At 47.9% G+C, this 51010-nt stretch carries 43 protein-coding genes, 2 tRNA genes, 1 other RNA gene and 2 pseudogenes; 39 read left to right on the forward strand and 9 right to left on the reverse strand.

The genetic code is table 11. The annotated features are described in order from the left end of the window. Positions 1–41 precede the first annotated feature (41 nt). The 3 genes and pseudogenes from A8L45_RS17250 to A8L45_RS17260 all read right to left on the reverse strand — a co-directional run bounded on the left by A8L45_RS17250 (position 42) and on the right by A8L45_RS17260 (position 3052). Positions 42–1262, reverse strand: a complete 1221-nt coding sequence (locus A8L45_RS17250) for an FAD-dependent 2-octaprenylphenol hydroxylase (protein ID WP_068904560.1) — start codon at positions 1260–1262, stop codon at positions 42–44. Continuing rightward, positions 1262–2463 (reverse strand): annotated as a pseudogene (gene ubiH, locus A8L45_RS17255) (2-octaprenyl-6-methoxyphenyl hydroxylase). Before ubiH ends, A8L45_RS17250 begins: the two are co-directional and overlap by 1 nt. Positions 2464–2482: 19 nt before the next feature. Beyond that, positions 2483–3052 (reverse strand): YecA/YgfB family protein, encoded by a 570-nt coding sequence (locus A8L45_RS17260; protein ID WP_068904562.1) that lies wholly within the window; start codon positions 3050–3052, stop codon positions 2483–2485. Positions 3053–3490: 438 nt separating this feature from the next. On the opposite strand from A8L45_RS17260, the gene zapA reads away from it, so the two are divergent. From zapA to serA, 5 genes are all read left to right on the forward strand, one after another. After that, on the forward strand, positions 3491–3799 hold the full coding sequence (gene zapA, locus A8L45_RS17265; RefSeq protein ID WP_068904564.1) for a cell division protein ZapA: 309 nt from the start codon (positions 3491–3493) through the stop codon (positions 3797–3799). Positions 3800–3813: 14 nt separating this feature from the next. Beyond that, a non-coding RNA gene (gene ssrS, locus A8L45_RS17270) (6S RNA) lies at positions 3814–3996 on the forward strand. 40 nt (positions 3997–4036) lie between these two features. Then, positions 4037–4630 carry a 5-formyltetrahydrofolate cyclo-ligase gene (locus A8L45_RS17275; protein ID WP_068904566.1) on the forward strand — a complete coding sequence of 198 codons (594 nt, stop codon included), beginning with the start codon at positions 4037–4039 and terminating at the stop codon, positions 4628–4630. A gap of 98 nt (positions 4631–4728) precedes the next feature. Continuing rightward, positions 4729–5382 carry a ribose-5-phosphate isomerase RpiA gene (rpiA, locus tag A8L45_RS17280; RefSeq protein ID WP_068904568.1) on the forward strand — a complete coding sequence of 218 codons (654 nt, stop codon included), beginning with the start codon at positions 4729–4731 and terminating at the stop codon, positions 5380–5382. A 247-nt stretch (positions 5383–5629) separates the two neighbouring features. Further along, complete coding sequence (gene serA, locus A8L45_RS17285; protein ID WP_068904570.1) at positions 5630–6859, forward strand: phosphoglycerate dehydrogenase; 1230 nt, start codon at positions 5630–5632, stop codon at positions 6857–6859. A gap of 104 nt (positions 6860–6963) precedes the next feature. Here serA and A8L45_RS17290 read toward each other — a convergent pair whose 3' ends face one another. Continuing rightward, positions 6964–7671, reverse strand: coding sequence for an oxidative stress defense protein (locus A8L45_RS17290; RefSeq protein WP_068904572.1), 708 nt, complete (start codon positions 7669–7671; stop codon positions 6964–6966). Between the two features lie 86 nt (positions 7672–7757). Beyond that, positions 7758–8672: a LysR family transcriptional regulator ArgP gene (locus A8L45_RS17295; protein ID WP_068904575.1), complete on the reverse strand. Its 915-nt coding sequence runs from the start codon at positions 8670–8672 to the stop codon at positions 7758–7760. A gap of 102 nt (positions 8673–8774) precedes the next feature. On the opposite strand from A8L45_RS17295, the gene A8L45_RS17300 reads away from it, so the two are divergent. The 9 genes and pseudogenes from A8L45_RS17300 (at position 8775) to rpoS (ending at position 15541) form a co-directional block, all read left to right on the forward strand. Beyond that, on the forward strand, positions 8775–9395 hold the full coding sequence (locus A8L45_RS17300; RefSeq protein ID WP_068904654.1) for a LysE/ArgO family amino acid transporter: 621 nt from the start codon (positions 8775–8777) through the stop codon (positions 9393–9395). A 129-nt stretch (positions 9396–9524) separates the two neighbouring features. After that, positions 9525–9797, forward strand: a complete 273-nt coding sequence (gene ftsB / locus A8L45_RS17305) for a cell division protein FtsB (protein ID WP_068904576.1) — start codon at positions 9525–9527, stop codon at positions 9795–9797. Between the two features lie 22 nt (positions 9798–9819). Continuing rightward, on the forward strand, positions 9820–10539 hold the full coding sequence (gene ispD, locus A8L45_RS17310) for a 2-C-methyl-D-erythritol 4-phosphate cytidylyltransferase (protein WP_068904579.1): 720 nt from the start codon (positions 9820–9822) through the stop codon (positions 10537–10539). Between the two features lie 110 nt (positions 10540–10649). Further along, entirely contained in the window at positions 10650–11132 is a 483-nt protein-coding gene (ispF, locus tag A8L45_RS17315; RefSeq protein WP_068904581.1) for a 2-C-methyl-D-erythritol 2,4-cyclodiphosphate synthase, read from the forward strand. After that, positions 11129–12184 (forward strand): tRNA pseudouridine(13) synthase TruD, encoded by a 1056-nt coding sequence (gene truD / locus A8L45_RS17320; protein ID WP_068904583.1) that lies wholly within the window; start codon positions 11129–11131, stop codon positions 12182–12184. The genes ispF and truD overlap by 4 nt, the downstream gene beginning before the upstream one ends. Beyond that, the gene (gene surE / locus A8L45_RS17325) at positions 12165–12908 is read left to right on the forward strand and encodes a 5'/3'-nucleotidase SurE (RefSeq protein WP_068904655.1); all 744 of its coding nucleotides are present in this window, start codon (positions 12165–12167) and stop codon (positions 12906–12908) included. The genes truD and surE overlap by 20 nt, the downstream gene beginning before the upstream one ends. Positions 12909–12921: 13 nt before the next feature. Further along, entirely contained in the window at positions 12922–13539 is a 618-nt protein-coding gene (locus tag A8L45_RS17330) for a protein-L-isoaspartate(D-aspartate) O-methyltransferase (RefSeq protein ID WP_068904585.1), read from the forward strand. 14 nt (positions 13540–13553) lie between these two features. Continuing rightward, positions 13554–14515, forward strand: a pseudogene (gene nlpD / locus A8L45_RS17335) (murein hydrolase activator NlpD). A 45-nt stretch (positions 14516–14560) separates the two neighbouring features. Next, positions 14561–15541 carry an RNA polymerase sigma factor RpoS gene (rpoS, locus tag A8L45_RS17340; RefSeq protein ID WP_068904587.1) on the forward strand — a complete coding sequence of 327 codons (981 nt, stop codon included), beginning with the start codon at positions 14561–14563 and terminating at the stop codon, positions 15539–15541. 93 nt (positions 15542–15634) lie between these two features. On the opposite strand, the gene mutS is transcribed toward rpoS, so the two are convergent. After that, complete coding sequence (gene mutS / locus A8L45_RS17345) at positions 15635–18169, reverse strand: DNA mismatch repair protein MutS (RefSeq protein WP_175402014.1); 2535 nt, start codon at positions 18167–18169, stop codon at positions 15635–15637. 144 nt (positions 18170–18313) lie between these two features. Between mutS and pncC the strand changes: the two genes are divergently transcribed. The 3 genes from pncC to A8L45_RS17360 all read left to right on the forward strand — a co-directional run bounded on the left by pncC (position 18314) and on the right by A8L45_RS17360 (position 20439). Then, positions 18314–18799, forward strand: coding sequence for a nicotinamide-nucleotide amidase (gene pncC / locus A8L45_RS17350; RefSeq protein WP_068904591.1), 486 nt, complete (start codon positions 18314–18316; stop codon positions 18797–18799). A gap of 138 nt (positions 18800–18937) precedes the next feature. Beyond that, entirely contained in the window at positions 18938–19981 is a 1044-nt protein-coding gene (gene recA / locus A8L45_RS17355; protein WP_068904593.1) for a recombinase RecA, read from the forward strand. Positions 19982–19998: 17 nt separating this feature from the next. Further along, the gene (locus A8L45_RS17360; protein WP_390335928.1) at positions 19999–20439 is read left to right on the forward strand and encodes a regulatory protein RecX; all 441 of its coding nucleotides are present in this window, start codon (positions 19999–20001) and stop codon (positions 20437–20439) included. A gap of 32 nt (positions 20440–20471) precedes the next feature. Here A8L45_RS17360 and A8L45_RS17365 read toward each other — a convergent pair whose 3' ends face one another. The 3 genes from A8L45_RS17365 to A8L45_RS17375 form a co-directional block, all read right to left on the reverse strand. Next, a complete protein-coding gene (locus tag A8L45_RS17365; protein ID WP_068904597.1) occupies positions 20472–20768 on the reverse strand; it encodes a PAAR domain-containing protein in 297 nt (98 codons plus the stop codon). A 107-nt stretch (positions 20769–20875) separates the two neighbouring features. Beyond that, positions 20876–21448, reverse strand: coding sequence for a DUF6931 family protein (locus A8L45_RS17370; RefSeq protein ID WP_068904599.1), 573 nt, complete (start codon positions 21446–21448; stop codon positions 20876–20878). Further along, positions 21448–23433: a type VI secretion system Vgr family protein gene (locus tag A8L45_RS17375; protein WP_068904602.1), complete on the reverse strand. Its 1986-nt coding sequence runs from the start codon at positions 23431–23433 to the stop codon at positions 21448–21450. The genes A8L45_RS17370 and A8L45_RS17375 overlap by 1 nt, the downstream gene beginning before the upstream one ends. 677 nt (positions 23434–24110) lie before the next feature. Between A8L45_RS17375 and A8L45_RS17380 the strand changes: the two genes are divergently transcribed. From A8L45_RS17380 to A8L45_RS17485, 22 genes are all read left to right on the forward strand, one after another. Further along, positions 24111–25580, forward strand: coding sequence for a type VI secretion system protein TssA (locus A8L45_RS17380; RefSeq protein WP_068904604.1), 1470 nt, complete (start codon positions 24111–24113; stop codon positions 25578–25580). Positions 25581–25614: 34 nt separating this feature from the next. Beyond that, positions 25615–26136: an Hcp family type VI secretion system effector gene (locus tag A8L45_RS17385; protein ID WP_068904605.1), complete on the forward strand. Its 522-nt coding sequence runs from the start codon at positions 25615–25617 to the stop codon at positions 26134–26136. Positions 26137–26222: 86 nt separating this feature from the next. Beyond that, the gene (gene tssB / locus A8L45_RS17390; protein ID WP_068904607.1) at positions 26223–26732 is read left to right on the forward strand and encodes a type VI secretion system contractile sheath small subunit; all 510 of its coding nucleotides are present in this window, start codon (positions 26223–26225) and stop codon (positions 26730–26732) included. Then, the gene (gene tssC, locus A8L45_RS17395; protein WP_068904609.1) at positions 26732–28207 is read left to right on the forward strand and encodes a type VI secretion system contractile sheath large subunit; all 1476 of its coding nucleotides are present in this window, start codon (positions 26732–26734) and stop codon (positions 28205–28207) included. Before tssB ends, tssC begins: the two co-directional genes overlap by 1 nt. 59 nt (positions 28208–28266) lie before the next feature. Then, positions 28267–29625, forward strand: coding sequence for a type VI secretion system contractile sheath domain-containing protein (locus tag A8L45_RS17400; RefSeq protein ID WP_068904611.1), 1359 nt, complete (start codon positions 28267–28269; stop codon positions 29623–29625). Beyond that, the gene (gene tssE / locus A8L45_RS17405; RefSeq protein ID WP_068904613.1) at positions 29625–30047 is read left to right on the forward strand and encodes a type VI secretion system baseplate subunit TssE; all 423 of its coding nucleotides are present in this window, start codon (positions 29625–29627) and stop codon (positions 30045–30047) included. Before A8L45_RS17400 ends, tssE begins: the two co-directional genes overlap by 1 nt. Continuing rightward, positions 30040–31821, forward strand: coding sequence for a type VI secretion system baseplate subunit TssF (gene tssF, locus A8L45_RS17410; protein ID WP_068904615.1), 1782 nt, complete (start codon positions 30040–30042; stop codon positions 31819–31821). Before tssE ends, tssF begins: the two co-directional genes overlap by 8 nt. Then, the gene (locus A8L45_RS17415) at positions 31803–32798 is read left to right on the forward strand and encodes a type VI secretion system baseplate subunit TssG (protein WP_068904616.1); all 996 of its coding nucleotides are present in this window, start codon (positions 31803–31805) and stop codon (positions 32796–32798) included. Before tssF ends, A8L45_RS17415 begins: the two co-directional genes overlap by 19 nt. Next, positions 32795–35398 carry a type VI secretion system ATPase TssH gene (tssH, locus tag A8L45_RS17420; protein ID WP_068904618.1) on the forward strand — a complete coding sequence of 868 codons (2604 nt, stop codon included), beginning with the start codon at positions 32795–32797 and terminating at the stop codon, positions 35396–35398. Before A8L45_RS17415 ends, tssH begins: the two co-directional genes overlap by 4 nt. 62 nt (positions 35399–35460) lie before the next feature. After that, complete coding sequence (locus tag A8L45_RS17425; protein WP_068904621.1) at positions 35461–36441, forward strand: type VI secretion system-associated FHA domain protein; 981 nt, start codon at positions 35461–35463, stop codon at positions 36439–36441. Position 36442: 1 nt separating this feature from the next. Beyond that, complete coding sequence (gene tssJ, locus A8L45_RS17430; RefSeq protein WP_068904624.1) at positions 36443–36910, forward strand: type VI secretion system lipoprotein TssJ; 468 nt, start codon at positions 36443–36445, stop codon at positions 36908–36910. Between the two features lie 2 nt (positions 36911–36912). Further along, positions 36913–38229 (forward strand): type VI secretion system baseplate subunit TssK, encoded by a 1317-nt coding sequence (tssK, locus tag A8L45_RS17435; protein WP_083228397.1) that lies wholly within the window; start codon positions 36913–36915, stop codon positions 38227–38229. A 7-nt stretch (positions 38230–38236) separates the two neighbouring features. Continuing rightward, entirely contained in the window at positions 38237–39343 is a 1107-nt protein-coding gene (gene icmH, locus A8L45_RS17440) for a type IVB secretion system protein IcmH/DotU (protein WP_068904628.1), read from the forward strand. Position 39344: 1 nt separating this feature from the next. Beyond that, positions 39345–42785 carry a type VI secretion system membrane subunit TssM gene (tssM, locus tag A8L45_RS17445; RefSeq protein WP_068904630.1) on the forward strand — a complete coding sequence of 1147 codons (3441 nt, stop codon included), beginning with the start codon at positions 39345–39347 and terminating at the stop codon, positions 42783–42785. Between the two features lie 12 nt (positions 42786–42797). Continuing rightward, the gene (locus A8L45_RS17450; protein WP_175402013.1) at positions 42798–43313 is read left to right on the forward strand and encodes a protein kinase domain-containing protein; all 516 of its coding nucleotides are present in this window, start codon (positions 42798–42800) and stop codon (positions 43311–43313) included. A 209-nt stretch (positions 43314–43522) separates the two neighbouring features. Continuing rightward, positions 43523–44659, forward strand: a complete 1137-nt coding sequence (locus tag A8L45_RS17455) for an anthrax toxin-like adenylyl cyclase domain-containing protein (protein WP_068904634.1) — start codon at positions 43523–43525, stop codon at positions 44657–44659. Between the two features lie 206 nt (positions 44660–44865). Then, positions 44866–46017, forward strand: a complete 1152-nt coding sequence (locus A8L45_RS17460) for a hypothetical protein (RefSeq protein ID WP_068904636.1) — start codon at positions 44866–44868, stop codon at positions 46015–46017. Positions 46018–46108: 91 nt separating this feature from the next. Further along, on the forward strand, positions 46109–46879 hold the full coding sequence (locus A8L45_RS17465; RefSeq protein WP_068904643.1) for a hypothetical protein: 771 nt from the start codon (positions 46109–46111) through the stop codon (positions 46877–46879). 140 nt (positions 46880–47019) lie between these two features. Continuing rightward, on the forward strand, positions 47020–49599 hold the full coding sequence (gene alaS, locus A8L45_RS17470; RefSeq protein ID WP_068904645.1) for an alanine--tRNA ligase: 2580 nt from the start codon (positions 47020–47022) through the stop codon (positions 49597–49599). Positions 49600–50089: 490 nt separating this feature from the next. Further along, positions 50090–50287 carry a carbon storage regulator CsrA gene (gene csrA / locus A8L45_RS17475; RefSeq protein WP_068904653.1) on the forward strand — a complete coding sequence of 66 codons (198 nt, stop codon included), beginning with the start codon at positions 50090–50092 and terminating at the stop codon, positions 50285–50287. 476 nt (positions 50288–50763) lie between these two features. Next, positions 50764–50855, forward strand: a tRNA-Ser gene (locus A8L45_RS17480). A gap of 28 nt (positions 50856–50883) precedes the next feature. Further along, positions 50884–50960 (forward strand) — tRNA-Arg (locus A8L45_RS17485). Positions 50961–51010 lie beyond the last annotated feature (50 nt).

Genomic DNA, 51010 nt, shown 5'->3' on the forward strand with positions numbered 1-51010 from the left:
TGGAGCCGTTTTTTTATGAATGAAGCGGGGAGATACGACGCTTAGCTTCTTTCGGGCTTTGCCAGTTCTGGTAAGTCACCGGTCAGACCAAGGGCGCGACGAATGAATACATCTTTAACACCCGGTAATACAGATGCTGCAGCCATACCTATACCCCGGAACAACTTTTTCATTGGATGCTCACCGGAAAACAAATCACGGAATCCTTGCATAGCGGCAATCATCTGAGCGGCTTCCGTTTTCCGCCAGCGCTCAAAAGGCCTCAAATTGGCTTTGTCACCAAAATCCTTTCCAACATTGTGTAAGCGCTCAATTTCCTGTGCCAGTGCGACAGCATCTAACAAGCCAAGATTGACGCCCTGACCTGCCAGTGGGTGGATAGTGTGTGCTGCGTCACCGATCAAGGCGACGCGACTGCGCACAAAGTCTCTGGCATAGCGCATTTTTAAAGGGAAAGCCCGTCGTTCGCTTTCAACGTGACACAGTCCCAGACGACAATCAAAAGCCGCTGTCAGCTCACGATCGAAAGCGTCATCGTCTATTTCACATCTGGCATCTGCACTCTCAGGCGGTTGCGACCAGACAATAGAGCACAGATGAGGATCAGACAGGGGCAGAAAGGCTAATGGCCCGTCGGGGGTGAAAATTTGTCGTGCAACACCTTGATGTGGCTCTTCTGTGCGAATATTCGCCACCAGTGCACTGTGCCCGTAGTCCCAGTGCGTCAGTGGAATCGAGAGTTGGTTTCGCAGCCAAGAATTAGCACCGTCAGCCCCGACCACTAATTTTGCTGTGAGAGACTGGCCGGAACTCAGAGTCAGAAACGCTTCTGTTTCGCCAAACATGATATTGCTGCACGTATCAGGGCAAAAGAGTTCAACGTTGTCCTGTTGCGATACTTTTTCCCACAGCGCCATCTGAATCACCTGATTCTCAACAATGTAGCCGAGGTTGGGTTGTCCCATGGCAGACGCATCGAAATCAATGGCAGCAAAGCTGTCCTGCTCCCAGACATCCATTTTTTGATATGGGCTCATGCGTCTGGTTTCGATGCCTGACCATGCGTCCACGGACCGCAAAATCCGTTCGCTTGCCCTGCTGAGTGCTGAGACCCTGAGATCATGTTGTTCTGGCATTGTCGCGCTTGGTTCATGGCCTTCGATGATGGCGATTCGAAGGTCGCTGTCAGCAAGAGCGGCAGCCAGTGTTAGCCCCACCATGCCGCCGCCGGAGATGGCGATATCTACATTTGTCATTTTCATTATCTTTTCACCAGTCCCATTGTTTGTTTCAGCAGCGGACTTTTCAAAGCCGGGAAGGCTGTCATCGCATTGAGTCCCAGATTGCGAACCAGAGCCAACAGCCCTGAATGGTTAGAAAACCCTTTGACCAGGCCGGATGTGATCATCACGGTCTTATCACGGTCGGTTTCCCTGCGTTTGCGATAGCCCTGCAACACTGTCATATCACCGCAGTCCTGATCATTGTTGAGCCGAGTTGCAATTTCGTCCGCCAGTGTTGCCACATCGCGTAAGCCAAGGTTGAAGCCTTGACCGGCAATCGGGTGTAGAGCCTGTGCAGCGTTGCCAACCACAGCAAAACGATGGCTGATAATCTGTTCAGCCTGACGCAGGATAAGAGGGTAACTGTGGCGTTGTCCCACCTCGGTAAGTTTACCGAGACGCCAGCCAAAGGCTGACTGCAAACATGACAAAAATGCTCTATCTGACAGTGCCATAGTCTCTTCCAGCTTGTCAGGAGGCACGCACCACACCAGCGAGCTGCGCCCTCTTGTCATAGGTAACAAGGCAACTGGACCGTAAGGAGTGAATCGCTCGAAAGCTTCTCCCTGATGAGGTAGCTCTGTTGAGACATTGGCAATTATTGCTACCTGATTGAAATCGTGTTGATGACGAGACAATCCCACCATGTCACAGCAGGCAGAGACAGCGCCGTCGGCTGCCACCATGAGTTTGCTGGAGAGCTTCCTGCCGTCGCAAAGAGTAATACTGACTGAATCTATCGATCTCTCAATCGAGCTGACACTGGACGGACAGAATACCGAGATAGCAGGGCGTGATGATAGCGCCTGATGAAAAAACTGCCCTGCGTCAGTAAGCTCAATCACATTGCCAAGGTAGGGAAGCCCTTGATGACTGGCGCTGAAGGCAGTCTGGCCAAAGTGGCCGCGGTCACTGATATGGATATGCTGGATTGGAGAAGCATTGCTGGCGAGCGTTGACCAGAGACCGAATTCTTTCAGTATCTGGCAACTGCCATAGGCAATAGCAATACATCTGGCATCATACCCGGGATGGTTATCATCGGGTTCTGCAGCTTCAACAATTGCAATCTTAGCCCGGCCACCTGTCAGGGTATCAACCGCCAGAGCAAGTGTGGCTCCTGCCATGGCACGCCTGCGATCACAAGGTCAAACAATGTTTCATCCTGCGTGTTTGCCATGACTATGGTCGCTCCTAAATTAATGCAGTGTTTTCTTTGTTTCAGTGGGTTTACGCATACCGAGAACAGCATGGATGGTCATTGCACACACTCTGACGTGTTCAAAAACCTGCTCGAACAGCTCACTCTGCTCTTCCATATCATCATCTTCATCAACGCCAAGCTGCGCAATTTCCGACAAATCGCTGAGTGCTTCTTTCACATCACTGTCGAGATCTTTCTGTTTGATGTTCATCAGGCCAATGCCAGCGATATAGCAGTTTATCCATTCACTTAACGCATCAGCACGGTCAATGAGATCACTTTCTTCTGCAGGAACCAGCAGTGAGAACGACAGATCGTCTGATGTCAGCTGTTCCTTGATAATAGTCAGACATTGGGAAGCAAGTAGTTTCGCCTCATTCGGCCATGCCATGCCTTCGTTAGTAAAATCATACAGCATAGGCATCCAGGTTCCTTGATCTGCATCCAAGCCAGCTGACATCATGCCAGATAACAGGCCGTGAAGTTCTGCTGGCGTCACTGAGAGGCTGCTGGCTGTCAAAGTGGTCTTCAGGGTGTCATATTGAGGTAGAGTGGTGTCAGTCAAGGGTGTTACCTTTCAAGCTGAAAATAGTGGTGCCAATGCTACCACTTCCTCGAAAAATGACTAGGGTGGGTTGTACTTGGCGATACGTTTTTGCCGCTCTCAATGCGCAGTTTTGTAATCATCCCTAAAACGCGCCAGAGGGAGAGGGTATGATTGGCCACGTCATGGTTAAAAGATGTTCAAGTAGTAATGTGTGCAGCGACACGAGATAACTTTTTACTACTCCGTTTCGTGTAATTTGAGTGAAAATGGTCACCTTCTCTGAAAATGAGAGAACATTTGTTCTGATTTTCATCACATTGATGGCTTTTCGACTGGTTAACGCATCGTGAGACGTTGTGGTGTAGGATAAACTTGAAGTTTACCCATGCTTTTCTTATAGTTGCGGCTGTTGCGTCAGAGTGCGACAACGCGTTCTGAATGGAGCTCACAAAGAATATGACTACTCAAGCTGTTGAAATTAAAATTCTTGGTAAGGTGATGCGTGTAAACTGCCCGGATGGTCAGGAGAAGGCATTGCAAACGGCGGCAGAAGACTTCGATCAACGGTTGCATGAATTGTCTGAGCGCACTAAAGTAACCAATACAGAGCAACTGCTGACCATCGCAGCACTCAATGTGTGTTACGAGCTTCATGCAGAGCGTGAGAAAACTGAAACAGATAAATCACTGATGGAGCAGCGCATTGACATGCTTCAGCAGTCTATCCAAGCGGCGCTTGAAAAGCATAGTGCCCAACAAGCCTAACGGCGAAAACCAATTTGACCCTGGAGTGTTTGTCAGCGGATCCACGTCCCTGAGCCGATAAGCAAACCTAAGGATGAGTTGTTATAAGCTATTGAGCAAGCTCGGCTCGTACCGAGAAGCCTACGGTTTATTCTTCTTATCCGCCTTGAACCGCAGGGTTCAAGGGCTGACGATCCCAACGGCACTCCGGGGCCCCTCACATTCAGCGGTGTTTACCGCAGCGGCAAGGAAAGCCGAATGAGCCCCTCTCCTGAGAAACACCAGCAAAGACAAACCATCCGCAAACATATTCGCCAAGCACGACGTGCCTTGACGGTCGATGAACAGCAACATGCTGCCAATTGTTTATTGGCTAAATTTATTGTTGCTCCCGAAATAGAGGCAGCAAACAAAGTCGCTCTTTATCTGTCTGTCGATGGAGAGATAAATACTCAGCCATTGATTGAAGCTTGCTGGAAACAGGGCAAAGAAGTGTGTCTTCCCGTGCTGCATCCGTTCAGCTCAGGTCACCTTTTATTCCTCAAATATACCCCTGATACAGCCATGGCAGTGAATGGATATGGCATCCCTGAGCCAGTTTTAGATGTAAGGCGAGTGTGTCCGATAGATACAATCGACGTTATCTGTACGCCTTTGGTGGCGTTTGATGACGCTGGTCAACGGTTGGGAATGGGCGGCGGATATTACGACAGAACACTGGCAGCCACCCCGCTAAATACGCTCGCTATTGGGCTTGCTCATGATTGCCAGCAGGTCGAAAAACTCCCTGTCGAAGCATGGGATATTCCTTTGCCGCATATCCTGACACCATCACGCCACTGGCAATGGTGAAGGTCAAAACACTGTTAACTCACCGTATTAGTGGCTGACCCACGTTTCGGCTAAGGGTATACTCTGCGCCAGTCAGGGTATATTGCAGGAGACGCAAAATGACACAGGATGAAATGAAAAAAGCAGCCGGATGGGCGGCATTGGATTTCGTAAAACCCGGAAGTATTGTCGGTGTGGGAACTGGCTCTACAGTCAATTATTTTATCGATGCGCTAGAGACAATGAAAGACGACATCGAAGGCGCAGTGTCGAGTTCTGTCGCTTCTACCGAGCGTCTGGAAAAAATTGGTATCAAAGTCTTTGATGCTAATGAAGTTGGCAGCCTTGATGTCTATGTAGATGGCGCAGACGAAATTAACGCCAACAATGAAATGATCAAAGGTGGTGGTGCAGCACTGACCCGTGAAAAAATCGTTGCCGCGATCGCCAAAGAGTTCATCTGTATTGTCGATCACACCAAACGGGTAGACGTGTTGGGTGAGTTTCCATTACCTGTTGAAGTGATTCCTATGGCCCGCTCTTATGTGGGGCGTGAACTGGTTAAATTGGGCGGCGACCCATGCTATCGCGAAGGCGTAGTCACCGATAACGGCAATATTATTATTGATGTTCACAGCCTTAAAATTACCGACGCAAAAGAGTTAGAAGATAAAATTAACGCCATTGCGGGTGTGGTTACTGTCGGTCTTTTTGCTAATCGTGGCGCAGACGCTGTGATTTTAGGTACGCCTGAAGGTATAAAAAAATATTGATTTAACCGATATTTACTCTTCTACTCGGTGAAAACAAATGTTTAGGTTTTTAGCCAAACGTTTGCGCATCAAGAAACTCATAGACTTAACGGTGCCTCAGAGGTACCGTTTTTTTATGACTAATGACGCAAATTTCTTACCCATTACGATTAGTTTTTGTTAACTTAAGCATTAAATTTGCTCAAACATTTAAAAAAAGAGCAAGAGAATTATGATTTCCCGTTAGTTTTTAAGGACAAGAACCCCCATGGCAAAGATATCTCTGGAGAAAGACAAAATTAAGATCCTTCTTCTGGAAGGCGTCCACCCGAGCGCCCTGGAAACCCTTCAAAGTGCTGGTTATACCAATATCGAATATCACAAAGGCTCCCTCTCCGGTAAGGAACTGGAGGAGGCTATTGAGGATGCACACTTTGTCGGTATTCGTTCACGTACCCAACTGACGGAATCTGTATTTGCCAGCGCTAAAAAGCTAGTGGCTGTTGGATGCTTCTGTATTGGCACCAATCAGGTTGATCTTGATGCAGCGGCTAAACGCGGTATTCCTGTATTCAATGCGCCTTTCTCCAATACCCGAAGTGTTGCAGAGCTGGTGCTCGGTGAGATCCTGTTACTGCTGCGCGGTATCCCAGAAAAAAATGCGAAAGCGCATCGTGGAGAGTGGTTCAAGTCTGCCGATCATTCATTTGAAGCCCGGGGTAAGAACCTTGGTATTATCGGATATGGTCATATCGGTACCCAATTGGGAATCTTGGCAGAGAATCTGGGGATGCGGGTTTATTTCTACGATATTGAGAATAAACTGACACTTGGTAATGCTGAGCAGGTTCACTCAATGTCTGAGTTGCTCAATAAAAGCGACGTGATTTCACTGCATGTCCCGGAAACAGACAGCACACAAGAAATGATGGGTGCTGAAGAGTTTTCGCGCATGAAACCGGGCTCTATTTTCATCAATGCATCACGCGGCACTGTGGTAGACATTAATGCTCTTTGTGGTGCAATGGAGAGCGGCCATCTTGCCGGAGCGGCTATCGATGTTTTCCCTGTTGAACCAAAAACCAACAAAGACCCTTTTGAGTCTCCATTACGCGCTTTTGACAATGTGATCCTGACACCTCATATCGGCGGTTCGACACAGGAAGCACAACAAAACATCGGTATTGAAGTGGCGGGCAAGCTGGCAAAATACTCGGATAATGGTTCAACCCTGTCTGCCGTCAATTTCCCTGAGGCGTCATTGCCCGGCCACTCAGGCACATCGCGGTTACTTCATATTCACGAAAACCGCCCGGGGATTTTGACCAAACTCAATACTATTTTTGCTGAGGATGGCATCAATATCGCCGCTCAGTATCTCCAAACTACAGCGGATATTGGCTACGTGGTCGTGGATGTTGAGACGGAATATGCCGAGCAGGCTCTGCAAAAAATGAAAGCCATTGAGGGGACTATCCGGGCTCGTATTCTTCACTAAAACAGGTTGTTTTTCTGACAGAGTATTCTGGAATCCAATACAAAAAAGGCCGCGACGATAATAGTCATGCGGCCTTTGTCTTTTACAGGGCTATATAACGTGGATTAGTCCTCAGATATCTTAAAGATAACTTCCACTCTGTCCTCTACCTTGACTTGTCCCCCTTTGTAACTCTCATCGACACGGTTATCAGCCGACATCGCAAGCATACGGGTTTCCATTGGATACGCTGGTGAGCTGTCAAAGTAACGGATTTTGTATACGCCTTTTACTTTTTGCCCAAATCCTTTCGCCAGCGATTCGCCTTTTGCAATCGCATCTTTAATGGCTGCTTCTCTCGCTTTTTCTTTTAATGCTGTGAGATTACTGACCTGCATAGAGATGTTGTTGATACGGTTGATGCCATCTTCTAACGCGCCATCCAGTACAGTGTTCAAGTTGTCGAGATCAGTGATGACGATAGAAACAGTTCGGCTCGCTCGATAGCCGGTCAGCAAAGGCGCACTGTCTTTTGGGTAACGGTATTGCGGCTGCAGAGAAATGTTGGCGCTCTCTATATCTTTTCTCTCAACCCCATTTTTTTCTAGCCGTCGTAACAGCGATGCTACCGCTTTATCTGAGACCTGTTTTGCTTCTTTGGCTGAACGCTCGGTAGTTGTGACTTCGACCTGAACATTCGCCATATCAGGAGTAGCAGAAACTTCACCCACACCCATGGTTTCAATATGGGCAAAATCCATATCACCAGCAGATGCTAGAGGAGAGAGCAGGAATTGTGTGGAAAGTAATGCAGCTAAAAGTGTCTTTTTCATTTTATCATCCAGTGAATTGGCAACAGTGATTCGACAACGGAAAGGCGAAGTTTATCCGAACGCTATGCATTTTTTTTCAGACTAAATCAATCTGTGCCTGATTTGGCCTGAGAAAGCGTCTGCTGAGCATAGTTGATACACGCATGACTGACTTTGGATAGCAGCCCACTCTCAGTGTTGAATCTATGCCAGTAAAGCGCACGGTTAAGCGTTTTGCCCGGACACATGTTAATAAGTGTTCCCCTCTCTAAAGCGTCGGTCACCATCAGTGAAGGCACTGACGCATATGCCACTCCCAACTCTGCCATGGTAATGAATGCTTCTGATGAACGGACCAGATGACTCTTCCAGCCCTCTGTTGTCACATTGAAATGGGTGTAAAGAAACTCGGCATGGAGCGGGTCGAACTGGTCGAAAATGACCGCCGGCGCGTTGGAAATAGAAGCTGAGTTTATACCATCAGCAAAAAATCGGGTCTTGAACGCCGGGCTACACACGCAGATATATTCCATCATTCCCAGTAAGTCAGCCTGACAACCGGGAAGAGGACTCGGCTCAGAGCTGATTGCAGCAATTGCTTCACCTGTTCTTATTTTGTCGAGCGTGAGTAGCTCATTGTCGACAATCAGATCCAGCTCAATCCGTTGCTGTCTCATCAAATCTTCGAGTGCGGGTAAAAGCCACGTCGCCAGACTGTCGGCATTGGTGGCCAGAGATACGGTGATCATCTCTTGCTCGCTGTCGCCAGCTAACTCGGGCAGTAACTCGTTCTCAAGTAAGGTAACCTGACGATAAAGACGCAGCAGTTTTTTTCCTGCCAGCGTGGCTTTGGGTGGCGATGAACGTACTAATACGGGTTGGGCTGTCAGTTTCTCTAGCTGTTTTATCCGCTGTGAGACCGCTGACTGAGTGATACAAAGCTTATCTGCCGCTGGCTCAAACCCTCCATGGGCGATAACCTGATCCAGCGCTTCCAGCCATCGGTAATCCAGACCTCTCATGTGTCATTAATCCAACTAATGATTTATGAAAATTATTAGTTTTACTGGGTGGGGATTCAAGGCGTAGTCTGTGATTTTACGACAAATCAGGAGAAAAAAGTGTTGAGCTTTTTGACTATTGCCCAAGGGTTTGGATTAGGGTTAAGCATGATAATCCCTATCGGTGCTCAGAATGCATTCGTACTCAATCAGGGGTTGAATCGCCGATATCACCTGCTTACAGCGGCTATTTGTTCTGTTTGCGACATTGTGTTGATCGTCACGGGCGTGTTTGGTGGCGGGCTTTTACTGGCTAACTCCCCCTTACTCCTCAATATTGTCACTGTCGGTGGCATTGCTTTTGTCACCCTTTATGCTTGGCAATCTTTTCGCAGCGCATTTTCAGAGCCAGAAGAGATGTCACTGTCAGTCAAAGGGTTCCATTCTCTTACTGCCGTGATACTGGGAACATTGGCTGTTACGCTTCTTAACCCCCATGTGTATCTTGATACCGTTGTGGTGCTGGGTTCAATGGGGGGACAGTTGGTTCCCGATGAGCGTGTTGCGTTTGCTGTCGGTGCGGTGATTGCATCCTTGGTCTGGTTTTTTTCGTTGGCCATTGCTGCTGCCCGACTTGCTCCCAGACTCAATCAACCGAGAGTTCGAAAAGGAATTGATATTTTTGTCGGACTTATGATGCTCTTTGTCGCCGTTAAACTCGCGCTCTTCTGGCTAGAGGCGTAATTAAATGGCACCGGAGTGTATTTTGCTTGCCGATTCTCAGGGGTTTGTCTGGCACCGGGGACATGAATATGGGATTATTGACGGCTATATTTAGATGAATCTAAAAGGCTTACTCAGGATACCTCATCCATGCGAATGCTTACTTGTTGTCTCATCTGTCTGGTTGGCTGGCTACAATACCACCTTTGGTTAGGGAAAAACGGCCTGCTCGAATACTACGAAATTCGTGACAACAGTGCCGTTACCGAGCAAGCCAACGCTAAACTCAGTCAGCGTAATCAGCAAATGTTTGCTGAAATTGCCGATCTCAAACGTGGTCAGGAAGCCATTGAAGAGCGAGCACGAAACGAGCTGGGGATGATTAAGCCTGGTGAAACCTTTTATCGCATTGCCAGCGAATAACCCCTGAAAAGAAAGACAGTCAATGAACACACCACTCCCAAATGATGGACGGCAAACACCCAACAGGCCGGGCATAGTTGCTGTTGTACCTGCAGCAGGTGTTGGCAAGCGAATGCAAGCCAACATCCCAAAACAGTATTTAACGATCGGTGATAAAACTATCCTCGAACACACAGTGAACTGCCTGCTGCAACACGCTGATATTGTTGCCGTGATCATCGCCATCAGTGACGGTGATGAATATTTCGCGGAGACAGGGTTGCAGGATGACAGTCGGGTAACTGTAGTGAGTGGCGGTAAAGAGCGAGCTGATTCTGTGTTATCAGGGTTGATTGCCGCTGGTGATGCCAAGTGGGTCATGGTACATGACGCCGCAAGACCTTGCCTCCAGCATGGTGACTTGGACGCATTAATTGATACCGCCATCACCAGTGAGCATGGTGCGATTCTGGCGGCACCCGTCCGTGACACAATGAAGCGTGCTGATAGCCACGGCGGGATCAATGAAACGGTCTGCCGGGAGCAGCTATGGCATGCACTGACGCCGCAAATGTTTCCAACGGAAATGCTCAGAGATGCGCTGAAGTCAGCGTTAGAAAATAGCTTGTTGGTGACAGATGAAGCATCAGCTATTGAACTTGCAGGGGGGAAACCTAAGCTGGTTCAGGGCAGTGCGAGTAACATTAAAGTGACTCAGCCGGACGATCTTAATCTGGCTGCCTACTATCTTTCAACACGGTGAGCTTTCACAACACACTCCATTGGTGGAAGTGCTCGGCCGGGAAACCTGAACAATCTACACATCAGCCTGCTTTCTGAATGGATGCGGCCAGTAAATAACGAGGAAAAGAGATGATTCGTATAGGACATGGTTTTGACGTCCATAAATTTGGCGGCGAAGGCCCGGTTATCATCGGGGGTGTCAGTATTCCTTACGAGCAGGGACTGGTTGCTCATTCAGATGGTGATGTCGTACTTCATGCCGTATGTGATGCATTACTGGGAGCGATTGCGGCTGGTGACATCGGGCGTCACTTCCCTGATACCAGCGATGAATGGGAAGGTGTTGACAGTCGTTACCTGTTGCGTGATGTATATAAAAAAGTGCAGGTAAAAGGTTACGTGATTGGCAATGTAGACGTAACTATCATGGCACAGGCACCCAAAATGGCGCCCCATATTGATGCTATGTGTCAGACCATTGCAGCGGATCTGGAAACCGCTGTGACCAATGTAAATGTAAAAGCCACCACAACCGAACGATTGGGTTTTACGGGGCGCAAGGAAGGAATTGCCTGTGAAGCCGTGGTGTTGCTTCAAAAAGGTGATGCATGACCGACGTAATGGCCCCTCTGGCATATCTCCACGGCAAACCAACTGCAAAAGGCAAGTTAAAGGTAAAACCGGAGCACTTCTTTGTCAGTGAAACTCTGAGCTTTGAACCAGCAGGGCAAGGTGAGCACTTTTTAGTGCGTATCCGCAAGACAGGTGAAAATACCAAATACGTTGCCAATGAGCTTGCTAAAGCCTGTGGCGTCAAATCCAGAGATGTCAGCTGGGCGGGCCTGAAAGACCGCCACGCCGTGACTGAGCAATGGTTCAGTGTTCATCTGCCGGGTAAAGAAGATCCTGATCTAGACGGCTTTGTCGCTCAACATGAAGGCGTTGATGCGATTCTTGCGACGACCCGTCATGACAAAAAGCTCCGCCCGGGTGATTTGATTGGTAACCAATTCACACTCGTCGTATCTGATTTCAATGATGACGATGAGGTTGAATCAAGACTAGAGAAAATCAAAGCTCAGGGTGTGCCAAACTACTTTGGCAGCCAACGTTTTGGACGTAATGGGAATAACGTCGTTTCAGCCCGTGAATGGGGACAGGACAAATTCCGTGTTCGTGATAAAAGCAAACGCAGTTTTTATCTGTCTGCTGCCCGCTCGTTTTTGTTTAATCAGGTCGTCTCCGCACGAATTGATCAACAGCATTTTGATATGCCGCTGACGGGTGATTTGCTTGAGAGCCGCGAGGGTGTCACACGAATTGTTGAAAATATCGATGATGCGGTCAGCGATATGGCTAACGGTCACTGGCAAATTACAGCGCCAATGACAGGGGACAATGCACTGCCCACATCGGATGATGCGCAGCGCTACGAGCAGCAGATTATTGATAAAGAACCTGACCTGCTGAAAGTGATACGCGGCAACAGGATGCGACATGAGCGGCGCGTGATACGTTTAGTGCCTGACAACATGCGTTGGGAGCAGGAAGGCGATACGCTGACACTGTCTTTCTTCCTGCCAGCCGGGTGCTTTGCAACCGCTGTTATGAGAGAGGTCATAGTCGATGCAGAAGGAGAACAGGATGCGCATTCTAATCAGTAATGATGATGGAATTTTTGCAGAAGGCATTAATGTTCTGGCAGACGTTCTGTCAGACATTGCCGATGTGGTAGTGGTAGCGCCAGACCGAAACAAGTCGGGCGCGTCAAATTCTTTAACCTTGGAGAATCCGCTTCGGGTCCGCTCAGTCGCCAAGCAGCGTCACTCTATTGAGGGTACGCCGACTGATTGCGTTCACTTCGCGCTCAATGAATTACTCGACGAAAAGCCAGATTTCGTGGTGAGTGGAATAAATCATGGTGCCAACCTCGGCGATGACGTGCTTTACTCCGGCACCGTGGCAGCCGCCACTGAGGGTTTTTTCCTCGGGATCCCTTCCATCGCGGTCTCTTTGTGCGGTCAGACACACTTTGCCACTGCTGCTCAGGTCGTAAAAACGCTTCTGAATCATAATTCTAAATTGAATTTTCCCAAAGATCGTATCCTAAATGTTAATGTACCAGATTGCCGTTATGAGCAATTGTCGGGATGGAAGGTCACGCGTTTGGGGGCAAGGCATAGATCAGAGAATATGATTTGCGAAACTGATCCGAGAGGAAAACCCATATACTGGATTGGCCCTCCCGGCCCCACACAAGATGCAGGAGAGGGGACGGACTTTCATGCTGTCGAACATCATCAGGTATCGATCACCCCTCTGCAGGTGGATTTGACAGCATATGACAGCATCGATGCACTCTCTCAATGGATTAACAAAATAAATTAAAGGTGAGCGGTCAGTGAATAACAACGCACTTATTCAGTTGTTGAGTCAGCAGGGCATTTCCGATGTTCGTGTTCTTGAAGCTATGTCTCGTCTCCCCAGACATTCCTTTGTGTCTGAAGCTATGTCTCATCAGGCATACCAAAATAACGCATTGCCAATTGGATGTGGCCAGACAATTTCCCAGCCTTACATAGTGGCTAAAATGACAGAGCTTTTGCAGCTAAACCGCGATAGCCGTGTACTTGAAATTGGCACCGGGTCAGGTTATCAAACCTGTGTATTGGCCCAGCTTGTTGACACCGTTTACTCGGTTGAGCGCATCAAGCAGTTACAAATGACGGCTAAAAGGCGCTTTAAGCAGTTGGAACTATACAATATTTCCACTAAGCACGGTGATGGTTGGCAAGGCTGGGCGTCGAAAGGGCCATTTGATGCGATTATTGTCACTGCAGCAGCAGAAAGTATGCCGACTGAATTATGCAATCAACTGGCTGAGGGAGGCATAATGATCATTCCTGTCGGTAACAGCGAACAAACACTCTATAAGGTTGTAAGACAAGGTGATGACTTTATCAGCGAGGTAATTGAGGCGGTCAAATTCGTTCCTTTGGTCGCTGGTGATCTTGCCTAGGAGAGTGTCATTAGGTGACAAAATCAAATAAGTGCAAAATTCTTTTTTTTCTGTCTTTGCTGGTATTTGTCACTGGTTGCACTTTGTCATCTCCAGCCCCCGTCAGCGGCCTACATTCTAAGTACAAAGATCAGAAGCGAGGTACGTATCGGGGGAGTTACTACAAAGTTAGAAAGGGAGACACGCTCTACTACATAGCGTATATCACTGATCGCGATGTTAAAGATATCATACGTATAAATCATCTCAGCAAGCCCTACACGATTTATCCCGGCCAGAAAATACAACTTTGGCATGAGAAATACCGTTCACCTGAATACGGAACGACAGGCCCCGTTATTGCTGGCTCTGTTGCTACTTCTGCTGCTGCTACAACGGTTGCCAAAGCAACGACGGTCGCGGCAGCATCATCTGCTACTACAGTCTCTTCAGATAAAAAATACGCACCGAAAAAAAAGTCGGATCTCAATCCCAAAATAAGAAAAAAGTTGATTCCAAAAAATCAAAAGAGTACATTCAAACCAACAAGAAAAATAACACTGATAACAATAAATCAACAAATAGTAGTAACCCTGCAAAGAAAGTCAAAGTATCGACCAGCAAAAAGATTTCTTGGTCTTGGCCCGTATCGGGAAAAGTTATTGAGAAATTTTCTAGTACAGAGCTGGGTAACAAAGGGGTCGATATAGCAGGGCGTCGCGGTTCAAATATTGCCGCGTCGGCAGATGGAAAAGTGGTTTACGCGGGCAACGCCCTCAGAGGTTACGGCAATTTGATCATCATCAAGCACAATGATGATTTTCTCAGTGCATATGCTCACAACGACCGCATTTTTGTACGCGAACAGCAGAGCGTTTCAAAGGGGCAAAAAATAGCCTCGATGGGAAGCTCCGGTACCAACACCGTTCGTTTACATTTCGAGATACGCTACAAGGGAAAGTCGGTCGACCCGCTGAGGTATTTGCCAAGGCGATAGACTGAGCAAGTATCTTCTATTGCTATGCCATATTTGGGAGGCGCTATGAGTCAAAACAATACCGCAAAAAAAGTCGATGAGATTGTCGATGAAGATGTTGATATTGAATCGTTGGCCATAGATTCAGAAGAAGCGACTGACGACGCCGCTGCAGAAGAGGCACTGTCATTCAGCTCCAGTAACAAAGCACTTGACGCTACTCAGCTCTACCTGAGCGAAATTGGTTATTCTCCACTACTTACCGCTGAAGAAGAAGTGCTGTATGCTCGTCGTGCACTGCGCGGAGACGAAGCAGCGCGTAAGAGAATGATTGAGAGTAACTTGCGTTTAGTGGTGAAAATTTCACGCCGCTACTCAAACCGCGGTCTTGCGTTGTTAGACTTGGTCGAGGAGGGAAATCTCGGCTTGATACGCGCAGTTGAGAAATTCGATCCTGAGCGCGGCTTTAGATTTTCTACTTACGCCACGTGGTGGATACGTCAAACCATTGAACGTGCCATCATGAACCAGACACGAACCATACGTCTGCCGATTCATGTTGTCAAAGAGTTGAACGTATACCTGCGTACAGCACGTGAGTTGGCGCAAAAGCTTGACCACGAGCCAACGGCCGAAGATATAGCCTTCCAGCTTGATAAGCCGGTGGAAGACGTCAACCGTATGCTGAGACTCAACGAGAGAATGAGTTCTGTTGATAACCCAATCGGCGGAGATTCAGAGAAAGCATTGCTTGATATTATTCCTGACGAAAAAGAAAGCGGTCCGGAAAATACCACGCAAGACGAAGACATGAAGAAAACTATCGTCCACTGGCTGCAGGAATTGAATCCTAAGCAGCGCGAAGTATTGGCTCGTCGTTTCGGCCTCTTAGGCCACGAAGCGTCAACACTTGAAGATGTAGGGCGTGAGATAGGTCTGACCCGTGAACGTGTTCGTCAGATTCAAGTTGAAGGTCTGCGTCGTTTACGAGATATGCTGACACATGAAGGACTGAGCATCGAATCCCTTTTTACTGCTGAGCAGTGAACACATCTTTTTATTGCATGCTCCAATAATGAATAAAGCCCCGACAGGGGCTTTTTTTATTTCAGTTAGCTCTCTTTAAAGTAACGCTTCATCTTAAATCAGGGCCTTCAGACGATAGAGAGCGTCAAGAGCCTGACGTGGTGTTAATTCGTCCGGATTCAGTCTTGATAGTTCTGTTTCAGCTTCACTGGGTTCAGGGATCAATGACAGTTGCGTTTGCGCACTTTGTTGGACGTGTTCGCCCGTAACCACTTCATGGCCACTGGCTTCTAGCTGACGTAGCTTACTCTTCGCCCTACTGATCACAGTCTTTGGAACCCCTGCAAGCCCGGCAACAGCGAGGCCGTAAGACTTACTGGCTGCTCCTTCCTGAACCGCATGCATAAAGGCAATGCCGTCTCCATGCTCAATCGCATCCAGATGAACGTTTACCAAGCCTTTAATTTGTCCTGCCAGCTCGGTGAGTTCAAAATAATGGGTGGCAAACAGAGTCATTGATTGAAGTTTTTCTGCCAGCCATTCAGCACTGGCCCAAGCCAGAGAAAGGCCATCATAGGTGCTGGTGCCACGTCCAATTTCATCCATCAACACCAGACTGTTTTCGGTGGCGTTGTGAAGAATATTTGCCGTCTCTGTCATTTCCACCATAAAGGTTGAACGGCCCGAAGCCAGATCATCTGATGCACCGATACGAGTAAATATTCGGTCAACCGGACCAAGTGTAACGGCTTCGGCTGGAACATAGGCACCAATATGAGCCAGCAGAGTGATTAACGCAGTCTGGCGCATGTAGGTCGATTTACCGCCCATGTTGGGGCCGGTAATGATTTGCATGCGACGTTCAGGATTCAGCGTCGTCGGATTAGCAATGAAGGGCTCGTTCAACACCTGTTCGACCACCGGATGACGGCCTGCTGTGATCTCAATACCCCGGGTTTCTTTCAGTATCGGCCGACAATAGTTAAGCGTTTCTGCGCGTTCTGCCAGATTAGCTAGCACATCGAGGCTTGATAATGCTTCAGCTGCGCGCTGTAGGGTCTCAAGTTGCGGCAGTATCAGATCGAACAGCTCATCCCACAGTTTTTTCTCTAAAGCCAGTGCTTTGGACTTTGAGTTAAGCACCTTGTCTTCATGTTCTTTCAGTTCAGGAATGATGTAGCGTTCGGCATTCTTGAGGGTTTGACGACGCACATAATGAGGTGGAACCAGATGACTCTGCCCTCGGCTCACCTGAATATAGAAGCCGTGGACCTGATTGAATCCAACCTTCAGTGTATCGATATCATGACGGTCACGCTCACGCTCTTCCAGTTCATCAAGGTAGCGGGTCGCACCATCAGCAAGCTCACGCCATTCATCCAGTTCAGCGTTGTAGTCAGGCGCAATCACCCCACCATCACGGATCACTACGGGTGGAGCCTCAATGATGGCTCTTTCCAGCAAATCACAAAGTTCCGGCATTGGCTGACAGGACTGCTTGAGTGGTGCCAGAGCCTGATCCTCCATTTCACCCAGTAAAGACTCAATCTCTGGCAGTTGTTGCAGCGCGGTGCGCAGTCTTGCCATATCCCTTGGTCTGGCTGAACGCAACGCAAGGCGAGCCAGGATCCGTTCCATATCGCCTATTGGGCGCAATGCAGTTTCCAGCTCGGTATACAGCCCAGTATCCTTGAGTGCTGTGATTGCATCCAAGCGGCTATTCAGGCGTTCAAGATCTCTAACGGGCTGGTGTAACCAACGTTTTAACAGGCGGCTACCCATTGGCGTTGCTGTCTGGTCTAGCACTGACGCCAGGGTATTTTCTGTTCCGCCAGCAAGGTTCTGTGTCAGTTCAAGATTACGCCGCGTGGCTGCATCCAGAATCACTGACATTTCTTTGCTTTCTTTAACCAATGAACGTATGTGGGGCAGGGCGGTACGCTGCGTGTCTTTGACATACTGAATCAGGCAGCCCGCTGCGGCGAGGCCAAGCGCGCTGTCCTCGACACCAAAACCAATAAGATCGCGAGTGCCGAACTGTTGCGTGAGCTGCTGACGGGCAGTATCGAGGTCAAATTCCCAAATTGGGCGTCGACGTTTGCCTTTGATCGCATCTAACAGCTCCAGAAAACCAAAGTCCTCCGGATAAAGTAACTCTGCAGGTCGGGTACGTTGAAGCTCTGCCTGCATTTCTTCTTCTGTTGCAGGCTCAGAAAGCAGGAATCGACCAGAGGTAATATCGAGTGTCGCGAAACCGAATTTGTCCCCTTTATTGAAGACAGCGGCTACCAGATTATCTACCCGCTCAGTTAACAATGCTTCGTCAGACACTGTGCCGGGAGTGACGATGCGCACAACCTGCCTTTCAACCGGGCCTTTGCTGGTTGCCGGATCGCCAATTTGCTCGCAGATAGCGACAGGCTCTCCCAGTTGTACCAGTTTTGCCAGATATCCTTCTACTGAATGGTAAGGCACCCCAGCCATAGGAATGGGTTCGCCATTTGATGTGCCGCGTTTGGTCAGTGAGATATCCATTAGCTGTGATGCACGTTTAGCATCATCAAAAAACAACTCATAAAAGTCGCCCATGCGATAAAACAACAATTCGTCAGGATGTTTAGCTTTGATCTTGAGATACTGCTGCATCATAGGGGTATGATTTGCTAATGCTTGTACTGTCACTGTGTGGCCTGCAAAATTAGAGAAATTTGGAGAGCATCAAGGATACGTGAATCCGGGGGATGGGGTAAAGTATCCATCCGTCTGACTGCCGGGATTTCGAGAGGAGTGAATATGAAAACACTGACAAGCCTTGCATTGGAACTGGGTAAACATCTGGCGGCTTCCGGCCAGACAGTGACGACTGCTGAATCCTGTACAGGAGGAGGCATTGCTTACGTGCTGACCGAAATCGCTGGTAGCTCAGCGTGGTTCGAAAGTGGTTTTGTTACGTACAGTAACAAAGCGAAGGAAGACATGGTGGGAGTTAGTCTGGAAACACTGGCTGCACATGGTGCAGTCAGTGAGCCTGTTGTCGCCGAGATGGCTAAAGGAGCATTGGATGCGGCAGGCGCAGACTTTGCTGTTGCTGTCAGTGGTGTTGCAGGCCCCGGGGGCGGCAGTAAAGACAAGCCTGTCGGTATGGTTTGCTTTGGCTGGGCGCTGAAAAACGGGCAGGTGATCACTGATACTCAGCATTTTACTGGTGATCGACACCAGATAAGAGTGGCCACCATAGAACATAGTCTTCGCCGATTATTGGTTGAAATTCAAAACTAAAATCAGAGCGATGACACGAAAGAAAAGAAAAATTAAGTTCAGAGCTAGACACTGTATAAATGGACAGTATACTTACAAACCATAAACACTCAGATTTCATCTTCTAGCAAGCGATCAGCGTATCCGTTGGAGAATCAAATGGACGACAACAAACAAAAGGCGTTAGCCGCAGCACTTGGCCAGATTGAGAAACAATTTGGTAAAGGTTCTATCATGCGTCTTGGTGACGACAGAACCATGGATATTGAGACAGTTTCAACAGGCTCTCTGTCTTTGGATATTGCCCTTGGCGCTGGTGGCTTGCCATACGGTCGTATTGTTGAAATCTATGGACCAGAATCTTCAGGTAAAACCACGCTGACGCTTCAGGTTGTTGCTGAAGCACAAAAGCAGGGTAAAACCTGTGCTTTTATCGATGCAGAGCACGCGCTTGATCCTGTTTATGCCCGCAAGCTAAATGTCGACATTGATAACCTACTGGTCTCTCAGCCAGATACAGGTGAGCAGGCACTGGAAATCGCCGATGCGCTGACGCGTTCAGGCGCTGTTGATGTGATCATCGTTGACTCGGTAGCAGCATTGACGCCAAAAGCAGAAATCGAAGGTGAGATGGGTGATTCTCACATGGGTTTGCAGGCACGTATGCTGTCTCAGGCAATGCGTAAGCTGACTGCCAACATCAAAAACAGCAATACTCTGATGATCTTCATCAACCAGATCCGTATGAAGATTGGTGTCATGTTTGGTAACCCTGAGACCACAACAGGGGGTAACGCCCTGAAGTTTTACGCTTCTGTCCGTTTGGACATCCGTCGTATCGGTGCGATTAAAGACGGTGATGAAGTGGTAGGTAACGATACCCGGGTCAAAGTAGTTAAAAACAAGGTCGCTGCGCCATTCAAGCAGGCTGAGTTCCAAATCCTTTATGGTGAAGGTATTAACCTTTATGGTGAGTTGATTGATCTGGGTGTGAAGCACAAGCTGGTTGAAAAAGCGGGTGCTTGGTACAGCTATAAAGGCGATAAGATTGGTCAGGGTAAAGCCAATGCTTGCCGATTCCTGAAAGAAAACGTTGAGACGGCCAAGGAAATCGATAAGACACTGCGTGATATGCTGTTACAAACAGCAGTTGCCTCTGAAGACGATCAAGCAGAAGAGCAGGCAGAGGGAGAAGCATTCTGACTTTAACTGCTCGCGAATTGGCGGTGGGGCTTCTGTCCCGCCGCGATCATTCAGAACTGGAGCTGCGTCAGAAATTAGCGCAGCGACAGTGCCCTCCGGAAGACATTGAAACCGCTATTCACTATTGCACCGAGCATAACTGGCTCAACGATCAGCGTTTTGCTGAGGCTTTGTTGCGTCAGGGAATTGCTAAAGGGCATGGCTGGCAACGGATATGTCTGGATGCGCGTAAAAAAGGCGTGGATATGTCTTTTCTGGATCTTGCTCAGGAAAACGCGCAATACGACTGGTACGAAATAGCCAGAGAGACAGCTTTACGCAAGTATGGTGATCTCGATGGTCAGATACCAGCTGTTGAGTTCAAAGAGCAGGCTAGGCGGATCCGTTACCTGCAATACCGGGGATTCAACTACGACCAAATTAACTACGCATTATCATCAGAGTGCTTTGACGATTAATTCTCGCCCAAGCTTCCTCCCTGTGACTTTTCTTAACCACCAATCAATACTGTCGGAAACCCACTGACAATACTTCCACCGTGAGCTGTAAGATCTCCCATCCTTGCAGCAGGTTTACTGTTAATCATCACGGTAGCACTGCCTTTGGCAATACTGTCTGGTGGGCCTACACAAATACAAGGCTGGCCTACTGTCGCTGCAGGCATATTACCAATCAGTACTGTGGTCGGCAGCGGCAACACTGGACCTCCAACATGTGGAATAGGCACGGGGGCTGGTGTTTGCATCGGACATACATGCATATCCGTCGCGCGTGCGGCTGGTAACATCACTTTTCCTCTTGGCAAAAATAAAAAAACGAGAACGTGAAGGAATCAACGCTCTTTACTGACGTTTTAGACAATTTATGGATTATCGGTATCAGATGTTGGTGAGTCTACGGTGCCGCCAAAAGGCCATTACCACCGTTAGCAATATCTCCACCTCGTTCGATAAAGGTTTGATAGCGTTTTTGTGCATCACCTTCTTTAGGAAGGGTAGCAGTCAGGCTAATGGAGCCTGCTACGGCCTGAGCATAGAGGTATTGTGCCGGAGGTACTGCAGGTTCGCCGGGTTTGGTAATACTGCCTCCACTCCAGAAAGCCGCCATAGCTGCCCAGCCCGCACCAGATTCCAAACCTGCTTGCTCAGCCATTTTTTCAGCGTGACGACGGCTGGTTTCATCTGGGGTATGCACCCATGCCTTTGCAGCCCGAATAGCATTGGCCTCATCATCACTCCAATGATTCAGCGAAGCTGAGCAACATGCTGCCCACCATACCGCCTCGCGAACGGGTAGTGCGTGGGCGAGGTATAAAATCACGTCTGAGAAGCGCGCCAGTTGAGTCGTTGTTTCAATGAACTCACTGGGCGTCATGGTATCAGTGGCGAACTCGGCGAATGCCTTGTCCGGCTGATACAGTTCGAAGACGTCTTTGGCCTGCAGGTAAGGAACTTTTAGTAATGTCATCAGTTTATCTGCGTCAGTGCGCCCTGAATTTTTAGCAGGGCACCTGCTTTAACGGTTGTCATGGTGCCACCTTCTACTTTGGCAATCTGGCCTTTGAGTGTTGTCATTTGACCATCAACCGTGACCATATTTGCACTCAGCTCAGCTTTTGCAGAGCCTTTTATTGAAATGCTGGGTGCGTCAATCGTGATCCCGGATGCGGCGATCTCAATTTTGCTGGCTCCGACACTGAGAGTGATCTTACTTTTCCCCGACAGAGACAGTTCGCTTCCGTTGAAGGTATGAGACGATGTACTGCTAACCTCAATCTCGGAATCTGCGTGAATCTGTACCTTCTGACCACTGTTCAGCGATATACCTTCCTTGCCGGATATGTTGATGTCTTGATCTGATGACGCAGTGAGCGTCTCTTTTGCAGAGAGGGTCATGGCTTTTTCAGCCTGCATGGTCATCGTCCCTTTCACCTGATGCTGACTGTCATTGTTCACATTGATAGCCAGATCTTTCTCTGCGTGGACAAATACCTGTTCCTTGTCTTTCTGATCGTCAAAACGTAACTCATTCCCCTGCGTACTGCTGCCATTCGGCGTAGAACGGGTTTTAATCCCACACTGAGTAACGGAGGAAAAAGGACTTATCTGGTTCTGGCCGTAATAGGAACCAACGACCAGAGGACGGTCTGGATCACCATCAATAAACTGAACCAGCACACTGTCTCCGACGCGGGGTAAAAACTGCATGCCAAAACCCTTGCTGGCAACGCCTTGAGACACAGGTAACCAGCAAGATGTATTTTCGTCACCTTTTCCTTCTGTATCCCAGTGAAATTGGACTTTTATTCGACCATGCTTGTCTGCATAGATCTCATCTCCTTTCGGGCCTGTTACCAAGGCCGTTTGAGCGCTGAACACTCTCGGTTTTTTGAGTCGTAGGGGAACAAAAGGAAAAGAAACGGGCCAACAGTCGAAGTGGTTTTGGTAGCCAGAAAACTCCCCAGACTCATCAACTGTGACAGCGTGAGTGATCTGTTTGATTAGGTACGTCTGATTATTCGCTGAAACCGGATGTTGTTTGAGGGTAAAGCATGTACCACAAGAGAGGGTTGCCAGTGAAGAGCTTGCGCCTGCCGAATATTTTTCGTTATCCAGTGAATGCATTAACGATTTGGCTGATTCTCTTAATGCTGCCTTATTGTCGATGCCCGTGCCAAAACGACAATCCTTCAGTGAAAGTTGAGAGTGAGGATGAGCGCTTTTGTTCTCTCCGCTGTCAATGCGCTCGTCAACGTCAGCACTATAGTCAGCCAAGGTCACACTGGTCGTTCCCAGACTGGCTTTTTGCCTCCAATTACTGAGCACGCTGACATCACCATCTTTACCGTCCCGATAGAAAATCGGATCGCTGAGTGAAGGTAGCTGCTCAGTGGCATCAATAACCTTTACCATGGGTTTACTCTCTGTGTGCGACAGACAGTAATGCCACCCATCATCAGCCAGCAACCGTTGAATAAATTGAAGGTCGCTCTCTTCAAGCTGGACACAGTATGGATGTTTTTTTCCACTGCCTGACACTGAGAACTGAACATATTTTTTCAAGCCACTCTGACTTAAAAGGGTTTCAATAATCTGTTTGGTAGTGAGATTCTGAAATACCTGACGTCTTCGACTGTGCGACAACAGTGATAAGGGATCAAGGGCTTCAATACGATAATAAAAGCGTTGCTTTTGTGGGCTGTGATCAGTGAGTTCAAGTGATGAGGCCAGACCGTGAAAATCTCTATGGCTATCGGCGTGTTGAAACCTTACCTTTATTGGGTTTCCCAGTATGTTGTTTGAAATTTCTTTGCTGGAAGAGAGAGTGAATGAGAACTCACTCGCAGAGCTTAATCTCTCAATACAGTGAAAGTGGGTGACGGCATATTGATTTCCATCTGATAACTTGACGGTTAAAACACGCGATTGATGCCGTAAGGGAAAACCCGACATATAGGAACCTTTTTAAATGCAAGTTAATCAGTTTAGAGAATATATTTGATGTTTTATCAGTGAATCGTGTTCATTAAATATATTGAATTGATACAATACATATGCTGAGCGACATTAATATTCTAATAAAAATAAGTCAACACTTACCAGGTACATATTTAATACATATTTTATTTTTGGATAAGTCAAGTTCCATAAATCCTTACTTTTATTGTATAAATAAACTCACATAAATTTTAATTGAGAATTTTCACCAGAATTAAATAGCAAACACATTCTACATAATATTCTTATGAGAGCTGATTTTTAGGGTGCTCATCTGCTGTGATCCCATGGTTTTTTATGTTCTTTTTTACACCCTCCGCTTTTTGATGTTGCATAAAGCACTGTATTTATTGGTTTATAAGATTGTGTACTATTGGTTTGCTGGAGATTGTATGTTTTGTGACTGAAGTCGGTATCTTTCATCTGGTCACTACCGAGTCAGTAATTAAATTTTAAGATCTGCTTAAATTAATTGCTTTCCTATAAATATTTAAGTTGGTTTTTTACTTGTCAAATATAGTTTTTACTGTTTGTAAATCTTATTATTAACAGTGAAGTCTTAAGTTTATATTGAAAGTATGAAGTGTTTAATATTATCAATAAAACGAAATTTGACTCTTTTGAGTGGTTGAATGATTTTTTTATCTAAGCATGTTTCTGAATTTCTTTATCCGATTAATGATGAAAGTCATTGTGGTGAATACTTAAAGTTAAATAAAAATATTTTTAGACCTCTGAGAAATGACTTTAATATCGCTCAGACTGCACTGAGAAAGCTGATTCAAAACCCAAGTGATGATCAGATAGAGCTGCTTGAGGAAGATTGCCATCAGAGCTGGATGACATTATCAAATAGCTTAGGAGAAATCTTTCAGACCCGTTCACGTGATATTGAATTAATTACCTGGTTTATCACCTCTCAATTATTGCTTGATAAAAGCTTATCGGCAGCGGCGCATTCTCTGTCATGGTTAGTGCAATTGGTTGATAGTCACTGGTCAACATTAAACCCGGTTCTGCCTGAAGCAAAACTCAAATCATCAGAAGAAAAAGCACAGGCATCAGAGCAAGCTGATGCCAAGATGAAGGCATTTTTCCAAATGGTGGGAGACAGTGAAGAAAGCTCACTGCTTTATGCACCTTTGTTGTTGCTGCCTCTGGTTGGCAACGTCACCTTTTATCAGTTTCAGAGTGCCGAGCGACGTGGTGAGCTAAACGAGCTAAAGCAAAAGGTCACACCCTGGGTAGCTCAGGAACGTGAGCTCATTACCACAAAAATTAAAAATACTGCGCTTTTCATTGAGCAGCTTGAGCGACTTAGTGAGTTGGTTGATCAAAGGGCTGCCATGTTTGGTGTGAAAGCAGCCAGCTTTTCTTTTGTAAGAAGCCTGTTTTCAAAACTGGATAAAGCCTTTGTGCAGCTCACCGGGATTCGATTGGCGACTGAGACATCTCATACCGCCTGTCAGGCCGAGAACGTCGAGTTGGCAAAGACAACAGCATCACCTTTCCCTCAAGAGCAAGAGTCTGTTGAACCGTCTGTGTTGGCAGCGGTGCAGGCAACGAGCAATTTACATGCTGAGAATCTCTCGCAGTTGGCCACTACCAACAATATGAACCGTGATTTGGCGTTCCATCTCCTCCGGGAAGTCTCTGATTACTTCCGCCTCAGTGAACCTCATAGCCCAGTATCTTTTTTGTTGGAGAAAGCCATTCGGTGGGGGTACCTGTCCCTGCCGGAACTGATGCAGGAAATGATGAAAGAACAAAATGGCGATGTGCTTGATCAGGCATTTGAGGCGGCAGGACTGGATCATACCGAGCAGTTTGTTCTTCCCCAGATTGAGCAAAGGACAGGTTTGACGGTTCATCCTTTTTCAGCCGAGACGGGAAAGTCAGGAAAGTCGATAAAAGAGCAGCAAACTCAAGGTCATTCAAATGACCAGACTGAGAAAACTCTGTCATCAATGCCTGCTGCTCAGGTGAAAACAGAACAACAGATCGAACAAACAACCACGTCGACTGCGAAACAGGACGACCAACAGACACAACAACAAAGTGAGCAGCCTCAGCAAAAACAGCAAACACTTCTGAGCTGGTGAACAGGCACTCATTTAACTTCACGAGGAATAAAACATGGCAAGTATTTACATGAGAATTGATGGTGTTGACGTTCAAGGTGGTGCAACTATCGAAGGTCTGCCAGACAGTAACTGGTTTGCTATCTCTTCTTATTCATGGGGCGGTGTGAGAAACGTTGCTATGGATATCGGTAACGGCAAAAACGCCGATTCCGGCATGGTCGCTGTCAGCGAAGTGAACGTCTCTAAGCAAGTCGATGGCGCGTCTGAAGATCTACTTTCTTACCTGTTTAGCCCTGGTAAAGATGGCAAGAAGGTACAGGTTGTATTCACCAAACCGAAAGCGGACGGCCAGGGTGCGCAGGTGTACTTTCAGGTTGAACTGACTGAAGCTCGTCTGGTGTCTTACAACGTCAGCGGCAGCGATGGCAGCCAGCCATATGAGAGTATTTCCCTGTCTTACACCGAAGTCATGCAGAAGCATAACTACGAGGAAAATGGCGGCGAAATTAAAGAGGGCGGCAAAGTCACCTTCAACGTTCCACAAGGCAAGATGACTTCTGGTAAACAGCACTAATTGATCCCTGACGCTCTCTGTGAACTCAGTGCAGCGTCAGTTATCGATGACAATCACAAAAGGTCTACAGACCCAAGGACACCGTTATGGCATTAAATTCACAACACAAACGCGTCAGCAAAAATCGGGTCAGCATTACTTATGATGTTGAAACCAATGGCGCATTAGAAACCAAAGAGCTGCCGTTTGTTGTTGGGGTGATTGGTGATTTTTCCGGTCATAAACCTGAATCTGAGAAAGTTGATCTGGAAGAGCGCGAATTCACCGGAATCGACAAAGACAACTTTGATTCAGTGATGGCTCAGACCCACCCACGCCTTTCCTACAAAGTTGATAACACTCTGGCGCAGGACGACAGCCAGTTTGAGGTCAACCTCAGTTTCCGTTCAATGAAAGATTTCCATCCGGAAAATGTGGTTGAGCAAATTGAGCCACTGAAACGTTTGGTGGAAACCCGTAACCAACTGAAAGTGCTGCTGAGCAAAGCTGATCGTTCTCGCGACCTTGAGCGCCTGCTGAAAGAAATACTACAAAATGCGGATGCTATTCAGGGCCTTGCTGATGAGCTGGGTGTAAACAAAAAGGAGGCGGAATAATGTCTGCAGAACTACAAGATGTTGCTCAGACTGACAGCGCAGTGACAGAGAGCTTTCTGGACCGGGCTATCGGCGCAACTTCACAAACGCCAGTCGATACCACGAAAGAGTTGTTGAGCATCCTGACCACTCAGGCGCTGGAAGGCACAGTGACCTGGGATAAAAACCTGACGCTGACCATCGAAAAAGCGATTCAGGCCATTGATAGCAAGATTTCTGAGCAGCTTTCTATGGTCATGCGTGATACCAGTTTCCAGAAACTTGAGGGTACCTGGCTGGGCCTTCAGAAACTGGTCAAAAACAGTGAACTGGGCACAGACCTCAAAATTAAGCTGGCGGATTACACCAAAGATGAGCTGCTTGAGCAGTTTGAAGATGCACCTGCTATTGATCGCAGCCGCTTCTTTACCATGGTGTATCAGGAAGAGTTTGGTACTGCTGGTGGTCAGCCATACGGTGCCCTGATCGGCGACTATGAATTTGGTTACGGTGATGAGGATGTCGCTTTACTGCGTTACATGGGAGAAGTGGCGTCAGCGTCTCACGCGCCATTTGTTGCGGCAGCTAACGCAGGTATGTTCGATTTCTCATCGTTCACTTCATTTGCTGACGGCAAGCCGGTTGCCACTGGGTTTGACTCACCGGCTTACGCAAGCTGGAACGCATTCCGAGAAAGTGATGACTCGCGCTATGTCGCACTGACCTTGCCGAGAACACTGGCTCGTCTTCCTTACGGTGCGGCGACAGTGCCGGTGAAATCCTTTGACTTTGAAGAGCTGAACACTCGTGAAAACGGTGAGCAGATAGTGTCATCGGGTGACGACTTTGTCTGGAGTAACGCGGCCTACGAGTTCGGTCTGCTGATGACTCAGGCTTACACCAAATATGGTTGGTGCACGGCGATTCGTGGCACTGAAAACGGCGGTAAAGTTGAAAACCTGCCTAACTTCACCCACTTCTCTGACGCGGGAGAGCTACTGCAACAGTGTCCCGCAGAGGTCAACCTGACAGATGAGCGTGAAAAAGAGTTGAGCGATCTGGGCTTCCTGCCACTGATTCACTACAAGAGCTCGAACTATGCCGTGTTTATGGGCGCACAGACCACCCACAAACCCAAGACCTATGTTGACGCTGATGCCACTGCCAATGCAGCCATCTCTGCCCGTCTGCCATACACCATGGCGAGCAGCCGTATTGCTCACTACCTCAAAGTCATGGGACGTGACCGAATTGGTTCAAACCTTAACCCGGGTGATGTTGAGAACGATCTGAACACCTGGATCCATCAATACGTTGATGCTAACGCCATTGGTAACGAGTCCAAGGCGCGCTTCCCACTGGTCGAAGCCAAAGTCACTGTTGAAGAGCAGGCGGGTCGTCCCGGTGCTTATTCTGCTGTGGCTTACCTGCGTCCCTGGTTGCAACTGGAAGAGCTGACAACCTCGTTGCGTATGGTTGCCAATATTCCGGGCTAACCCCTCTAGTGACCTATCGGGGGACAAGTTTCCCCCGATTGTTTTGTATTGAGTAGTTTATGCATTATTTCAACTCACCACACATTGCTGAACACCTGATGACAGAAGCTGGCTGGCAGTCGCTGTTTGCATCAGCAAAGCAGGGAGAGACCGCTCAATTCAAAGCAAGCGTGACACAACTGATTGCGGCGCTGGATGAAAGTATCAGTCAGCAAATATCGATTGTTATTCAGCATCCTTCGTTTAAAAGATTGGAATCTGGTTGGCGCGGGCTGGCTTCACTCACTTCGCTGAATGTCTCTCAGAGGCGGATTAAAGTCAGGATTCTGGATGCGAGTTGGCAAGACGTTTCAGGCGATCTCAACAGCTCCTTCGATCTTAAGCAAAGCCTGCTGTATGACCGACTTTATGCGAGAGAGTTTGATACTGCTGGTGGCTGTCCTTTTGGCCTTCTGGTGGTGGATCATCGGGTGTCATCTGAGATAGCTGATGACAATGATTTTGACGATCTTTACACCCTGCAATTGCTCGCCGAGCTCGGTGACATGGCCTTGTGCCCGGTCGCGCTTGGCGTCGATGATGGCTTTTTTGGCGACGACCCCTCCCGCCTTCTTCACGATTGCCGTAAAACCGAGCGTATTCTGGCCAGTAATGACTTCCGCTCATGGCAATTGCTTCGTGACAACGTGTCCTCACGGTTTCTCCATCTGGTGTTGCCAGAATACTTGCAGCGCCCGGCATACCGTCATTACAGGACGGACTTCGTATTGAATGAACCCGCAGCAAAAGCGAGTGCTTTGTGGGGGAACAGTGTCTACCTGCTGGCCCGAAATGTGATCAGTGAATTTGATCGGATCAGTTGGTTTGGTTTTCTTCGTTCATATAACGAGGACGGCGACTTCGGTGCCATCGTGCAAATGTCGTCACCCGTCATTACCAAAGTGGATCTTCACGCAGAGGACGATGGCTTCTGGTCTGAACAAGGATTTGTGCCAGTGACCAGTTTGTACCTCAGTCATCAGCACTGCTTTTTTAGTAACCAGTCAGTCTGGAAAGTACCACCTGGTGTCTCGCGTCAGCTTGGCATGTTACAGACTAACCTGATGGCTTGCCGTTTTGGCCATTTTATTAAGGCACAAATTCGTGATCAGGTTGGTCGGTATGACTCAGTGGCGCATTGCCAGGCCACGCTGGAGAGCTGGTTAAAATCTTACGTCAGTAATGTCGATTACAGCGAGGATGCCGTTATGGCTCAGTACCCGCTGAGAGATTGCGAAGTCAGTATTGAGGCCAGTCAGCATGACCAGACCCGTTTTGAGTGCCGGGTGATGATCCAACCTCAATACCAGTACGACATGGTGGATGCGCAGGTGGTATTGAGCACTGCGCTGTCCGGACAGGAACTGGGTGTCGCCTGATGAGTTTACTGATGAAGTTGACCCAGTCTTGGCGTGACGATGCGGATGCTGTTCGCGATGCGGTGATCGACAATATCTGCGCACTGATTGCCAGCCGTGCGCCTTTATGGGGCAAAGATGACGATAGTCTGCTGGCTCAGAATACCATTGTCAGTCTTGGGATCCGCAGTACGGCACGCTCGCAGAGCAAAGCGAACCGGGAGGTGATTCGTGACGATATTCAGACCTTGATCCGCGCCTTTGAACCTCGGCTCCATGATGTCGATATCACTATGCAGGATGCAGATGAAAAACATAACCAACTCAGGCTGCGAATTGCTGGTGTGATCCACTCGTCCTTTGGTGATGAGTCGGTGGTACTGGATTCAAGGCTTGATTTGGCCTCCAACAAACTTGATGTGAGGAAATCCAGCCTTGTCTGATTCATTGCTTCCTTATTTTGAGCAGGAACTGCATTTCATTCGAAGTGAGGCGCAGCAGTTTGCCAAAAATCATCCCGGTGCGGCAAATTCTCTGGGGCTGAGCCGAGACAGCATTGTTGATCCCCAGTTGGCTTGGCTGATGGAGAGTGTCGCATTGTTAAACGGACGCCTTCAGCGTCGTCTCGACAGTGCTTTTCCCGAGTTGTCTGAGAGTTTACTGAACCTATTATTTCCCCATTACCTGCGTCCGGTGCCGTCGTACAGCATGCTCGATTTTCAGGTACAGGAAAAAACCAACTCCAGTCATGTCATCCCGGCAGGCACAGAGTTTGATATTGATGATCACAATGGAAATGCTGCGATTTTCCGGACAACAGACGCCCTGTCGATCTTACCGCTTAGGGTTATCGATCTGAATGTCAGCCATGCGCCGTTTGCAGACGGCAAGCCGCAAGGTGCTGAGCGAGCGACGGTGCGTATTGAGATCACCATTGGTTGTACCGATGAGGGAGCGGATCTATCCACACTCAATATTGAGCAACTGCAACTCCATCCAACAGGTGACAGTAACCTGACCCTCAGGATCTGCGATTTGCTTATGCACGCGAGTACGTTGGTTTGTGTGTCTGTTCAGGGGCAATCCCATCCCCTGAGTCGTGACCATATATCTGTGCCGGGTTTTGACGGCGGAGCAACGGTATTGCCTTATCAGGCGAGCAGTTTTGGTGGACTGACACTGTTGACCGAGTTCTTCCAGTTCCCAGAACGGTTTAAGTCGGTCAGTCTTCAGCTTGGCGAATGGCTGAACAAAGCTAAAGGCAGCACATTTGCTCTTCATATTTATATCGATGAGTTGGCCGTTGATCTGGCGAGAAACTTATCTGCGGAGCATTTCTCCCTATTTGTCACACCTGTGGTCAATCTTTACCGGCAGGTTGCTGATCCGGTTCGCATCGATTTTATGCAGAACAGCTACCCACTGACCTTTGATAATGTGCAAGGAAGTGGGCACTCAGTATTCTCTGTCGATCATGTCGCTGACATTTCAGAGCACCCTCATCAGACTGTGCCGCAAGTATACGCAGAAAAATATGGTCAGCAGGAGACAGGCTTACGCTGGCAGCTTTGCCAGACCTTGCGTGAAAATGATGAGGTAGAAAGTCATCTGAAAGTGGCCGATCTGGCACAGACCAGTGTGGACAGCGACCCCCGCACCTGGTTGGTGGACATCACTGTCACAGAGGGAGAGCAGGCTGCACGTCTATCTCCAGACAGTCAGGTATCCTGCCGTGACACGCTGACCATTCCCGCTGACGTTGGTTTATTACGCCGACCGACAATGCCTGTCAGACAGAGTGAGAAGAGCAAGCATGTTGTTGCGCTATTGCACCACCTCCACTTTAACTTTCACGCCATTCTGGGGGCTGATGATCCTCTGATGGCGCTGAAGCAAATGCTGTCGCTCTACAATCTAGGTCAGTGTTCGCAAAATCAACTCTATATCGATGCTCTCAGCGCGATGACCACTGAACAGGTGGTTGCCCCAATTCGGGTATCAGGCCGAACTTGTTTCGCCAGTGGCACCAAGATCACTGTGACCTTGGATGTCAGTCATATGGACGGCGGGAGAGTGCTGTTCAGCCGCTTCCTTGACCGGTTTTTCTCTCACTTTGCGGGTTTCAACAGTTTTACTCAGCTTGATGTCTACCTCGATGGAGAAGAATCCATGTATCTGAAATTTCCAAGGAGATCCGGATGCAAGCAAGTGGTGTAAATCGCCTGTCTGATCCCCAGTTCGATGTCTCTCTGATAAAAGCATGGCAACTGTTTAAACAGCAGGCACAGCAGAAGGGGACAAGGCCGAAGGTAAGATTCAGTGCTGAACGGCTGCCCGGCTACTGCGCCCGTGAGGTGAGTCAGGTAGTCGAAAGTAACGACAACGGCTTTGTCATTAAAACCGCGTTGCCCGGTTTTTCAGGTCGTCAGGGGGCATTACCCCGCATGATGACCAGAGCAGCACTGCATGCCTCTTTTGATTTTGCTGAGGATGCGCCGGTCGATTTTATCGACAGCTTCAACAATCGTTATTTTCGTTTGTTCTGTCAGGCCGAAAGCAAGCATGAGATCACCGCTAATCTGGAAGAGGAAACGTTCAGCTGGAACCAGCACCTGACCTCACTGACCGATGTGCTGTTGAGTTTTGTTGGGGTGACGGGTGAAAAGCATGCCTCTCTCTGCCAGCACCTTATCCAGTACACAGGTTTATTAGGCCTGAAACTGACGTGTCCAGACACACTGAAAAACATGTTGGAGGACTATTTTGATGCCCGTTTCGAAATTGACAGCGGCGGACTTGAGTTCACACCACTGGCTGATTGCGGGCTGACAAGTATTGGTCGATCAGGACAAAACAGACAGCTTGGTACGGGAGCGCTGATAGGAAAGAGCGTCCCAATGGCAGGTCAGATACTGAGGATCAAGATCTGTCCGAGAGACTATAAGCACTACCTTGAGATCAGCCGCTCTGCGGCAATGACTGATGCAATTGACTTTATGGTGCGCAATTTTATCGGCGTCAACCTGCGCTACGCATTGTACATGAGGGTAGATAGCGACTACCTACCGTTGGCGCAGTTGTCTACAAGAACAGATAAGTCCCTGTGTATCGGGCGTTCTGCCTGGATGAACCAGCATAGTGAAGCAAGGCAATATGTTGATATGCCTCTTAGAGCAAATCAGGAAAAAAGATGATTAATATCGAATTACAACGTCTGGTGAAAAAGTTAGCGCCAGACCTCAAGAACACGCTTGAAGATGCGGTAGGCAAGTGCGTCTCGCTGGGCCATGTTGTCGTGGAGCCAGAGCATTGGTTTTCTTGTCTGCTTGCGACATCTCGGCAATGGCAGTCTGCCGTCCAATATACCTCAGTGTCTGCTGATACCTTGTCAGAGCAACTGGCCGCAAAACTTGCCCGGTTGGTCAGAGGTAGCGATCATGCACCCTCACTGTCGCCTCAGTTGGTCGAGCTGTTGAAAGATTCATGGTTGCTGGCATCAATGGACGATACCCCCAATCAGGTCAATGGCTTTCATCTGCTATTAGTTCTTAAACAGCGCATTGATCAGGGCAGCTATCAGGGGGAGCTGGGTCACTGGCTGAGCCTTCTTTCACTGGAGTGGCTGCGTGCTCAGGCGAAAAATGCCTCACTCGCTGGCAAAGAAAAGGTAACCCAGTCAGCCAGCCCTGTGTCCGTTAACAATGAGACACCTGCACTTGATAAGTACTCCCTCAACCTGACTCAGGCTGCGCGAGACGGTGAGCTGGATCCTGTCACGGGACGTGGTGACGAAATTCGCAAGTCGATCGATATTCTCTGTCGCCGCCGACAGAACAGTCCGATTTTGGTCGGCGATCCCGGGGTGGGGAAAACCGCCATTGTTGAGGGACTCGCTCAGCAGGTCGCTGACGGAAATGTACCGCCTGCACTTGCTAATGTTGAACTGAGAAGTCTTGATCTGTCGCTGTTACAGGCAGGTGCCAGTATTAAAGGCGAGTTTGAAAATCGCCTCAAAGATGTGATCAGTGAGATAAAGGCATCGTCAGTTCCTATCATCATGTTTATTGATGAAGCGCACACACTCATTGGTGCTGGAGGGACTGCGGGGCAGAATGATGCAGCAAACATTCTTAAGCCTGCATTGGCCCGTGGCGAGTTTCGTTCTCTTGCCGCAACCACGTGGGCTGAATACAAGCAGTATTTTGAATCAGATGCTGCGCTAGCCCGTCGCTTTCAGTTGGTTGCCGTCTCAGAACCTAATGAGCAACAGGCCATTCAGATGCTCAACGGTGTTAAGAAAAGCCTTGAGGCACACCACAAGGTGAAAATCAGGCAAGAGGCTGTTGAAGCAGCCGTTTCATTGTCTGTGCGGTATTTACCCGAACGTAAGCTGCCAGACAAAGCAATCAGCCTTTTGGATACCGCCTGTTCCCGTATTGGCCTGAGCCAAAGTGCAACCCCTGCTTCTCTCGACAGCGTCTGTGAGCAATTGCGCCATAGCGAAAATGATATTGCCACTCTGGAACATGAAGCGGCACTTTGGTCAGTGGATGAGGAAAAACTCAACCGCGCTAAACAACAGCGTCAGAACCTGTTGGCTGAAAAGCGTGTGCTGGAAGCCCGCTGGGAGAGAGAAAAGGCGCTGGTGGCCGAGATTCAGACTCTTCACGACAGTATTGATGCAGCATTTATTGCAGGAGAAAACTCAGGTATCGGCGAGCAAAAAGCGCAGCTCGCGGAAAGAATGACTGCACTTGCTGAGAATCAGGGCGAGTCACCTTTGGTGATGTCCGACGTGTGTCAGCAGACGGTGGCTGAGGTGATCGCGCTGTGGACGGGCATTCCGGCGGGTAAAATGCTGCAACAAGACATGGCAAACCTTAAACATATCGAACGCCATATTGGTCAGCGTGTTATCGGTCAGACAGCACCGATTCATGAAATAGCCAAAGCGATCCGTATGTCGCGCACGGGTCTGACCGATCCCCGTAAACCCGTTGGCGTGTTCATGATGTGTGGTCCAAGTGGTGTCGGTAAAACAGAAACCGCACTGGCTCTGACCGACTTGCTCTATGGCGGTGAAAAGAACATTACCGTGATCAATATGACGGAGTTTAAAGAGCAGCACAAAGTCTCCATGTTGCTCGGCTCACCTGCTGGTTATGTTGGCTACGGCAAGGGCGGTGTCTTAACAGAAGCCGTGCGCAAAAATCCTTACTCCGTCTTGTTATTAGATGAGATGGAAAAAGCGCATCCCGGTGTCCATGACGTTTTTTATCAGATTTTCGATAAGGGCGAGATTGCTGACAGCGAAGGTCGCCGGATCGACTTTCGCAACACCATTATCATCATGACCTCGAATGCAGCCGATAGTGCGGTGGTCAATGCCTGTGCCGAGGGTCGACCGTCTGTACCCGCGCTCACCGCAACGATTTTTCCCGAATTAAAGCAGGCGTTTAAGCCAGCTTTCCTTGGCCGTATCACCATTGTGCCGTACTTCCCGCTCAACGATGAAGAAATGGCGGATATTGCAGCCTTATCACTGAAACGGGTAGAGCGGCGCATACAAGACACCTATGGCGCGCAATTCAGCTACCAGCCAAGTGTGATTGACCGTCTGGTCAGCCTGAACTCTTCTCCGGAAACGGGAGCCAGGGCGATTGAACAATTGATCAACCGTCAACTTTTACCCGAGCTGGCTAACCAATGCATCTCATGCATGGGTGAAGGAAAAACCATTAATCAGGTAGTCATTGGCGTTGAGGGCGACACCTTCTCCGTCCAGATCCATTGAGCCAAACGGACAGCGGGTCGCAACAGTGACCCGCCTATCAACCGAATAGCAGAGAACACACTATGCCGCTTTCTATCAGAATCATCAGCTCCCCGGATGGCGAGAGTATCACGGAATGGAACACCTCTTTTCCCGATGAGGGAGGTGACATTGGCCGGGCATTTGGTGCCACCATGCAGTTGAGTGATGCCAGCAGGGAGGTTTCAGCCTGTCATGCCAAAATTCGCAAGTCCAGCCGTGGCTATCAGATAAGGGATGACAGTACCAACGGTCTCTATATCAATGGCGCAAACCAGCCTCTGGGCAAAGGTCGTGAAGCACCGTTAAACGATGGCGACGTACTGGACATTGGTCGTTATCGCCTGTTGGTATCGTGCTTTGTGCCTGCAACTGCCGAGGCCAGACAAAGCACAGCTCTGGATCCATCATTGCTGGGTGATGATCCCTTTGGCAGCGCCAGTCCTGTCGAAAGTAATGTTTATAAAAGCGGTGTTTATAAAAGTGATGTTTATAAAAGCAACGTCGATAACGAATCGGATGGCATGGCGGTGCCAGATTTTCGGGTGAAAGCAGTAGACCATGTTGAAGCTGACCCTTTTTCGTCCCCAGAGCAGGAAAAAAAGGGACAAAGCCATGGTATGGATTTCAACTTTGATGCCCTTGAGGATGATCCTCTGGCCGAGTCAGGGTATCCCGGCGCGCTCATGCTTGCTCAGACCACGTCGCCAACGGCGAGCCAAGACAGGCCTTCCGATAGGGGAAATCCTAACCCGGTGTCTGTGGCGTATGCGCATCAGGAACAACACATAAACCAAGCATTGGAGATGGCGATCACCCGTTTGTTATCAGAACTTGCACCGGACACGGTTGAGCCCCTTTTTGATGATTTATCTAACCGAACTTTTCGCTTTGGTCGGCCGAATTACTGGGAGATCTACAAACGTTACTACCAACGACAGTTGGATAACCGCGACTGGCAGGTGAAGTTCTTTGCCTATTTTCAGGATGCCATGCGTGTTCAACATCACCTTCAGGAGAGCTGAGATGATCAAACTTATCTTATCTGCAGTGTTGGTCGCCGTGATGACGGGCTGTGCAATGGGCGCAGGAGAACTGGCTGCCCCTAAGTTATTGGTCAATGTGAAAGCAGCAGACAATATCAACCCCAATGTTGAAGACAGTCCATCCCCGGTGGAACTGCGGATCTTCCAGCTCAGTAAGCCCGATGCTTTCTCGCGTGCTGACTTTTTGCAGATCTTCGAACAAGAGCAGGGCACGCTGAAAGCAGAGTTGTTGCAGGTAAGACGCCTTGACAGCATTCGGCCGGGCGAGCAGCGTCAGGAGAATCTGCCGCTGGCGGCTGGTACCGAATATATCGGTGTTATTGCGGGTTTTGCCAACTATCGTGAAGCGAAAAATAAAGTGCTCTACAAGCCACTCGTTGTCCATGGCGCAGCGATCAACATTGATCTCGATGGCATCAACCTGTCTGTGTCAGGCGAGGAGGAATAATGATAGAGAGTAAAAAAGTGGTTTGGAGTGAGGGGATGTTTCTCTCACCACAGCATTTTCAGCAACAGGAACGCTACTTTGAGGGATTTGTCCGAAATTTTGCTGGTCAATATGCACCGAAAGCATTTGGGCTGACAGAGTTGGTTATTGACCATGCAATGTTGAACATAGGAAAAGTGGCAGTCAGGAAAGCCAGAGGCGTCTTTCCGGATGGCACCCCTTTTTCTATTACTGAAGAATTGGTGATCGACATTCCGGCGCATACCCACTATGCCAAAGTGTACCTTGCCCTGCCGGTGAGACGTGCTGGGGCTGTAAACGTCGGTGAGGATATGCGTTACCGATACCGCTCGACACCTCATGATATCTATGACACCACCCGCGAGAACAGTGACGCCGCTCAGGTTGAGCTTTCAACACTGAATATCCAGCTCAAACTGGAGGGTGAAGATCTGAGCGATTATGCCTTGCTGACGATTGTTGAAGTGCAGGAGCTGAAACCTGACGGTGAGATAAAACTCAATCATGCGTTTGTTCCCCAGTGTCTTCAGTTTGGTGTGTCCCAGTACTTGACTGATACTCTGTCGGACATTTTTGCCCAGATTCAATACCGCGCCAGAACTATCTCCACCCGCCTGCAGGCTGACTGTAAGAGTAAAAGTTATCAGTCAATGATGAGGGATTATCTTTGGCTTCAGATGCTGGGCGCTTGGATGCCTAAGCTGGAACAATGGCATGTGGACGGTTCTTTGTTGACCAAGTATCTCTATCATGAATGCATTTCGATGGCTGGCCAGATGCAGGGGCTGGAAGGGAAAATGCCAACCTCTTTTGCTACTTGGAATCAGGACGATCTCTACCATATTTTTTCCGTGGTGTTTGCTGAGATACAGGTGTTACTGAGGGAGGTGCAGATTGAAAATGTCACCGCGTTGGACTGGGATCTGCAGTTGTTCAACTCCCGCCGCCTTTTGCGTACTTTGGTGAAAGATCGAAGCCTGTTTGCCAAAGGCCGCTTCATTCTGGTGGTGACATCATCTATTGGGCCAGCCCGTTTGGGGAATGAGTTTCCAAAAGCCTCAAAGCTGGCGGGCAACAGTGACATTGCCAATTTAGTTCGCAATGCACTTTCAGGTGTCTCGTTACGTCATCTGCCCTATGCGCCGTCAGAGCTAAAGTCTCGTCATGATGCGGCCTACTTTGAGATAGACACCAATGATGATCTCTGGCAAGCATTGATAAGCAAAGATGAGGCGATTGCGCTGCATATTGATGATTGCATTGACAACGTCAACGTTGGCTTTCATGTGATTCGGTAGGTAGATAATGACTAAACTATTTACCGATCAACCGACTGTGCAAATCCGCCGGATAGCAGAGAACAGCACTCAGACCCAGTCGGTAGAAAAGACACATATCACAGAGCTCAGTGGGACCGAAAAGTTAAGTGATCAGCTCAGTATCTATCGTAGTCCGCTGCGTAACGAAGCGACCGAATTGCTGAGCTTGCTGGTTACCTTGCCAAGACAGGGTGAACCGCAGGATGCAGATCGTTTTCGCCAGAGACTATTGGACTCTATCGCCTGTTTTCGCCAGCGCTGTCTGGGGCTGGATTACCACCCCAGCGTTATCGAGAAAAGCTGCTTTATTTTTTGTGCGGCTTTCGATGAAGCCATTCTTCACACACAGTGGGGGCAGAAGGTGAGGTGGGAAAATCAGTCTCTTCTGAGCAAGGCATTTTCGCAGCGTAACGGCGGTGAAGCCTTCTTTGTTCTGCTGGAAAAGGCCCGTCAGCAACCAGCCAAGCTCGTGGATTTTATCGAGCTGCAATATGTCCTATTGATGCTTGGTTTTCAGGGCAAGTACCGACACGGTGACCACGTTGGGCTTCATGAATTAAAGTCTGATGTTTATGCCACGCTTTGTCGTTATCGTGAGAAGGGGGACATGCCTGTTCCTGTCACCCCTGCGCTTGTTCAGCAAAAGCCTCCACGAAGATTTTTACGTCTAAAAACTCTGATCGCTCTTGCCACTGGCTTTTTGTTGGCAGGGTACTGTGTGTCGGAATTCTGGTATTTGACCTTAAGTCAGCCTGTTGTGAACCAGTTCAACGCTGTTGATATTACAAGGGCCTATTCGTCATCTGTCGGTGGAAGCGAGATAAACAATAAGGCCAAGGGCGACAAGCCATCTCCCGCAAACCAGCAGGGGAAATGGGAGCTGGTACTGGCTACATTCACTGACAGCCCGGATGCCAGACAATTTGAGTCTGAGATCCGGGCAGCGGGTTATCAACCTGATAGTCGTGATGTCACCGATGGCACTGTGGTGTATATCGAGAAGGACGATTCACTTCAAGGAGTTCGGCGACTCAAAGACGAGCTGAATGTCCGGTTTGGGCTGAGTGCGACGATTAAGAGAGCGCAAAATTAAAATGAAAAAGACAATCCTGCTCGCGGTCTTGGCCGCGCTTTCTATCGTCGTGACGATCACACTTTGTCTGCTGGTCTCCGAGACACTGCTGTGGATTCGATATCTAGCAATCGGGTTGAACCTTCTGATATTAGTGGTGATAGGAGGCTTGTTCTGGCGAGCTCACACCAAACCGACAGGCAACCATGAACAACAGATATTGATTAAACAGGACAGCAGGGTGGTTCACCAGCTATTCAGTCTAGCCGCAAAGAAAATTCGTGGCAGTGGCCGAAACAAACTGGATAGCCTGTATACCTTACCTTGGTATTTGATGGTTGGCAGTGAGAGTCGTGATCGTATTTCATTATTACAGCAAAATGGTCTGGAACCAGTTACTGATCACCTTACTGATAACGACGAAACGGCACAGTATTTAAGGTTCTGGAGCAATGACCACATGGTGGTGATTGAAGTCGGTCACCGTCTGTTCGATGGAGAAGGTATTGATGACCCCCTTTGGCGGGTACTGGCCCGTCAACTGTTGAAGTATCGCCCAAGACAAGGGCTTAACGGTATCATTCCTCTGTTAAGTTGCCATCAACTCCTGACTGCGAACCGAACAGAACGTAAGAAGTTCGCGTCATTGTTGCAAGAAGCCTGCCTGTCATTGAGTACCACACTCAAGGTTGCTCTGCCCGTGTATCCGATGTTTTCAGAGGCAGAGAGTCTTTCTGATTTCGCTGAGTTTTTTGCCTGTTTACCCACGGATCAGGTTGAGCGCCCACTTGGCCTGACCTTTGAATGTAACGCTGGTTCTTTAGCACGGTTTGATAAGGCATCTTTTGATAAGCAGATCGATGAACTGCTGTCATCACTGGCTGAGCAGCAATTGGTCGCGCTCAGGCATGCTGGTATCGAGCAGGCGGGCAGGGTGGTGGCGTTACCTTATCAGTTGAAAATGCTGTTTCAGCGTATTAGAGAATTTCTTGCTGATCTTGGTCGTGAAAACCGTGTCCGGCAATCTGTCTGGTTGCGGGGGATGTACCTGTTCTCGACAGGTCAGCAGGGGGCTCGTCATGATCTGTTGACGCTAGATCTTGCTGAACGGACAGAGTTCAGCCGACGGGAAACGGCAGATGTGCTGCCAAATCACAACGTATATTTCTGTTCCCGTTTACTCAGGGACGTTGTGTTGCCGGAGCGCAATATCACAGGCCAGAACTCAACGAGAAAATGGGGATATTTCGCGGGTCGAGCGGCTCTGGTAGCTGTAGTGTTTGGCACAGTGTCTACGGCGGCAATGACAATGAAACATAACTGGGATCAGGATGAAAAGTGGCGTGCTGATGCCATCACTGAACTCCGAGTATATGAGAATGATGCTCACCGACTCGGCGCAAACTATACCAACGCCGATATCGTTCCTCTGTTAAATGCGTTGCGTCAGGTTGCTAACGCAGGAATTGCGCCTCGGGCGTGGTATCAACATGTCAGTTTCCGACAAGACCAGACGGCGAGACAGGTCTACCACACCTACGAACGTCAGTTGCAGGCTCTTTTATTACCCAAGCTGGAAACGCAAATCAGCGAAGAGCTGTCCGTGTATATCAACCTTGGCAATCCCAGCAAGATTTTCGAGGTGTTGCGTTATTACCAGATGCTGTTTGACCACAACCAGTTGGATAGCAATGAAATCCGAACTTTTCTTATGGAAAACCTCAGTGATCAGGGGCAGATGTCTGTGGACGATATCAGTGCTATATCATTGTTGATTGAGGATCTGTTCAACAGTCAGTATGACGACAAGCTAGCGCCCAACCGTGAGTTGATTAACCTTGCAGCCAACAATCTGGATGGCCTGTCGAAGGAGCGTCTGATTTATGCTCGGATCAAAACGTTGCCTGCATTTCGGGGGAACGTAGATATTCGCCACCAGCTCGGTGACAAGTTTGGCACCCTGTTTGAATTTTCTGACGACTTCCATGGTTATCTGATGCCGGAGATATTTACGCGATATGGTTATGGGCAAATAGACCTATCGGCCAAATCAGAATTGCTACGTCACCAGCTCAAAGAGCTTAAGGCAGTCGAGAATGACAACTCTGTTTTGTCTGTGGTCGAACTGACGGAGCTGAGTAAAAAGGTGCAGCGCCTGTATTTTGCAGACTATATCCATCATTGGCAGGATTTGCTGGCACATATTAATGTCCGTCAGTTCAGTGATCCTCAGGATTTGGCTAATGCCCTCAAGCTTGCCCGTGAACCCGTGACCAGTCCTGTGATGGATTTGCTGGGCGCTGTAGTGGTAAACACTTCGCTTGCTGAAGAGAAACAGCCGCAGACCAAAGAAAACAAAAAGCTGGCCAAGCAACTTGGGTTGAAAAAAGTAGCAAAAGGGTTGACCAAGGCAGACAAAATTAACCGCGCAGCGGGCAAAAAACTGCTTCGGCTTCAGCCATCTTTTGCCGTCAATGATGCGTTTGTCTCCTTCTCCCGCTATGTCAATGTTGATGGCAAGAAAGCGCCATTGGATGGACTGATTGGGCAGTTCGGTGCACTTAATACCTTTATTGGCCGTGCGTTATCAAGCTCAGATCCCGGGAAAACATTCCATGATATGGCACTGGCACATGCCAAAGGCAGTAAGGATGCAATTGTTGAATTTCGCAGTGTTGCCAGTACCGCCCCGGCTCCTGTAGAAAAATGGACAAAAGACATTGCCTCACAGGCATGGCATTTGGTGATGAATGGAAGTGCCCGTTATCTTGACGAGCAATGGAATGCGCGGGTTTATCGCTTTTATGTCGAAGCGATTGAGGGACGTTTCCCCTTCGCGCAAAAAGGCCGGGGAGAAGTCAGCCTTGATGATTTTTCCGCTATGTTCAAGCCACACGGACGTTTGGATGGCTTTATCGAAGCGTATCTCCAGCCCTTTGTCTACTGGGACAATGGAGTGTTGAAACGCAATACCATTGATGGCCTGCAGTTGCCTTTGGACGCAAGAGTACGTCAGCAACTTCAGATAGCGAAAAAGCTAAGCCGGGTATTCTTCGGGTTGTCCGGACAGCAACTGGCGATGACGCTGTCTGTGCAGCCGAAATCGATGAGTACCTCAGTGACAGCGTTTAAGATGGCCGGACAGGAAACCTTGTTCAGTTATCGACATGGGCCCAGAGTCTGGACGGATATTACATGGCCAATGTCCAGTATCGATGGTTATCTGCGACTTGATTTCTTTGATGGAGAAAACCGTGTGGCGTCAACGTCATACCGGGGACAATGGGCGCTGTTCCGTGCGTTGTTCGATGCCAAAGGTCATAAAAGCTCTGCCCGTCTTGTCAGGGGGATGGATTACAGATTAGACGATAAGGACATTTCCTTTGATGTGCTGTTGAAAGACGCAGACCAGCCGCTGAACAAAGAACTGTTCTCCGCCTTTCATCTCCCGGAGCATCTCTAACCCATGAGTGTTATGAGTGCAGAAGAAAGAGAAAAGTATGTGTCTTCGACCTATATCAAACATTTCACCCAATCCTGTGATATGTGGCGTGAATGGACAGCATTAACCGAGTGTGCTGGACCAGGTATCCAACGTGTCATTGATATCGATGAGCGGCGAATGACGCTTACTCTGGAATTTGATCACTCAGCCAAACCGCTGAGTGAACTCCAAAAAAGTGATTGGCCTTTATTTTTACGGTTGCTACCCAGTCTGATAAAAGCTATCCGTCATTGTCACCGTCGTGGCTGGGTTCATGGGGATCTCAAACCGGGCAATATTCTTTATCTTCCTGACAAGAGAACCGTACGGCTTATTGATTTTGGTGCCAGTTATCGCAAAGGTACCTCCCGGAAAGCATTGATGGCTTGGCAAGCAACTCCCATGTTCGCTTCGCATCAGCAGGTTCGCGGCATTGGGCGGGTGACCACAGGTGACGACTGGTATTCATTGCGTCAAATCATCAATCAGGTCTTAGCACTGATTTGAATCGGGCAGGCCATAAAAAGTGAAGCGAGGTGCCCCTCTGCGAAAGTCACCAATAGAGACGTAAAATCATGTTATTTGATTGAGAGTAGTTATATTCAGATTGTTTAGCTCAAAACCCCAATAGCTTATCTGATAAAAATTAATTTTCATTTAAGAACATTATCCATCTTCAGATGGTTTCAGTACTTTTCATTTTGATGAGATTAAATATGCATAGAAATAATATAGCGATTGAAGAGTCGGGTATTGTGCCAGAGCATGAACCGTTTTTTCTGGGTACTGCAGAAAGAAATAATTGTGTCATCATGGTTCGGCCCGTTAATAAGCTATCAACAGGTCTGATTAAAGAAGGTTATTCAACAAAAGGGTTAAATGTAAAGGGCAAATCCTCAGACTGGGGGCCTCAATCAGGGTTTATTTGTTGTGACCAGAGCTATAGTAAGTTAGTGGGAAGCAGTAAAGTTGCAAAATTTAATGATCAAGTGAAAAAATCTTTAAAAAATGGCGGGGTAAGAGAAGTCCCACTGATCATCTCCGAGACGCGATTAAGGGATCTGATTGCCAGAAAGAAAATCTTAGTAAGAATCAATGAAAATGGTGTTTTTCATATCAGTAGTCATGATAAGCACCACAAAGACTTTATTCTTTATCCCAATAAAAAAATGGATTTGGGTCAATACCCTTTATTGAAGAAAAAGAACATTAATATTTTAAATATGATGATCAGCAATATGCCGAAATTAATAAATGGCTATTGGGTATTATTCAAAGACAGAGATGGTATCGCCAAGACGCTAAATGTATTGGCTGAAAAAAATAGCGGTATTCCTTTAACAGCTGATTATGATTTATTTTCGGTGAGTCCTCATTTGAGTGTTTTCGCGCCTCATGGCGGCTTTCTCAAAAATAAGTTTAAGACCGCTACTCAGCGCGTATCTATGGCGTTGGGGCAATTAGAAAGAAGAACTCTTGATGAGGAACTGGGGAAAATATCAAATTTGACCCAGAGGGTGAAAGAAGAAATCAATGCATTGACTGGGGTCAAGGTCATTCATCATGGGTGTGAAGTAGATAACCCTTACACAGAGTTGGATTTTCCGATCACAGTATTTACGCCTACAAGGCAGGTTTTCGGGGCTGAAAACCAAACCGAATTAGAAAAGATATACAGAGACATGAACCTACTGGGTTTTGCAACTTATGCCAACAGACTCTGGACTCAAACAGGGGAAGTGACATCAACGGAAGCTGCAAGTGAAGAGCACATATTACAAGATTATGGTTGGAATGATCGACTCCGCAGCTCGCTTGAAAATGCTCAGTGTGAGGTGTTGGCAAATAACTAGTGCTATTAAAACTGAAGATGCAGGATTGAGCCCGTTTAAATGACGTCTTGAGTGCGGCGTTAGTCACTCATCCGAGGGGAAGACCTTGATGTGTCCTCGTCTTCTATACTTTCTATCGAAACGGCGAAGCGTTGAAAGAAAATGACTATTCTCAGTGAGCTTTGCCTCTAACCGAGCATTCTATCGATATAAAAAAGTGAAAAAATATGTTTAGACAATCAGGTAACTATAACGTTGAAAAAGCACAGCAGAGCTATGATTCTGCGTTCCTTAATGGATTATCGGGACATGGTCACTACGGGAAAAATAACCGCAATGAACAACGTCACCTAGCAAGCAGACAAAAAAAGTTGCCGGTACAAAGTGGAGTCACCAAAAAGCAAGCGATACAGGATGCCAAGGAATATGGTCAGATAGCGTGGGATATTCGCAGTGATATTCTAGGGTTGGTCGCTGATTCAACAGATGCCACCAAAGATGTAATTGGCTTATTGTCTGGCGATAATGGCCTATATACTTCGGGCGACTTTGAATTTTCTTATGGCTCTTATATTGGAGCCGCAAAGCTTATACATGACACCGCATTCAGTGTTTATGACTGGTATAAGGGAAACAAATCTCCGTCCTCGCTGGAAGCAAATCCGTTACTGAGCACTATCGATCAGGCCCTCAACAACAATGCAAAAACAGCCGCTTATCTCAAAAAGCGTATGGTCAAAAATATTGCTGGTGATGCGGTCTCCTATGCAGGGGGAGTGTTGTCATCGGGTACCCATGTTAATGCTCTGGGTGCTGTTCGCCATGGCAGGGCGGATACCAAGACTGGTGTCCATCTATTTAGGCTGAAAAAGCTATTGAACAAATTTAAGGGGCAAGGACTCGGTCTCGAATGCGAACTTTGCGAAGTCATTATCAAGTGTAAACAGCTAAAACTCGAGGCGCAGTCAGTGGGGTTTGCCATGGACATGATCCCGGGAAATGTGGTGACAGGTTCGGCGACCTCTGTTATCGGCTTTTTGCATGGTGTTAGTTTGGCAGAACGGTTAAAAGACCTGAGCCCTGCCATTATTGCTGCTGCGCAACGACTTCACTACAGGGCTTTCTATGAGCTTGATGATGACTATGGTCTGGCTGGATTATTTGATGAAGAGATTGAATGGGAAAAGTGTCATGACACACCTGCATTAGACATGGTGAGAGAGATATTTTCTCAGGCGGCAAAAATTGAAAAAGAAAAAGTGCTGTTTAACGTCAGAGGCCATAAATTCAAAATAGGCGGCGAACATTACAAAGCAGACAAACTAATGAGGGAGCCTGCAGGTTGGTTAGCTATTGTTGATAAACTAGAACTCTTATGACGTCATTTCATTTGGGTAAATAAGGTTAATTGTAATTAAGGTAATTTAAATTAGCTCAGTAATTGATAGTCTTATTTTAAGGTAATAAACAGTGACAAATAAGAGACACTTCTTTTGGATGCCGTATGGTGATGAATCTTTCTATGACGGAATAAAACGTTTAGTAAGAGTGGAAGGGAAAGATATATTTAAAGATTCTCAAGGAAATTCAAAAGAAATTAACCTTGCTTATATCCTTCCCAAAATAGACGGTAAAATTTATCCTTATCCAAGAGATAAACAGGAGGAAGACCTAAAAAAGGAGGGAGAATTAATTAATTCAGTGGATGAAAGCACATTTAAAGACCCTAACTTTCACAGAGCTAAGTGGTCTGATCTTAAGGAGGGCGATAATGTTTGGATAGTTGGTCATGGAAGAGCGATCGATGCCCAGACTATGGCTTGGGCGCGAAATGATTGGCAAAGTAAAAAATGCTCAGACAATGACATTGTCGTTAAAAAAGTTGAACAAATAGTCATGGAAATAGCTGCCAGAATGGAATACAAACCCTCTCTAAATTTCTATATTTTCGCCTGCTTCAGCGGTAATAAACTTGTGATGGACAGTTTAGCTGGAAACTTCGCAAAAAAGTTAAGATGTTGGGGCTTTTCAGGCCGAGTCATTGGGTGGAAAGGGGCTCTTGGGCTCAACTCAGTTATTGATAAGCAGATATCAACAGGGCGAAAGAACCACTTCATACGTTTCAGGTTACGACATCTTGATCCTAAGGCCGTTCGTTCCACCTCTACGCTTGATGGATTCAGAAACAGCCAAGAGCTCGGCACTGGCAACCATAAGAGTGTTCGTATTTACGCTATTTAAGAGGGTTGTTTGAGTTCCCTCTTTCAGCCAATGTTTTCCTTGTTTACAATGACAACCACATCGTTGTGTTATCATAGCGCCCATTTTCGTGTTTTTACGTAAAACCGTTGTTAATTAAACCCCAATTTCAGGATTAGCCAATGTACATGAGCACTGATGAGATTCGTCGCGCGTTTCTCGAGTTCTTTGAAAGCAAGGGGCACCAAATTGTGCCTAGCTCATCGCTTGTACCTGCCAACGACCCAACGTTGTTGTTCACCAATGCAGGTATGAACCAGTTTAAGGATACTTTTCTGGGGGCCGAAAAGCGCGCCTACACGCGTGCTACGTCTGCACAGCGTTGTGTTCGTGCTGGTGGCAAGCACAATGACCTTGAAAATGTGGGTTTCACTGCACGTCACCATACGTTTTTTGAAATGCTGGGTAACTTCAGCTTTGGTGATTACTTCAAAGAAGATGCCATTAAGTACGCCTGGGAATTTCTGACTGACGTCCTGAAACTGCCGAAAGAAAAGTTGATGGTCACCGTCTACGAGACAGACGATGAAGCATTTGCGATTTGGAATGAACAAATGGGCATTCCGGCAGATCGTATCGTTCGTATTGGTGACAATAAAGGTGCACCTTACGCATCAGATAACTTCTGGCAGATGGGTGACACAGGACCATGTGGCCCGTGTACTGAAATCTTCTTCGATCATGGTGAGCACATTTGGGGTGGTCCTCCGGGCTCGCCAGAGGAAGACGGCGACAGATTCATTGAGATCTGGAACAACGTGTTCATGCAATTTAACCGTCAGGCTGACGGCACCATGGAGCCGTTACCGAAACCTTCGGTAGATACCGGAATGGGTATCGAGCGCATCGCTGCCATCATGCAGGGCGTTCACTCTAATTACGAGATTGATATCTTCCAGACACTGATCAAAGAAACTGCAGATGTCATCGGTTATGAAGACTTATCTAATCAGTCTCTTCGGGTTGTGGCTGACCACATCCGTTCATGTGCCTACCTGATTGTTGACGGTGTGATGCCATCTAACGAAGGCCGCGGCTATGTACTTCGTCGTATTATTCGTCGTGCTGTTCGTCACGGTAACAAGCTGGGTGCACAGGGTGCTTTCTTCCACAAGCTGGTTGGTCCCCTAGCTGCCATCATGGGCACGGCGGGTGAAGAGCTTAAGAAGCAGCAGGCACTGGTTGAGAAAGTACTGAAAATTGAAGAAGAGAACTTTGGCCGCACCCTTGATCGCGGTATGCAAATTCTTAATGATTCGCTGGAAGCTATGGACGGCAAAGTCCTCGACGGCGAAACTGTGTTCAAACTTTACGACACCTATGGCTTCCCGGCTGACCTGACCAATGACGTTGCCCGTGAGCGTGGCCTGAGCATTGACGAGGAAGGCTTTGAATCTGCCATGGAAGCTCAGCGCCAGCGTGCCCGAGAGGCAGGTCAGTTTGGCGTTGACTACAGCAATGTCATTAAAGTGGATGAGCCATCGGAATTTACAGGCTACGGTTCCACATCCGGGCAAGGAAGTATTACCGCGATTTACGTCGACGGCGCACAGACCGAAACGCTGGCGACTGCCGATGAGGCAGTGATCATCATGGATCAAACGCCATTTTACGCTGAGTCTGGCGGTCAGTGTGGTGACACTGGTTTCCTGACTACCCCACAGGGTAAGTTCGCGGTACACGACACCCAGAAATTTGGCAATGGTATCGGCCATAAAGGCAAGCTTGTGGACGGTACGCTGAGCACAGGCGAGCGTGCCGATGCTGAAGTTGACGCTGAACGTCGTCAGGCTACTAAATTAAACCACTCTGCCACTCACTTACTGCATGAAGCACTTCGTCAGGTATTGGGCGAGCATGTTGCGCAGAAAGGGTCTTTGGTTCGTGCTGAGAATCTGCGTTTTGACTTCTCTCATCTTGAAGCTGTTAAGCCAGAAGAACTCAGACGTGTTGAAGACATAGTGAATGATCATATCCGTATCAACCACAGCATTGATACCGAGATCATGGATATTGATGCAGCTAAAGAAAAAGGTGCGATGGCTCTGTTTGGCGAGAAGTACGACGACCAAGTCAGAGTATTGACCATGGGCGACTTCTCTATCGAACTGTGTGGTGGTACACACGCATCACGCACTGGTGATATCGGCTTGTTCAAGATGGTATCCGAGAGTGGTATTGCTGCAGGTGTTCGCCGTATCGAAGCGGTGACAGGTCAGGTTGCTCTGGATAGCTTCTATCATCAACAGAATGATTTTGACCAGAAAGCGGCTGAGTCTCAGACCAAGGTGAAGTCACTGGAGAAAGAGATCCAGTTGTTGAAAGAGAAGCTGGCCGCGCAGGAAAGCGCTGGACTCATCAACAAAGTTCAGGATATCAATGGCGTGAAAGTATTGATTAGCGAGCTTAATGGTGCTGACAATAAAGCCCTGCGTACCATGGTTGATGATTTGAAAAACCAGATGGGCAGTGGTGTTGTTCTGCTGGGCAATGTTGCCAACGACAAAGTTGGCCTGATTGCTGGCGTAACCAAAGATCTGACTGGCAAAGTTAAAGCGGGTGAACTGGTTAACATGGTCGCCCAACAGGTTGGCGGTAAAGGTGGCGGTCGTCCTGATATGGCTCAGGCGGGCGGTACCGATGTCTCTGCATTACCCGCGGCTGTTGCATCAGCTGCTGATTGGTTGGCAGAACGACTCTAACCGAGCTTCTTCATTAATAGATGCCGCGAAAAGCCCTGCAATGCAGGGCTTTTTATTTGCGATCATTATTTGCACTTTGTCACATTATCTGTATGATTCACACCCTCTGATTTATGTGACGCATCGCACAATAAAAAGAGTGAGTACTCTTGAAGGTGCGCGGGTCGATGTTTTTCCACATCTTTCGAACATAAGCCCAGTTTGTGATACATATTTCAAGCAGATTGTCTAATATCAATGTGAAAATTCTCATTGCTAAACTGGTGTTGCTCGCAGAAATGCGCCATAGTGGAAAACCTAGTAATAAAAAAAGAATCTTGGGTTGAGTTGCCTTTCATCAACGTCGATTGATGGCGCTTTTCGCTGAGTTCAAATCCAGGTTTGGAATTATTGCTGCTGCAGTTGGTCTACATAGTTGTGATATGACGCTCAAGGGCATATTTGCTGGCCGAAATAGAAAGTAAGTTGTAATTACTCAAGGAGTAGAATAATGCTGATTTTGACTCGTCGCGTGGGTGAAACGTTGATGATTGGTGATGAAGTGACTGTAACTGTCCTGGGTGTTAAAGGTAACCAGGTACGCATTGGTGTTAACGCACCCAAAGAGGTTTCTGTGCACCGTGAAGAAATCTACATGCGTATACAGGCAGAGAAAAGTGGTCAAAGCCCAGCTCCAGGTAACTTCTGAGCAGAATTACGTCAGTGATTTTTAAAAAGGTCGATAGTGATATCGGCCTTTTTAATGTTCATCATTCTGACGATGACTCTTCTGCGCCACGAATACATCGACACAACCCGTCCACTTATCAAATCAACCATTCAACCTCATTCTTTCCCTTTACCCAATAACATCGCCGTGTATGAGAGAAGCTTGAGCTGCTCGTCGAAGCGAGGTCTTATATTCAATCTATGACTCACTAGATTCCCTGATACTATATTTTCTAATGCTCAGTGATTTTCTTCTTTTTGGCTATCATGGGTGGTCGGGATCACGACAAGTAACTCTCAGAAAATCTGTTCATTTTTAACGCAAGCGGTGCAAGATATACACGAAGCTGGCAGGGTTTGTTTGTTAAGTGTTCAAACGCAACGATAATGTTCATTTTTACCGATAAAGTGTTTGACATATTTCTGGCTCAAAGTAATATGTGCCTCCGCAACGACGGTGAGGTGGCCGAGTGGCTGAAGGCGCTCCCCTGCTAAGGGAGTATACGGTTTGTCCCGTATCGAGGGTTCGAATCCCTCCCTCACCGCCATGCTTATTTTGAAGATTTGTTGCACTGCGCGTCCGTAGCTCAGCTGGATAGAGTACCTGGCTACGAACCAGGCGGTCGGAGGTTCGAATCCTCCCGGACGCGCCATATTTTTGTTTCTGAATTGAATCGGAAACACGCCCGAATTGTTGTGCGCT

Origin of the sequence: Veronia pacifica (genome assembly GCF_001707825.1) — a bacterium.
Classification (GTDB): domain Bacteria; phylum Pseudomonadota; class Gammaproteobacteria; order Enterobacterales; family Vibrionaceae; genus Veronia; species Veronia pacifica.

Coding starts and splice junctions, on each gene's coding strand:
- A8L45_RS17250 (WP_068904560.1), bottom strand. CDS start 1,262: ATGAAAATGACAAATGTAGATATCGCCATCTCCGGCGGCGGCATGGTG.
- zapA (WP_068904564.1), top strand. CDS start 3,491: ATGACTACTCAAGCTGTTGAAATTAAAATTCTTGGTAAGGTGATGCGT.
- A8L45_RS17275 (WP_068904566.1), top strand. CDS start 4,037: ATGAGCCCCTCTCCTGAGAAACACCAGCAAAGACAAACCATCCGCAAA.
- rpiA (WP_068904568.1), top strand. CDS start 4,729: ATGACACAGGATGAAATGAAAAAAGCAGCCGGATGGGCGGCATTGGAT.
- serA (WP_068904570.1), top strand. CDS start 5,630: ATGGCAAAGATATCTCTGGAGAAAGACAAAATTAAGATCCTTCTTCTG.
- A8L45_RS17290 (WP_068904572.1), bottom strand. CDS start 7,671: ATGAAAAAGACACTTTTAGCTGCATTACTTTCCACACAATTCCTGCTC.
- A8L45_RS17295 (WP_068904575.1), bottom strand. CDS start 8,672: ATGAGAGGTCTGGATTACCGATGGCTGGAAGCGCTGGATCAGGTTATC.
- ftsB (WP_068904576.1), top strand. CDS start 9,525: ATGCGAATGCTTACTTGTTGTCTCATCTGTCTGGTTGGCTGGCTACAA.
- ispD (WP_068904579.1), top strand. CDS start 9,820: ATGAACACACCACTCCCAAATGATGGACGGCAAACACCCAACAGGCCG.
- ispF (WP_068904581.1), top strand. CDS start 10,650: ATGATTCGTATAGGACATGGTTTTGACGTCCATAAATTTGGCGGCGAA.
- truD (WP_068904583.1), top strand. CDS start 11,129: ATGACCGACGTAATGGCCCCTCTGGCATATCTCCACGGCAAACCAACT.
- surE (WP_068904655.1), top strand. CDS start 12,165: ATGCGCATTCTAATCAGTAATGATGATGGAATTTTTGCAGAAGGCATT.
- rpoS (WP_068904587.1), top strand. CDS start 14,561: ATGAGTCAAAACAATACCGCAAAAAAAGTCGATGAGATTGTCGATGAA.
- mutS (WP_175402014.1), bottom strand. CDS start 18,169: ATGATGCAGCAGTATCTCAAGATCAAAGCTAAACATCCTGACGAATTG.
- pncC (WP_068904591.1), top strand. CDS start 18,314: ATGAAAACACTGACAAGCCTTGCATTGGAACTGGGTAAACATCTGGCG.
- recA (WP_068904593.1), top strand. CDS start 18,938: ATGGACGACAACAAACAAAAGGCGTTAGCCGCAGCACTTGGCCAGATT.
- A8L45_RS17365 (WP_068904597.1), bottom strand. CDS start 20,768: ATGTTACCAGCCGCACGCGCGACGGATATGCATGTATGTCCGATGCAA.
- A8L45_RS17370 (WP_068904599.1), bottom strand. CDS start 21,448: ATGACATTACTAAAAGTTCCTTACCTGCAGGCCAAAGACGTCTTCGAA.
- A8L45_RS17375 (WP_068904602.1), bottom strand. CDS start 23,433: ATGTCGGGTTTTCCCTTACGGCATCAATCGCGTGTTTTAACCGTCAAG.
- A8L45_RS17380 (WP_068904604.1), top strand. CDS start 24,111: ATGATTTTTTTATCTAAGCATGTTTCTGAATTTCTTTATCCGATTAAT.
- A8L45_RS17385 (WP_068904605.1), top strand. CDS start 25,615: ATGGCAAGTATTTACATGAGAATTGATGGTGTTGACGTTCAAGGTGGT.
- tssB (WP_068904607.1), top strand. CDS start 26,223: ATGGCATTAAATTCACAACACAAACGCGTCAGCAAAAATCGGGTCAGC.
- tssC (WP_068904609.1), top strand. CDS start 26,732: ATGTCTGCAGAACTACAAGATGTTGCTCAGACTGACAGCGCAGTGACA.
- A8L45_RS17400 (WP_068904611.1), top strand. CDS start 28,267: ATGCATTATTTCAACTCACCACACATTGCTGAACACCTGATGACAGAA.
- tssE (WP_068904613.1), top strand. CDS start 29,625: ATGAGTTTACTGATGAAGTTGACCCAGTCTTGGCGTGACGATGCGGAT.
- A8L45_RS17415 (WP_068904616.1), top strand. CDS start 31,803: ATGCAAGCAAGTGGTGTAAATCGCCTGTCTGATCCCCAGTTCGATGTC.
- tssH (WP_068904618.1), top strand. CDS start 32,795: ATGATTAATATCGAATTACAACGTCTGGTGAAAAAGTTAGCGCCAGAC.
- A8L45_RS17425 (WP_068904621.1), top strand. CDS start 35,461: ATGCCGCTTTCTATCAGAATCATCAGCTCCCCGGATGGCGAGAGTATC.
- tssJ (WP_068904624.1), top strand. CDS start 36,443: ATGATCAAACTTATCTTATCTGCAGTGTTGGTCGCCGTGATGACGGGC.
- icmH (WP_068904628.1), top strand. CDS start 38,237: ATGACTAAACTATTTACCGATCAACCGACTGTGCAAATCCGCCGGATA.
- tssM (WP_068904630.1), top strand. CDS start 39,345: ATGAAAAAGACAATCCTGCTCGCGGTCTTGGCCGCGCTTTCTATCGTC.
- A8L45_RS17450 (WP_175402013.1), top strand. CDS start 42,798: ATGAGTGCAGAAGAAAGAGAAAAGTATGTGTCTTCGACCTATATCAAA.
- A8L45_RS17455 (WP_068904634.1), top strand. CDS start 43,523: ATGCATAGAAATAATATAGCGATTGAAGAGTCGGGTATTGTGCCAGAG.
- A8L45_RS17460 (WP_068904636.1), top strand. CDS start 44,866: ATGTTTAGACAATCAGGTAACTATAACGTTGAAAAAGCACAGCAGAGC.
- alaS (WP_068904645.1), top strand. CDS start 47,020: ATGTACATGAGCACTGATGAGATTCGTCGCGCGTTTCTCGAGTTCTTT.
- csrA (WP_068904653.1), top strand. CDS start 50,090: ATGCTGATTTTGACTCGTCGCGTGGGTGAAACGTTGATGATTGGTGAT.